Genomic DNA, 57,064 nt, shown 5'->3' on the forward strand with positions numbered 1-57,064 from the left:
AAGTGGTCAGACCACTTGGAATAACCCAGGCGTTTTTACTGCCTACAAGCAATCATAGAAACTATTATCGTGAAATGGAGTGGGATCGCATGTCCAACCTGAGAGAGGAAGCACTTGAGCTTCACAGAAAACATCAAGGAAAATTGGAGGCAGTGACCAAGGTACCCGTTCGCAATGCTTACGATCTGAGTCTTGCCTATTCTCCTGGGGTTGCTGAACCTTGCAAAGATATTTTTGATGACAAGTCAAAAGTGTACGATTACACGATGAAAGGCAATCTGGTTGCAGTAGTCAGCGACGGTACTGCAGTACTGGGGCTCGGAAACATCGGACCAGAAGCAGCAATGCCGGTTATGGAAGGTAAAGCAGTTTTGTTCAAAGCCTTCGCAGGTGTAGATGCATTCCCGATCTGCTTGAATACAACAGATGTAGATAAAATCGTAGAGACAGTAAAACTGCTCGAGCCTACTTTTGGTGGCGTTAACTTAGAAGATATCGCAGCTCCTGCATGCTTCGAAATCGAAGAGCGTCTGAAGCGCGAAACAAACATCCCGATTTTCCACGATGACCAACACGGTACAGCGATCGTTACAGCGGCAGGTCTGATCAATGCTCTGCGCGTGGTTGACAAAAAGTTGGAAGATATCCGCGTAGTAGCGAACGGTGCAGGTGCAGCTGGTATCGCGATCATGAAGCTTCTGATTTCCATGGGCGTTAAAGAAGTGATCATGGTTGATACAAAAGGAATCGTGTACGAAGGCCGTCCATACGGTATGAACCCAGTGAAGGAACAAATGGCGAAAATCACGAACCGCAGCATGCTGCAAGGTGACCTGGCTGACGCAATGAAGGGCGCGGACGTATTTATCGGTGTATCCGTAGCTGGCGCTGTTACACAGGACATGGTTCGTTCGATGAACCGCGATCCGATCATTTTCGCTATGGCAAACCCAGTACCAGAAATCATGCCACAAGAAGCAAAAGAAGCAGGTGCGGCAGTAATCGGTACAGGCCGTTCCGACTTCCCGAACCAAGTAAACAACGTTCTGGCATTCCCGGGAATCTTCCGTGGCGCTTTGGATGTACGTGCAACGGAGATCAACGAAGAAATGAAGCTGGCTGCTGTATATGCAATCGCAGACCTGATCACACCAGAAGAGCTTACTGCAGATAAAGTGATCCCTTCTGCATTCGATCCACGTGTAGCACCAAACGTAGCTGCGGCAGTAGCAAAAGCAGCAATGGAAACGGGTGTTGCTCGCCTCACAGTTGATCCGGAAGAAGTCAAACAAAAAACGACGAAATTGACAGCTATCTCTTACCAAGAAGCGTAAAATACTTTTCATCGAGGCACCGACGACACCCTCCGCGAAAGAACGTAGGCTTTTTACAAACGTGGAGGGTGCTCCTCGTTGAAGGTATGAGTAAGGAGGATAATCGTGCTCGACTCTTCCCAAGATCGAAAGGTTTACGAAGGAATTCTCCTGCAACTTCATGAAATCATTCAGGAGCAAAACTTGCGGCCTGGGGACAAGCTTCCGTCTGAGCGAGAGCTGTCCGAGCAACTGGGAGCAGGTCGTTCCTCTGTACGCGAGGCTCTTCGGGCTCTGGAGCTGCTCGGACTCATTGAGACCCGTCGCGGGGAAGGCACCTTCCTCAAGCATTACAGACACAATCGGCTGATCGATATTCTTGGCTTTTTTATCCTACGGGATACCAAAACCAAGAAGGACTTGATCGAAATGCGCCGAATGCTAGAGCTGGATGCTGTCCGCTTAGCCTGTAGACGGGCGACTGACAAGCATTTTGATGAAATGGAACGCATCCTGGCCATTGCAGAGGAAAGAGTAGCAAGAGGCGAGGTACCTGCGGAGGAAGACTATCAGTTTCATCGCGTCATATGTCGCTCCAGCCGCAACTCGATTCTGCATCGCATATGGACGCCTTTGGTTGAGTACAGCAACAGTATTCGTATTGAATCACTGTCGCGCGAAGGTAGAGCGAGTGCAGCACTCGTAGAGCATCGACAGATTATGGAAGCCATTCGCGAAGGCGATGTGAACGTCGCATTAGAGAGAATGAAAAAGCATTTGGAGAACAGCAAGCTTTAGTTTTCCCTCAATTTGCGAGGGGCGTTGGCGCTGTGATATGATGATGCAGACCTGTATTGGACGATTGAGGAGGAAGCCAACATGTGGACGGTCATCTACATCGCTCCTAGCGCTAGAATTGCAGAACGGATACAGCAACGTTTGACAGATGAAGGGTTTTTGGTAAAGGTTCGCGAAGGTAAGGTCTCGAAGCAATACGAGATTCTCGTGCCAGAGAGCGAACTAAACGAAGTCCGGGATGTACTCGGCACGATCCTTCACTGATGAGAAAGGTGGGTGTACCTGTGCTTAAAGATCTTTTTGGGAAAAAGCGCAAATTCGCTACAGTTCCTTCAGAGACACTAGCACGTGTCCCAGCTTCCACCGACACTAGCAAGGAAGCGGGTACGAAAGAAAAGGAAGTCCCTGAGGGATTGATGAATAAATGCCCACATTGTGGGACGATTCACTACTCGAAGGATTTGGAGAAGAATTTGCGTGTCTGTAAAGGCTGCCAGTTCCACTACTCCATGTCCGCTCCAGAGCGTCTGCAAGCGCTTCTGGATGATGGGGTTCTGACAGAAGAATTTGATGCCAATTTGATTACAGCCAATCCGCTCGGTTTTCCTGGCTATTTGGAAAAAATGGAGCAAGATATGGCCAACACCAATTTGAACGAGGCGATCATTACAGGCGAAGGTTTCCTGAGTGGGAACCGCATCGTGATTGGGGTCATGGATTCTCGTTTCCGTATGGCGAGTATGGGATCGGTCGTCGGGGAAAAAATCACGCGCGCAATTGAGCAAGCGATCGAACGGCGTTTGCCTTTCATTCTGTTCAGTGCATCTGGTGGAGCACGCATGCAAGAAGGTGTATTGAGCCTGATGCAAATGGCGAAAACCAGCGCAGCGTTGTCTCGATTGGATCGCGAACGCTTGCTGTTCGTCTCGGTCATGACGAATCCTACATATGGTGGCGTATCAGCCAGCTTTTCTTCGTTGGGAGATTACAATATCGCAGAACCAGGAGCTATGATCGGTTTTGCTGGGCGTCGAGTCATTGAGCAAACGATCCGTCAGGAGTTGCCAAAAGACTTTCAAACAGCGGAATTCTTGTTGAAAAACGGGCAACTCGATATGGTGGTACACCGTAAGGATATGCGAAATACGCTGTCCAAACTGGTAGAGATGCACACGTCTCGGGAAGGAGTAGAAACATGGCAGGCGAGCTCTCCTTTGAAAAGCCATTAGTAGAATTACAAGATAAGATTAAGGAATTGCGCCGTTTTACTGAGGAAAAGGGAATTGATTTCTCTGACGAAATACAGCGTCTCGAACAAAAATCAAAAGAGCTTGCTGTGCAAATTTACGGCAACTTGACTCCATGGCAACGCGTACAGCTGGCTCGTCATCCGGAACGGCCAACGACTTTGGACTATATACAACTACTTTTTACTGATTTTATCGAGGTTCATGGAGACCGTTTGTTCGGAGACGACCATTCGATTGTAGGTGGAATTGCCAAGCTGGACGGACGTCCGGTTACGATCATCGGTCACCAAAAAGGGAAAGACACGAAGGACAACATCAAGCGCAACTTTGGGATGGCTCACCCAGAGGGCTATCGAAAAGCCTTGCGTATTATGCAGCAGGCGGACAAGTTCGGTCGGCCGATCATCTGCTTTATCAATACATCAGGGGCATATCCTGGAAAAGCGGCAGAAGAACGCGGTCAGAGCGAAGCGATTGCCCGCAATCTGCGTGAAATGGCGACATTTGGCGTGCCGATTATTTGTATCGTGATCGGGGAAGGCGGAAGCGGTGGAGCCTTGGCGATCAGCGTAGGTAACCGCATCTATATGTTGGAGAATTCCTATTACTCCGTGATTGCACCGGAGAGTGCCGCTGCGATTCTCTGGAGAGATTCCAGCTTGGGCATGCGTGCAGCGGAGACGATGAAAATTACGGCTCCTGACTTGTTGGAATTAGGGGTCATTGACGGAATTATTGATGAACCATTCGGAGGAGCCCATCGTGATTTGATCGCGCAGGCAGGGATGGTCAAGGCGGTCATCTCGGAACAACTAGAACAGTTGGGTCGTTTAACTCCAGATGAATTGATACAGGACCGTTACGATAAGTTTAAACAGATCGGAGAATTCGCCTCCCTGTAAGAATCAGGGGGCGTTTTTTTCTTGTTTTCCGTGGGGAAAATCTGCTACAATCGAAGTCGAATGAAGGAGTTATCAGAGCTTTCAAAAAGTATGGCACATATCTATCGAGTGTATAACAGATATGCTGATTTGAGTGATACAGCATGTTTCATACAAAGTATGGTACATACTGTTTCCGTTAAATGACATGCTAAAGACGATACGATTGGAGAGGTGGATTCCATGCGGAAACTTGCAGTTCTCACTAGCGGTGGAGATTCTCCTGGAATGAATGCCGCAGTCCGGGCGGCTGTACGTCGTGCTCATTTTCACGAGGTACAAATGTTTGGGGTTTACCACGGATATGAAGGGCTGATGAGGGGAGATATCAAGGAGATGTCTCTAGGCTCTGTTGGGGATATTATCCAACGGGGAGGAACCATTCTCTACTCCGCTCGCAGTGAAGAGTTCAAGACGGAAGCCGGACAGCAAAATGCAGTGGAGCAATTACGTGCTCATGGAATTGAGGGTCTGATTGTAATTGGGGGAGACGGGTCGTTTCGCGGTGCACAGAAGCTGACTGAAAGAGGCTTCCCAACCATTGGCGTACCGGGTACGATTGATAATGATATTCCGTGCACCGATTTCACGATCGGGTTTGATACCGCATTGAATACCGTTGTGGAAGCGATCGATAAAATCCGCGATACGGCCACCTCGCATGAACGCACGTACATTATTGAAGTGATGGGGCGAGATGCTGGCGATCTGGCATTGTGGGCAGGGCTTGCAGCTGGTGCCGAGTCCATTATTATCCCGGAAGCGTCGCAGGAGATGGACGATATTATTGAGCGTCTGCATGCTGGACAACGCCGTGGCAAAAAGCATTCCATCATCATTGTGGCGGAAGGGGTAGGAAGTGCAGCCTCTTATGCCGAAGCGATCACGAAAGAGACAGGCTGGGAGACTCGTGTAACGGTACTGGGTCATATCCAGCGCGGTGGTTCCCCTACTGCGATGGACCGAATGCTGGCGAGCCGAATGGGTGCAGCAGCTGTCGATTTGTTGCTGGAAGGCAAGCAGGACCGAATGGTTGGGATTCAGAACAACCAGATCGTTGATGTTGATTTTCAAGAAGCATTGGCGAAAAAGCATCAATTGGATTTATCCATTTATCAATTGGCGCGCACGCTATCTATATAAAACTAACAGGTTTTGGAGTGTAGAGGAGGCTTACATCCTATGTTAAGGAAAGCAAAAATTGTATGTACCATCGGACCGGCGAGTGAAACGGTTGAAACACTGAAAAAACTGATTGAAGCAGGAATGAACGTAGCGCGTTTGAATTTCTCGCACGGTTCCCATGAGGAGCATGCGGCGCGAATTGTAAACATTCGTCAGGCATCAAAAGAAACCGGGAAACCAGTTGCAATCCTGTTGGATACAAAAGGTCCTGAAATCCGCACGGGTACGCTCGCAGTAGATGCAATCGAGCTCGAAGAAGGAAATACGCTGATCCTCACGACTGAGGAAGTAGCGGGTACCGTTGAGCGCGTATCCATTACGTATCCGGAATTGCCTCGTGATGTGAAAAGCGGCGATACAATTTTGATCGACGACGGCTTGATCGGGTTGACTGTACAAGAAGTACGTGGTACCGAAATCGTCTGCTTGATCAAAAACGGTGGAACACTGAAGAGCAAAAAAGGCGTCAATGTTCCGGGTGTCAAAATCAACTTGCCAGGTATCACTGAAAAGGATGCACAGGATATCGAATTTGGTATTGAACAAGGAGTCGATTTCATTGCGGCTTCCTTCGTCCGAAAAGCAACGGATATCTTGGAGATTCGCCAAATCTTGGAGCGCCATAACGTGCGTATCGATATTATCGCGAAAATCGAAAACCAGGAAGGCGTCGATAACGTAGACGATATTCTGGTAGTAACTGATGGAATCATGGTTGCGCGCGGAGATTTGGGCGTAGAGATTCCGGCAGAAGAAGTACCACTTGTTCAGAAGAAGCTGATCAAGAAGTGTAACGAGCTTGCGAAGCCAGTCATTACAGCAACACAAATGCTTGATTCCATGCAGCGCAACCCACGCCCGACACGTGCGGAAGCGAGTGACGTTGCGAATGCCATTTTCGATGGTACAGACGCAATCATGCTCTCTGGAGAGACGGCTGCCGGTAAATACCCGGTTGAGTCTGTCGAGACCATGGTGCGCATCGCTGTACGTGCAGAGCAAGAGCTGAATTATCGCGAGATCTTGTACGCACAAGCACAGCTCAAACAAGTGACGATTACAGATGCCATCAGCCAAGCTGTATCCAATGCAGCACTGGATCTGGACGCAGCGGCAATCATTACTGCGACCGAAAGCGGACACACAGCTCGCATGGTATCGAAGTTCCGTCCAAAAGCACCAATCGTGGCTGTAACGCCGCATGAAGCGATTATTCGCCGTCTTGCACTCGTAAACGGCGTGTATCCGGTGAAGGGCGAGATGGCGAATACAACTGACGAAATGCTGGAGATGTCTGTGCAGGAGGCGCTTGATGCAGGCTTCGTTCGTCATGGCGATCTCGTTGTGATCACAGCAGGCGTGCCTGTGCGTGAAGTTGGGACAACGAACCTGATGAAAATCCACGTCATTGGCGATGTGGTAGCAAAAGGACAAGGAATCGGCCGGAAAGTTGTCACAAATAAGGTAGTTATTGCTAGATCGACTGAAGAGGCGCTGGCAAAGGTAGAAGAAGGAGCAATTCTGGTAACCATCGGTACCGACTCCGATATGATTGAAGCGTTTGGTAAGGCTGGAGCAGTGATTTGCGAAGAAGGGGGACTTACCTCTCACGCAGCCATCGTAGGCCTGAATCTCGGCGTTCCAGTCATCGTAGGTGTGCAATTTGCTACCGATGTATTGAAGGACGGGCAAATCGTAACGGTGGATTCTGAACGCGGGCATATTTACTCAGGGCATGCCCGGATTCTGTAGGTAATATTATTCATATTTAATACGGAATACCTTTGAAGGGTGACCAAGCGTCACCCTTTTTTGGCTTGGCGCAAAAAGGATTAGCCGACGAACTACCTGATAAGTTTTACCAGATAACGGTGATTATTAGGTGGTGCAAAGCGAGTGGGAATCTGTTAAAATCGGTCGGTGGCTTTGTGTCAGGACGGATTAAATCCATACGTTCGGGGTTTCCAAATCGTGACAGAATGGGTGTTGTAGCGCTCGTTACCAAGAAAAGGCTGAACATAAAAGGGTCCTTCTGTACGTCCAATGTTCGGGATTTTGTGTCAAGTGTTTTTTTAGAGCGAACACAACATCTAGTATTGTCGAAAATTATTTTGCACAATATATAGGTAAAACTATTGAGTTTTACAGATGAAGATAGTTAAACTAGAGAGGAAAGATTCGAAGGAGGAACGATATGCTGGCGACCGAAACCGTATCCCGAACTCAATTTTTGCGGGATGAATTCTTAAATCAATATCCTGATTTTCCGATCCATATGAGTCCTCTGGGACAATTTGTTTACTACCGTACTTATTCTCGTTTTGTACCGGAAAAAGGAAGACGGGAAACGTGGAAAGAAACTTGCCGCCGCTCGGTGGATTACAATATTAAGCTGGCTTATCAGCATTTGAACAAAATCGGAATGTACGCCGATTCTCACGCAATGGAAAAAGAGGCAGAAGGTTTGTTTGACAACATGTTCAACCTTCGTCAGTTCTTGTCTGGCCGTACCTTGTGGGTTGGCGGTGCAGACAACGGCGTAGCGGATTTGTATCCGTTGGCGAACTTCAACTGCTCCTTCCTGAACATCAAGTCTTGGGATGACTTGGGCGATTTGTTCTATCTTCTCTTGGTAGGAACTGGCGTAGGGTTCAAATGCACGAAGGAAATGGCTGCTGGGCTGGGCCCGATTCGCACGAATGTTTCGCTGCTTTCTTCTGAATACAGACCGCTGCCAAAGCATCAACGCCTGGAGCGTTCTGAGCTGAATGTACTGGATAACGGCTTTGCCAAAATTTATGTGGGCGACAGTAAAGAAGGCTGGGTAGAATCCCTCCGTCTCTACCTGCAAATTTTGACAGATTCCACTTACGAACACATTCATACTGTGAAAATCTCTTATAACAGCGTGCGTCCGAAAGGCGAGCGACTGAAGCGTTTTGGTGGTACTGCTAGTGGTCATGAGCCGCTTCGCGAAATGTTTGAAGGAATCGATAAAGTGTTGAAAAACCAAATCGACCAGCATTTGGCATCAATCGAGAGTGATGAAAAAGGATACGGCAAAATCCGTCCGATACATATTCTCGACATCGGAAACCTCATCGGAGCAAACGTCGTAGTAGGTGGCGTGCGCCGTACAGCGGAAATTTTCCTGTTCGATCACGATGACTACGAGTGCATGCTGGCGAAATACGGCATCAACGGCTTCTGGACTGAGGATCAGCTGAACCATCACCGTCGTGTAGGCGAGTTGTTGGGAGAGCACAAGCCTGTATGGTTTGACAGCATCCAAAATGTAGGAGACGGACGCATCGGTCTGGATCACCGCCGCATGTCCAACAACTCCATCGCCTTTACTAAACAACCGACCAAGCCATTCTTGAACCTCGTGTTTACCTTGATGCAATTGGAAGGCGAACCAGGCTTCATCAACTTGGAAGAAGCAAACCGTCGTCGTCCAAATGCAGAGGGCTTGAACCCTTGTGCAGAAATCCTGCTCGATTCTTATGGCGTCTGCAACCTGACGACAGTCAATCTGGTTGAATTCGTGAAGGATCACGAGGATGGCTCCAAGTATCTGGATCTCGATGGCTTGCTGGAAGCACAACGCAAATCTGCTCGTGCCGGTCTGCGCATGACGCTGGTTACGTTGGAACTGCCACATTGGGATACTGTTCAACAGCGTGACCGTTTGCTCGGAACGTCCCTTACTGGTGTGAAGGATGCGTTGGCATCCCTTGGTTATACAGAAGAGCAAGAGCTCGAACTGCTGCGCCAGCTGGGCGATGCTGCTCGTGACGAGGCGAACCGTTATGCGTATGAGCTGCGTGTGAACTCTCCACTTTTGGTAACGACCGTGAAGCCGGAAGGTACACTGTCTCAAGTAGCTGGTGGAGTCTCCAGCGGTTTGCACTGGTCCCATTCGCCGTTCTACATCCGCCGCATTCGTATCAATGCTGAGGATCCATTGGCAAAAGCGGTACAAACTCTTGGCTGGACAGTCAACCCAGAGGTAGGAACACCAGGCGAAACGTATGAAGAGCGCATGGCAAATGCACGTACACTCGTCATCGATTTCCCTGTAGCATCAGGCGCAGAAGAAACGAAGAACGAAGTAAGTGCAAAACGCCAATTCGATACGTACTTCCGTTTCCAGAAAGAATATACCGAGCACAACTCTTCGAACACCATTACGGTTCGCAAGGAAGAGTGGGTAGAAGTAGAAGACATCGTTTACGATAACTGGGATAATTTCGTAGGTGTATCCTTCTTGCAATTGGATGGAGGAAACTACCAATTGGCTCCATATGAAGAGTGCACCAAAGAACAGTACGAGGCATTGAAGCAGTCCATGAAGCCATTTGATCCTGCGATTTTGCAGCAGTATGAAACCGGCGGCGAGGCTGATCTGTCCACGGCTGAATCTTGCGAAGGCGGAGCTTGCCCGATTCGTTAAGCGATCTGAATAAATAAGAGACAGGGGGAGACTGGAAGAAACAGTCTTCCCCTGTTTTGTTGTATGCGGCTGTAGTGGAGAGAAGAATATTTCCAGTCTAGGCTCCAGGCTCCGTCCCACTGGGAAGTGTGTACTGCCCGCTCCGAAGGGATTAGCGGGGAAACGCAAAAGTGGTAGCCGCTACGTCGCGTGGGCACGGTTGCGTTTCTTTTGCCCGCTAATCCCTTCTCCGCTCGGTAGGACTCCACAAGTCGCTACGTCTGGAAATATTCTTCTCTAGCGTAACTGAATAGGTTCTTCATTCTTTCACTTCTTTAAAAAACGATTAACTCGGAAAGCTCGTAGAGGAAACAGGAGAAAAAAGCGAAGATCTTTGGTACACCGACCGAGACGTAATGCAAAAAGCGAAACACGCTCTAAAGCGTCCACCTCTGAAATACATCCTGAGTGGACCACTTTGGACGCGGTTTCGCTTTTTGCATGGAGGCGGGCAGTGAATCCTTCAGCGGGTGGGACAAGAAGCTGAGCGTTTTCTCCTGTTTCCTCCCCACCACTACAGCCACGCAACAGGACTATGGTACAATCATTCTATAGAGAAAGGGGCGATCCTAAGTGACTCCAATCATTCATTCCCATCGATTGCGCGTCCGCTATGGCGAAACCGATCAGATGGGTGTGGTCTACCATACGAATTACTTGAACTGGTTTGAAGTAGGAAGAACAGAATTGATTCGCTATGCGGGGATCACTTATCGTGAGCTAGAGGAAAAAGGCGTACTTCTGCCTGTCACAGATGCGAACATCTCTTACAAACAGCCCGCCCGCTATGATGATGAGGTAGAAATACGAACGCGTGTAAAAGAGATCAGTCCTGTCCGTCTCACTTTTTTTTACGAGATTGTTAGATTGCCTGACCAACAACTGTTGGTGTCAGGAGAGACGATGCATGTATTTACCAACACAGCTTTGAGGCCGATTCGCTTGTCGCGAGCGGAGCCTGACATCTATGATTGGTTGGATTCCCAGCATAAAGGAGGGGAATAGGCATGTTCCGCTTTTTTGCCATTCTGTTTGTCGTCGCGTTTGGATTAGAGCTTTGGGGGCTTATTACCATTGGATCGTGGATCGGCGGTTGGAATACAGTCGTGCTGGTCATTCTCACGGGGATCTTGGGAGCTTGGCTAGCGAAGCAGCAAGGGATGCAAGTATTTCGGATGGTCCAACACCAGTTGGCACGTGGGCAAATGCCTACGGATTCGCTCATCGATGGTGTTCTGATTTTGATCGGTGGTATTTTGCTCTTGTTGCCTGGATTCGTCACGGATGTGATTGGACTGGTCTTCCTCATTCCGTACACACGGATGATTATTCGTCATCTGTTGAAGCGCTGGCTGTGGAACCTCATCTCGTCTGGTCGTGTTCAATTGTTTTTCCGCCGCTAATACAGATATTCCCTATAAAAAAGAACCGCTCCGAGCTGTGTGACAAGCTGCTCGCAAGCGGTTCTTTTTACGTTGGCTCAGGTTTTCTTTCCACGGATGTAGCCCCATACATCTTCGAAGACGTTTGCTTTTACCAAAGCATTGATCATAACGAGTGAAACAGGACCGATGATCAAGCCCAAGAATCCGAACAGCTGGAGGCCGACAAACAGTGCGACCAGAGTGAGGAGAGGATCGAGACCGACGTTTTCCGCAACGACTTTTGGCTCGATAATTTGCCTGAAAATCAAGACGACCCCGTACAAAATGGACAAGCCGATAACCATCGAGTAATTGCCTTTGAAAAACATGTAGATGATCCAAGGAACGAAAACGGTCCCTGTCCCAAGATAAGGCAAGAGATCGACCAAGCCTGTGATCAAGCCAATCGTAATTGCGTATTCGACACGCATGAACAACAAACCAATAATCACGATAGCAGCAGTTAAGGAGATGAGAGTCAACTGCGCTTTGACGAATCCGAACAAGGCATTGCGCAAATCGATAAAAATTTGATCGAGACGGCTGTTTACCCCTTTTGGCAAAAGACGGCGAGCACGCGCTTCCCATAGAGCAAAATCTTTGGAGATAAAGAAGGCACCCATGATGGAAATGACGGAAACTGTTGCCATATTTGGGAGTGAGACAAGCAGGTTTTTCAATCCATCCAGGAATTTGACGATCAAGTCCTGCCCGACATTCGTGATGGTCGAGATCGCACTGCCTACCGTACTGGTAAGCTTATCCTTATAACTTGGATCGAGCTGATCGTAAAACCACTGAATCTGATTGTAAATGCCCATTAAGAAGTCTTGAGAAATCGTATTTTGCAAATAATGGGCTAGCTCCTGTGAAACAACTGGCAAGCGTTTGGCCAGCTCACCGATTTCCACGACCGTTTCTGTGATGATCAGTGTGACCACTCCGCCTGCGAGCAGCATCAAAACCAAGAGCGCGATAATGACCGAAAGCCAGCGTGGAATCCTGAACTTTCTAGTCATGAACGTAACTGGTTTGTTGATGATGATCGCAATGATTAAAGCGATTATAAATGGGTACAGTAAGGGTGTTGCATGTTGGAATACCCAAATCCCTACATAGACAAGCAGGCAAACCCATAACAAGCGAATGATTTGAAAGAGGCGCTCTACCCAGTTTTCCTGATTCAAACGATTTCTCCTTTCCGCCGCGAACGTGCGATCAAATTACTGATGTTTCTATTATGCAGCATGCCTGATAGGTGGAGCAAGAATAGCGAAAAAACAAAACTCCGTTTCACCCTTCGAAACATTTTTTCGCCAACCTTATTCACAAAATCGCAATAATCTTTTATAATTGGGTCGTCTTAGTGGATTCTTTTCTCTCGCCTCTCCCCTTACACGAGCGTCATTTTCATGTACGACCTTGTGAGGATTTGCGTGGATACATTCCCTGTCAAGAGTGGTGGATGAAAGAAACCGCTGCTTACAATTTTATAGATAGGATGTTCAAAAAATCGTCTTTTTTGAACTTGATCAGGTCGTTTATCAGTCATGGCGGACAAGCGAAGACTAGATAAGCACTACTACTTGAGTGGAAAAGGAGAGGGAGTTCTATGACAACTACTCGTGGACTTGAAGGCGTTGTTGCCGCTCAATCATCCATCTGTTCGATCGTCGATGGGGTTCTTTGCTATGGCGGGATCAACATCGATGAGCTGGCAGAACATGCAACTTTTGAAGAGGTTGTATACTTGCTCTGGCATGGAGCGTTACCGAAGCGTGATCAGCTAGACGCTTTGAAAAAACAATTGGGTGAAAATGCATCCGTGGCTAAAGAAGTGCTGGAAAGCATTCGCCATTATCCAAAAGGCGTACACCCAATGGCGGCGTTGCGCACAGCTGTCTCTTCGCTAGCGCTCTACGACACAGAAGCGCAAGATATGTCTCCTGAAGCCAACTATCGGAAATCCATCCGTCTGATGGCACAAACTCCTACCTTGATCGCTGCTTATGAGCGTATGCGTAAAGGTCTGGAGCCAGTAGCTCCACGTGCAGATTTCTCGATTGCACAAAACTTCCTCTACATGCTCACAGGTCAAGAGCCTACAGAAACGGCTGTAAAAGCGTTTGACGTTGCTCTGATCCTGCATGCTGACCATGAGTTTAATGCATCTACATTCTCTGCTCGCGTATCTGTTGCGACTCTGACTGACATTTATTCCGGTATCGTGTCCGCAATCGGTACGCTCAAAGGCCCTCTGCATGGCGGCGCTAATGAAGCAGTAGCGAAAATGCTGAACGAAATCGGCGGCATGGCGAACGTAGAATCCTACATCCGCACCAAGCTGGATAACAAGGAAAAAATCATGGGCTTCGGACACCGTGTATACAAAGACGGTGACCCACGTGCGAAATGGCTGAAAGACATGTCCAAAGCACTGACCGCGCAAATCGGTCGCCCTGAGCTGTATGAGATGTCTGTGAAGATCGATGAAATGATTTCCGGAGAAAAAGGCTTGAAGCCAAACGTTGACTTCTACTCCGCATCTGTTTACATTTCACTCGGTCTCGAAACGGACCTGTTCACACCTATCTTTGCCATCAGCCGTATGTCCGGTTGGACGGCACACATCATGGAACAGTATGAAAATAATCGCCTGATCCGTCCTCGCGCGGATTACACCGGTCCGGTCAACCAACACTACGTTCCAATTGACCGCCGCTAAGAACTCGCTATTTTCGAGCGTGGAGGGCAGGTGGTCAGCCAAGCTGATCGCTCCTGAGCGCAAGCTTGAGAACTACCACAAGTGAGTGGTAGTTCTCCTACGTCTGGAAATATTCATAATCACCAAATATATATAACACTGGAGGGATTTTTTGTGTTTAAAAACCTGACGCAACCAACTGTAGGCGAAAAAATTACTGTGGATAACGGTAAATTAGTAGTTCCAAACAATCCGATCATTCCTTTCATCGAGGGTGACGGTACTGGCCCTGACATTTGGAAAGCTTCTGTTCGCGCGCTGGATGCAGCTGTAGAAAAAGCTTACAAAGGCGAGAAAAAAATCGCTTGGTTTGAAGTATTCGCTGGTGAAAAATCCTTCAACCAATACAACGAGTGGCTGCCAGAAGATACTCTGACTGCTGTTCGTGAATACCTGATCGCAATCAAAGGTCCTTTGACTACACCAGTAGGCGGCGGTATCCGTTCTATCAACGTAGCACTGCGTCAAGAGCTGGATCTGTATGCTTGCGTACGTCCTGTTCAATACTTCGATGGTGTTCCATCCCCAGTGAAACATCCTGAATTGACTGACATGGTAATCTTCCGTGAGAACACTGAAGACATCTACGCTGGCGTAGAGTGGGCTGAAGGTACTCCAGAAGTGAAAAAAGTAATCGACTTCCTGCAAAACGAAATGGGCGTGAAGAAAATCCGCTTCCCAGAAACATCTGGTATCGGTATCAAGCCTGTTTCCAAAGATGGTACAGAGCGTCTGGTTCGTGCAGCGATCGACTACGCGATCGAAAACAAGCGCAAATCTGTTACTCTCGTGCACAAAGGCAACATCATGAAGTTCACGGAAGGTGCTTTCAAAAGCTGGGGATATGCACTGGCTGAAGCAGAATACGGGGACAAAGTGTTCACTTGGGCTCAATACGATCGCATCAAAGCTGAAGGCGGCGACGCTGACAAAGCACAAAAAGAAGCAGAAGCAGCTGGCAAAATCATCGTGAAAGATGTTATCGCTGACGCGTTCCTTCAACAAATCCTGACTCGTCCAGCTGAGTACGATGTAGTAGCAACACTCAACCTGAACGGTGACTATGTATCTGATGCGCTGGCTGCACAAGTAGGCGGTATCGGTATCGCTCCAGGTGCAAACATCAACTACCTGACTGGCCATGCGATCTTCGAAGCAACTCATGGTACAGCTCCAAAATACGCTGGTCTGGATAAAGTAAACCCATCCTCCGTGATCCTGTCCGGAGAAATGATGCTGCGTCACTTGGGCTGGAACGAAGCAGCTGATCTGATCATCAACTCCATGGAAAAAACCATCTCCGCGAAAACAGTAACATACGATTTCGCTCGTCTGATGGAAGGCGCACAAGAACTGAAATGCTCCGAGTTTGCTGACGCTCTGATTCAAAACATGTAAGATAGATTTGGGTACAAATTTTTACACTTACATTTTTGGAGGGGAATAGTTCATGGCATTCAACCGTAAAAAAATCGCTGTTATCGGTAGTGGCTTCACTGGTGCAACAACTGCATTCATTTTGGGGCAAAAAGAGCTGGGCGACATCGTATTGGTTGACATTCCGCAACTGGAAAACCCAACAAAAGGTAAAGCACTCGACATGATGGAATCCTCACCAGTATTAGGCTTTGATGCAAGCATCACAGGTACTGCGAACTATGAAGACATCAAAGATGCTGATCTCGTCATCATCACAGCAGGTATTGCCCGCAAGCCTGGCATGTCCCGCGATGACCTGGTTAACACTAATGCTGGCATTATGAAATCTGTTGCAGAGCAAGTAAAAACATATGCACCTAACTCTATCGTGCTCGTACTGTCCAACCCAGTTGACGCGATGACGTACACCTTCTTCAAAACGTCCGGCTTCCCGAAAGAGCGCGTAATCGGTCAATCCGGCGTTCTGGATACAGCTCGTTTCCGTACCTTCGTGGCTATGGAGTTGAACGTATCTGTAGAAGACGTAACGGGCTTCGTTTTGGGTGGTCACGGTGATGACATGGTTCCATTGGTTCGCTACTCCTATGCCGGTGGTATCCCATTGGAAAAATTAATCCCGAAAGACCGTCTGGATGCGATCGTAGAGCGTACCCGCAAGGGCGGTGGCGAGATCGTAAACCTTCTGGGGAACGGTTCCGCTTACTACGCACCTGCGGCTTCCTTGGTACAAATGGCTGAAGCCATCATCAAGGACAAAAAACGCATTCTGCCATCCATCGCTCTTCTGCAAGGAGAATACGGCTACAACGATCTCTACCTGGGGGTACCGACTCTGCTCGGCACAAACGGGATCGAGAAAGTGATCGAATTGGATCTGACTGCCGAAGAGAAAGCAGCTCTCGATAAGTCTGCTGACTCCGTACGCAGCGTAATGGCTGTTTTGAAATAAGATCAATACATGTAAGACGCCTTTCTTTGGGAAGGCGTCTTTTTTTAATGAAAGTTGCTGTAGTGGGAAGAAGCGAATTTCCAGTCTACGCTTCGGCCTACGCCCTGCAAGGGGAGATGGACTGTTCGCTTCGGAAAAAATGGCGGGAGCGCTTCAAACGTAGAAGTTTCGAAGAGGTAGTCCATAAGTGAAGCTGAAATTCCCCACCATTTTTTCCTACGCTGGGCTGGGCTCCAGAGGCGCTTGGACTGGAAATTCGCTTCTTCTGGGCAGTTTTTCTTTATTCTTAAAGTAGAATCTAAGAAGTGCCTTCAGAAGCTCCGCTGTGTTGATTTGCAAAACGTACTAAAAGCACGAAATGTATCCAAAGCTGTCCGGAAGCACTGTCACATGTTTGGAAGGAGACCGCCCGAACGAAGAGAGGATACAGGCGACTGGAAAACATGTGGCAGGGCTTCTCCCGACCACTACAGCCAGAAGACAACAAGGATTTTTAAAGTAGATACCTTTACCTAAAAGAGGAATACTATTGCCAAGCAACTAAGTTCTATGTGCTCATTCAGCATGTCTTTACAAAAAAATTACTTGTTTTCCGCAATGAGCCTTGGCAGACTGAGTATTGTAGAGAGAAGCATTTTTCAGGGGACGTAGGTTAGAAAATCGAGCGCAAGCATTGCAACGCTAGGGGGAAACAGACAGATGATTAAAGTATTGGTAGTGGATGACGAAGCTTCCATTGTAAAGCTATTGCAATTTAATCTTGAAAAATCAGGTTTTCAGGTCGTAACTGCTTTTGACGGTAAACAGGCCTTGGACATGGTCAAGAGCGAGCAGCCTGATTTTATCATTCTTGATTTGATGCTTCCCAAGATGGATGGAATGGATGTATGCAAAACCTTGCGCCAGGAACGCAATAATACGCCGATCTTAATGCTTACAGCGAAAGATGATGAGCTCGACAAGATTTTGGGGCTTGAGCTTGGTGCCGATGATTATTTGACAAAGCCTTTTAGCCCGAGAGAAGTAATTGCCCGCGTGAAAGCCATTCTGCGGCGGTTTCAGACCACGCCAGAAGCGACTACAGCGCCTCAAGAGGTGTTGCTCCAATTTGGGGATATTCGCATATACCCGGAGAAGTACGAGGTGTTCTGTAAAGACGTGAAGGTTGAGCTGACGCCAAAGGAATTCGAGCTGCTTAACTATTTAGCGAGCCATCAAGGGCGTGTACTGACGCGCGATCAATTACTGAATGCTGTTTGGAACTACGATTTCATCGGAGATTCTCGAATTGTAGACGTGCATGTCAGCCATTTGCGCGAAAAGCTTGAGGATGACACGAAGAACCCGAAATACATCAAAACAGTTCGCGGATTAGGATACAAACTGGAAGGATAACGGAGGATTTACCTTGACTCGCTTTCGAATCAAACTCACTTTGACTATTTTGGGTTTAATCTCCCTTGTACTATTGGTGATGGGGATGTATTTTGCCAAAGTGCTGGAGAACTCCTACCTCCAATCACTGAATGAGCTATTGTCCCGCGAGTCGAAGCTCATCGCTCAGGCAGTCCGTTTCCCGGACGTCTTTACCGATAAGGCGACGTTAGCGGATCGGGTCACACAAGTAGCGCCAACGGATGAAGTACGGATTACCATTATCGACAAGAATGGTCAGGTGATGTACGACAACTCCTCCCACCCAGAAGAGATGGAAAACCACCATGACCGACCAGAGATGAGGGCAGCCTTAAAAGGAGAAACAGGGATTTCCCGCCGTTTCAGTGAGACGCTCGGCTATGACATGATGTACGTCGCAGTTCCTGTTGAACTGAACAACGAAATATTCGGTGTTGTTCGTTCAGCGATGTCGATGAAAGATATTACCGATACGATCCACAAAATGTGGTACAGCTTGCTCACCGGTTTATTGGTTACCTTGGTAGTCGGATCGATTGTTGTTTCCCGCATTTCCTTTTCTATTATTCGTCCGATCGAGGAGATCACCCGGGTAGCCCGCAACATTACACAGCGCCAATACGAGAGCCGTGTGAGAATCAAAGCAAAGGATGAGATCGGTCAGCTTGCAGGTGCGATCAATTTCATGGCATCAAGCCTGGAGCAGCAGATGTACGAAATCTCGGAGAATCAGCAGCGCCTGGCAGGGGTGCTGACCAATATGACGAGTGGCGTGATCTTCATTTCTGAGCAACGTCGGATCATGCTGGTCAATCCGGCCGTTGAAAAGCTGTTGGGGACCGCTGGACATGAGATCGTAGGGAAGCTGCATATCGAGGCAGGCAAGAGCTTTGGGCTCAGCCAATACATCGACAGGTGCCTCGACAGAAGCGAGAAGTTCCGTCAAGAGGTACACATCTATTACCCGCAGGAACGCATCCTTGACGTGAATTTTGCTCCCTATATTAACTTCAAGGGGGAGTCAAGAGGTGTAGTCGTGGTGTTACATGACATCACCGACATTCGCCGCCTGGAGAAGATGCGCAGTGACTTCGTGGCTAACGTATCGCATGAGCTACGTACGCCGATCACCTCGATCAAGGGCTTTACAGAGACCTTGCTTGAAGGGGCGATGCAGGACGAGGAAACATGTCGCAACTTCCTGCAAATCATCTCAGATGAGAGCGAGCGACTCTACCGGATGATCCGCGATATTTTGGAACTGTCCAAAATCGAGCAGAAGCGAATCCCATTGCATCTGAGTCAGGTTCACTTGCAGGATTTGATCAGTTCGGCAGTTGCCATCATGCATGACCAGGCGCAGCGCAAGGATTTGACGATCACACTGCCTTCACCAAAGCCAGATATTTGGTTGATGACGGATAAGGATTGCTTGCAGCAGATCATCTTGAATCTGTTGACGAATGCGATCGCCTATACGCCAGAAGGTGGAAAAATCAACGTCAAGACACAGGCAGACAGTGAAAACATCACCATTCAAGTTATGGATACCGGGATCGGCATTCCAGAAAGGGATCTCACGCGTATTTTTGAGCGATTTTATCGTGTAGACAAGGCGCGTAGCCGCGATTCAGGTGGAACAGGTTTGGGCCTGGCAATTGTGAAGCATCTCGTGGAAAATTTGCACGGACATATCAGTGTGGAGAGCAAGGAAGGAAGAGGGACAACCTTTACAGTTACACTTCCCCTTAGCTAAAAAAGCTGCTGCAAAAAGATTTACACAAACAAAATAGTAGCTTTACTCCTACAATACAATCGCCTTGTACCATTTGACATGTCAGACACTAGAAGGGGGAAGAGGGAAATGTCACGGCATGCTTTTGAAGAACAGCAGGATGTACTGCACCGCAAGCTCATGACGATGGGCACATTGGTGGAAGAAGCTATTCATAAATCCATTAAGAGTCTGGTTGAGCGGGATGCTGAACTGGCTGAACAGGTTATCGCAAGCGATCCTGTGATCAATGAGTTGGAGCAAGAAATACAGAGCGATTGCTTCCGCCTCATTGCATTGCAGCAGCCAGTCGGAGGTGACTTGCGACGCTTGGGAACCATGTTGAAGCTGGTGACGGATTTGGAGCGAATGGGTGATCATGCCGTTTCCATTGCGAAGACGACCCGACGCTTGATGGCGGACCCGTACGTGAAACCCCTCATCGATATTCCGATGATGGCTGATCACGTCAAGGCTATGGTACGTGATTGCTTAAATGCGTATATTGCACGCAATAAAGAAGCGGCAGAAGAGATTGCTGCCCGCGACGACATTGTTGATAAACTGTACTCCACGATTTTCCATGATCTGATTGAATTGATGACGAAAAACAGTCAGGCCATTTCGCAAGGAACGCATTTGCTCTTGGTTGCGCAATATCTGGAACGGATTGCCGATCATGTTACGAACATCTGCGAGTGGATTATTTATATGTCTACTGGTAAAATGACGGATTTGAATAAATAATACCCGAATGACAAAAAGCCGCTGTGAGCTATGAATAATAGCTTGCAGCGGTTTTTTGTAGACAGACGCCTATTTCTCCTGTTGTGCATACAATACATCGTTTCAACTGCAGCGAGAAGATGTACAGGAGGGAAAAGCAATGACGAACAAAGTGCGCCATATATATGCCGCAGGGAATACTGCGCGAGGATACAAGACATTTTATGACTCCGTATTGGAAGGCTTGGAGCGCGTTTATATTTTGACAGGGACAGTGGAAGGAATTACATCGCCACTGATCGAGTCGATTGGAAATCAAATGGCACGAAAAACAAACGAAGTGGAGTGGATTCATTCCCCTTTTGTGAACGGACAGTTTGATGGTGTCATTTTCCCTCACTATAAAGTAGCGATCATGGACGGGAGCTATCCGCGCATGTGGAGACCGGCTTCCCCTGGCGTAACGGAAATTCAGGTCAATTTGCAGGCAATGGTAGACGTTGATCAGCTCGTGGATGACAAAGACCGGATCGCCGCCTGGTACGAAGAAATTTTTACCAAGAGTGAAGAGGCTTATCAAGCTTTTGGCGAAGCACTGCGCATCCATGATGAGTGGGAAGCCCCTTACATTGAAAACCTAGACAGAGATGAAGCCAATCGCGTCACGGAAGAAGTCATCGCGTTATTCTTCGGGGGTGAGCAGATAGAGAAGAAAGCAAAAATTCGGCGCATGTACTTGGGGGCTGCCACTCCACAGGGACCTGTCGATCATATCATGAAGCTGACAGATCAATTGGAGAAACGCTACTTCATCAAGGGCAGACCAGGCTCTGGCAAGTCAACCATGCTGAAAAAGCTGGTGAAGGAAGCTCAGACACGTGGTTTTGATGTGGAAGTGTACCACTGTGGTTTGGACCCACACAGCCTCGATATGGTCATTGTACCTGAGAAAAGCCTCGCAATTTTTGACAGCACAGCACCGCATGAGTATTTTCCTAGCAAAGAGACGGATGAGGTTATTGATATGTACGAACGCGCGATTACCCCAGGAACCGATGAGAAATATGAAGAAGAATTATTGGATATTAAAGTAAGATATACCCAAAAAATTAAAGAGGCCACAGCCAATCTTGTCGCAGCCAAGGAACTGCGTGACCAGTTAAACACCACATATCAGGAAGCCGTTGACCAGCAACGTTTAAAGGCTGTCTCGCAAGCTCTCGTAAGCAGACTAACAAAGATGAGCTAATGGTATGTAGATCGTAGAATGAAACCCGTTCGACTGCTCATACTACAATAACGGAAGATGATCGTTGTTGGAGAATGGAGGTGAGCAGCCGGATGGGTTTTGCTATGACGTTAGCTCTGTTACTATTAATCAATCCCCTCGACCCAACGAATTTTTTGCAGATAGAGATGGAGGACAAAACGGTAGCTATTCTCAATCGAGCTGATTATTCTCTTCCCTTTGATAGTGTTCCGTTGGTTGATGAAAGCAAGCTTGCGCGAATGGTGGAAGAGGTGGCGAAAAAAGCCCACATCGAGCCCATCAATGCGACGATTAATAACGCCGGGGCCATTGTTCCAGAAACCAAGGGAAGAAGATTAGATGACCTGGTATTTCGTGCACGTTTTTACGATTATTTTTACGGTACGGGAGCTGCCAGCATGAATGTCAGCTACAAAGAGGTATTCCCGAAGGTAGACAAGGCTCTCATGAGTCAGGTTCGGAAAAAAAGGATCGGACAATATGCGACCTATTTCAATGCAGGCAACCGGAATCGTGTACACAACATCAAGCTCGCCTCGCAGGCGATTAACAATTACGTCGTATTGCCAGGAGAAATTTTTTCTTTTAATAAGGTAGTGGGCCAGCGTACAAAAGAAAAAGGGTATTTGCAGGCACCCATCATTGTCAGAGGAGAGCTGTCGGAAGGCATCGGGGGAGGGATCTGCCAAGTATCGTCTACTTTGTTCAATGCGGTAGACCAGGCAGGTTTGCACATTATGCAGCGTTATTCTCACAGCCGAAACGTAGCGTATGTACCTCCAGGCCGCGATGCAACAGTGAGCTGGTACGGCCCCGATTTTGTGTTTCAAAACAAATACGCCTATCCGGTCTTGATCCGGGCGATCACGAGCAACGGAAGCATGTACGTGACGGTTCACTCTTTCCCAGAAATTGAGCATGAGCCACGAAATGTACCAAGCGTACGTCGCACGACCCCTGAGGAAGCACCGGATGCTCCATCTATTTTGCATGAAAATGAACCGACAATCCCTTAATGGTAGGGGGTGTCGGTTTTTTGTTTTTAGTACGAGGCTGCGGTGGGGAGAAGAATATTTCCAGTCTAGGCTCCAGGCTCCGTCCCGCGGGCACGGTAGCGTTTCTGTTGCCCGCAAATCCCTTCTCCGCTCGGTAGGACTTCACAAGTCGCTACGTCTGGAAATATTCTTCTCTGGCGTAACTGAGCACATTCCACGGAAGCTCGTAGAGGAAACAGGAGAAATAAGCGAAGATCTTAGGGACGCCGACCGAGACGTAATGCAAAAAGCGAAACACGCCTTTAAGCGTCCACCACTGAAACACATCCTGAATGGACCACTTTGGACGCGGTTTCGCTTTTTGCATGGAGTCGGGCAGTCAATCCCACAGCGGGTGGCCCTAGAAGCTGGAGCGTTTTCTCCTGTTTCCGCCCCACCACGACAGCCCGATTAACGCATGCTTTTAAAAGGTTGCCTAGTTAAAGTTTAACCTAAAGAAATAGTTGCCACGGATAGAAAAACATCGTATAGTTTTCATGTGATAAATTTCGTACACGAAATATTACTTAAGAAAGGAGTACGCTATGAACAAATCACTGCATATTCGGGACTTATTAAAACGGTTGAACAAGACATTTGGAACAATGGCCACAAAAGAACTGTCCCAATATGGTGTGACTGTCCCGCAGCTGATGGTCATTCGAGAAATCCACCCTGATCCCAAAACGATCGGACAGATAAGCAAAGCCGTAGACTTATCGTACAGCACCGTTTCTGGCATCATAGATCGTTTGGAACGAGAACAACTCGTAGAGCGCGTACGTGATGAGAATGACCGGCGTGTTGTCTGGATTCGTAAAACACCAAAGATTTCTGAGCTGTTCGCAAAGGTTGATTTTTTCTCAGAAAACTTTTACAAGCGTATTTTCCATGGATTTTCCGATGAGGATTTAGACATCATTATTCAGTCGATGGAAACATTGATTGTGAAACTAGAAGAACGAGAAAGTTGAGGAGAAACCATGAAGCGAAAACTGGTTTTGTATGTCATTTTGCTCCTGTTCGTGGCAGGTGGTGGAGGAATCGGTTACTACTATTGGTATCAAGGTGCACATTATGTGACCACACAAGATGCTCGGATTGCGGGAGACATTTATCGCGTCATGCCAAAAATGACAGGCAAACTGACCGGACTCGCTGTCAAAGAAGGCGACACCGTTATAGCGGACCAAATCGTAGGGCAGCAAGATACAACTAACGTAGCAACGACGATGCTGGAAAACAGCGTGTTGCGTTCTCCCATTACAGGTACCGTGATTAAAACGCAAGCAAAAGAGGGAGAGATTGTTTCGACAGGGCAATCGGTAGCTCTCGTGATGGACGAAAACAAATTGTACATCTCCGCCAATTTGGAAGAGACTGAGATCGAACGGTTGAAACTCGGCCAAAAAGTCGATTTTACGATTGACGCTTACCCAGGTAAGAAATTGGGCGGTCATTTGATGGAGATCGGAAAGGCGACGAATTCTACATTTTCCTTGATGCCTGCGGCCAACACGAGCGGGAACTTCACCAAGGTAACCCAGCGTATCCCGATCAAAATCGCCATAGATGACACAGCAGGTCTGGACCTCGTGGCCGGATTGAATGCCGAGATTAAAGTGCACGTGAAGGAGATGTAATCAAGCATGAAAAAAACAGCACAATGGAAAACAATCGCTGCAGTCATGGCAGCCGTTTCTATTATTACGGCGGGCTGTAGCGAGACATCTTCTGCATCGCAAACGAGCGAGAACGTCCCTGTTGTGAAGACGTGGAAGGTGACCTCTGCCTCTACGGGTGTCATTGCCAATGGTAAGGTGGCAGCATCTGAGGAGATCCAAGTCGTTTCTAAAGTATCTGGAAAAGCAGCGAGCGTGAATGTAAAAGAAGGTGCAGTCGTCAAGCAAGGCGATGTTCTGGTCACGCTGGAGGCAGCTGATTATCAGCAGCAGATCAATCAGGCACAGGCAGCCATTGCAGGCGCTCAGGCAAAGCTGAGAGATACGAAAGCAGGTGCGCGTAATGAGCAACTGACGCAGCTTGGGAGTATTGTCACGCAGGCAGAAGCCAGCCTGAAGGTGGTCGAGAGCAACTACAATCGGATGAAAGCACTGTTTGATGCAGGCGCATTGTCACAGGCTGAGTTGGAGAAATCTTCACTGGAATTGGAAAAGGCGCGCACAGGGCTTGAACAAGCGCAAGCCCAATACGATCTGGCAAAAGCAGGCCCAACTGCCGACACGGTAGCAGCTCTGCAAGCAGAAGTAAGCCGTTTGGGCTCCAATCTCGAGCTGGCGAAAAGCAATTATGACAATACCATTATTCGTGCGCCAATCACAGGCATCGTCGCCAAGCGTTCGGTTGACCCGGGAGAAATGGCAGGAGCGGGGACGCCTCTCATGGTGCTTGTGAATATGGCAGATGTCAAAGTAGAAGCCAGCGTGCCGGAAAACCAAATCAACCAAGTGAAGGTCGGCTCTACTGTTGATGTGAAGGTAGGCAGTCTCGGTGGCAAAGTGCTGAAAGGCACCGTTGAGTTTGTCTCTCCGATTTCGGATACCAACAGCAGTTCTTTCCCAGTTAAAGTGAAGGTAAATAATCAGGACAGCTTGCTGCGCGCAGGTATGGTGGCAGAGGTCATGCTTCAAGGTCAGGCAACGCCAGGAACAAAATTACCGACGTCAGCCGTTCTGGAGAAGGACAGCAAGCATTATGTCTATACCGTAAGCGACAACGTTGTACACCAGGTGGAAGTTGCGGTAGAGAACGCAAGCGGCGACTGGACAACTGTCACGAATGGCGTCAAAGACAATGATCAAATTGTGCTAAACCCGACAGACAAACTGTCCGAGGGCAACAAGGTGATCGCAAACTAACGGGGGTGTTGACACATGGCGGAAGCGGTGGCACACCGGGAGGAGAAAAGCGGGAACAGCGGCATGTGGCTGTCTCTTCTCGCCATCCTCTCAGGAACCTTCGTTGCGATTCTGAACAATAGCTTGATTAACGTTGCCCTGCCTGCCATGTCAATATTTTTGGTTCAAGTACTGAGACCATGCAGTGGGTATTGACCGGATATATGCTGGCAAACGCCGTCATGATTCCGATGAGCGGCTCGTTGTCTGCCAAATTCGGGGCGAAAAAAATATTTGTACTCTCCTTATCCGCGTTTACTTTTTCATCCATCCTTTGTTCCTTGGCGTGGAGTGACTCTTCGCTGATTGCTTTTCGCGTCGTGCAAGGTGTCAGCGGGGGGATGATCATGCCAATCGGGATGTCGATGATTTACATGATCGTTCCGCGTGAAAAGATCGGAATGGCATTGGGGATTTTCGGGATTGCTTCCATGACTGCCCCTGCGCTGGGTCCGACATTGGGTGGGTATCTCATCGAATTTTTAAGTTGGCAATTTCTTTTTCTGGTCGGTGTACCCTTTGGTATATTTGCGGTGATCATGAGTATCGTTTTGCTCAAGGAAACACCAAAAAAGCCAGAGTTGAAGTTCGACTTTTTGGGAGCGTTTCTTGCCATCGTCGGTTTCGGGACGCTGCTGCTCGCCTTAAGTAAAGGGCAAGCAGAGGGCTGGACCTCCTTTTTCATCGTCAGTTTGCTTTTCGTTGCCGTGATGAGCTTGATCCTGTTTGTTTGGGTGGAACTGGGGAAAGAAAGTCCGCTGCTCGATCTGCGGCTTTTGAAGATTCCTACCTTCACCATCAGTATTTTGACTTCCGGCTTCGTCATGATGGGGATGATGGGTGGTATCTTCCTGATGCCGATCTTCCTCCAGAACATTCAGGGATTGACGGCTATGGAGTCAGGACTCCTGTTGATGCCGCAGTCGATTGCTATGGCGATCATGATGCCAATCAGCGGGAAGCTGATGGATAAATACGGGATCGGACCGATTGGATTAATCGGCTTGACCATCATGAGCATCACGACGTATGAACTGCACAATCTATCTGCTGACAGCATGCACGCGTGGATCGATATGATCTTGACCATTCGCGGGATTGGAATCGGTTTGTGCATGATGACGCTGTCTACTGTAGGGATGAACGCCGTTCCGCGTGCAAGTGTGGGGGATGCTTCTCCGCTGTCCAACGTATTGCGTCAGGTCATGAGCTCGTTTGCCATTGCGATTTTGACAGTAATCATGCAGGCACGTCAAAATTTCCATATGGCTTCAATCTCTGACAACTTGAATACGGATATGGCGATGCAGTTTATCAGTGGCATTTCAGGAATGTATGCACAAGTAGGGGTAGATGCGGCGAGTGCAACAGGGGGAGCCAGCGCGATTTTGTACGGAATGATGGCAAAAGAATCGTTGGTCCAAGGCATCGGGGATACTTTCCTCGTCTCAGTTATCCCTATTGTCCTCTCGATTCCACTCCTGTACTTCCTGCATAAAAAGCCGAAAAAAGCGCAACAGGTTCCAGCAACCGAAAAGGCAACAGCCTAATAGCAAGGGGCAATTCCGCAAGTCTTATCGAAGACTTCTCAGGAATTGCCCCTTTTGCCTGTTAGGACATCATTTTAAATAACCAGTACAAAATCCGTCCTACGATGTAGCCAAGAAGAATTGTCCAGCCAATCTTCGCCCAAATACTCAGTCCCTTGACGAATTCACGCAAGCTTTTTCGGTTCTCCGGTTGCTTGTTCAATGGAGGACACTCCTTTAGCAGGTTGGTTAAAACGAATGAACACATAAATGCCGGCGATAATGATCAAGCCGCCGATCCATTGCGGAGGCGTTACCACTTCACCCAAGATGAAGTAAGCGAGAATCGCAGTCCCGATCGGTTCTCCCAAAATCCCCATGGATATCGTCGTCGTATTGAGCCATTTAATAATCCAGTTAAAAATAGAATGTCCAAGCAAGGTCGGGAACAGGGCGAGACAGAAGAACCAGCCCCAATCCGCCGCAGGGTAACCGACGAGCGAATAGCCGAGGGCCAGATCATAGGCGACCAGAATCACGCTGGTGGCCGTATAGACGACGAGTGTATAGGAAAAGGAGGACATATGCTGGCGAACGTACTGTCCGACCAGCCAGTAGCCCGTCACGGTGACAGCTCCCATCAATGCGAGGAAATCACCCCACAGAGCCATGCCGCCTACTTGAAAATCTCCCCAGCCAATCACGAAGCTTCCCGCAATCGCCAGCAAGCCGCCGGTTAGAGCCAGAAATCGAACTTTTTCACCAAAAAAGAAATAACCGCCGATGAATGCAAATAATGGCTGCAAGGTAACGAGCACAGTAGAACTGGCTACAGACGTGTAGTTCAGCGATTCAAACCACAACAGAAAATGGCTTGCCAAAAAAGCTCCGGATAAAATACAGAGTAGCCACACTTTTTTGGATATTTTTCCAATCTCTGCGATGGCGCCACGATTCCAGAATAAAAAAGGAAGCGTTAAGAGAACAGAAAAAATCAGGCGATACGTAGCGATAATCGGAGCAGGCGCATCCGATAGCTTTACAAAGATCGCAGAAGAGGAAATGGCGATCACCCCGATTAAAAGAGCCAAATACGGGGGGAATAACGGTTTTTCCAAAGATTGATTCATCAGTACACCTTCTTATGCGGGAAAGGTCATGTTTCATTATTGTAATTGTACAGTTGGATTAAAAAATTCACAATGTTATGTGTACCTCGCCGCTTGAAAGGTTTCTTTTCAATCCGGTTATCCTACTGGCATGAGACACTTACAGGCTTTTTTCCGTATCGCTGCTTTCATACTTATCCTCATCTGTATCCCGACGCGAAGCGAGGCTTTGCCGCTCACCCCATTCCACATTTTGATTGATGTAGGTCATGGGGGTGTAGATTCGGGAACTTCTTATGGGGATTTGTACGAAAAAGACATCAATCTGCAAATTGCCAAGCAACTATACCAACAGTTGACAGAAGCTGGCTATACGGTGGCCTTGAATCGGAACAAGGATATCGCACTGAGCGATGAGAATCGGTGGTTGGACAACCGATCGAGGCATATTCGGGATTTGGCGCAGCGGAAGAATTTGGCGAAAGAGATCGGTCCCCAGATGTTGCTCAGCCTGCATGTAAACTGGGCGTCTAATCCGCGGAGACGGGGTGCCATTCTCTTGTACCAAGATACCGAACAAAGCTATATGCTGGCAGAACTGCTGCAAAACTCGCTGAACAAGCTGACAGGGACGAACAACCAACCAGTCAGGGGGAAGACGTACTACATGTTGCGTCATAACTACTGTCCGTCTGTCATCGTGGAGATGGGTTTTATCAGCAATGGGCATGACCGCGAAATGTTAACGAATCCCAAAGCACAAGAAAAAATCGCTCAGGCCATTACAGAAGCCGTGAGCGAATACGTAAAGCGGTCGGGAAATCTGAAAACGGAGGCTAGCGTGCAGGAGAGCTGGTGGCGAAGATTAATGAGCAGTTTGCTGGATAAGCTTTGAAATGGTTACAAATTCGGCCTCCTTCTGAATTCGCGGGATGTACTGGCGCAGAACGGAGGCTGTTTTCTTGCCAGGAGGCCCAACATGGCCTATCGCGATACATAAGGGATGGTTGTGGATTCGTTTGCAGACGAGCTCCATTTGCTTCGTAATATGTGGGACAGAGTACACGTCATCGAGAAAAATTTGATTCACGGCATGGGGCACGCCCATTTCAGCCGCTATTTTCGCCGCCACGCTTTTATCAGTGGTCTTGCTATCCAGGTAAATGAGCCCACGCTCCTTGACGACCTTCATGATGATGCGCATAATTCGCTCGTCAGCTGTTATTTTTGAGCCCATATGGTTGTTCATGCCAATCGCATGTGGCACATCGGCAATCGCTTTTTCCACGCGACTGCGAATCTCATCGTCGGACAGATCAGCCGTAATGGCTCCAGGACCCAGCCAGGAGCGTTTTCCTTTCATCGGCTCCATCGGCATGTGAACGAGTACATCATGTCCTTTTTGATGGGCGAGCTCGGCATCCTGCTTGGTGCTTGGCAGAAACGGCATGACGGCAACAGTGAGAGGGACTGGCATCGATAATATTTCCTCCGTGCCTTGCATGTTGTTCCCGAAGTCATCGATGACAAATGCCATCAGCTTTTTGCCTGCGGGCTCGACCTCTGCATGTGGGGTCGCAGTTGCTGGTATTGATCCGAAGGAAAGAAATAGCGTGAGCAAGATCGGAATCATTTTCCTCGCATTCATAGGATCACCTTCCTTGTCCAATTTTTCCATAGTCTGTTCAATCACCTTGTTCTTTACCCGCCATATCTACGGCTTGGCTTTGATGTTTGCCCTATGTTACGATTAAGGATAGTAGTTTTGTAACGAGAGGGGTCGAATTCCTTGAGTCATTTTGTGTTGATTGATGGAAACAGTGTTGCGAACCGGGCGTTTTATGCGCTCCCTTTATTGTCTACATCGGCAGGACTGCATACGAATGCAGTGCTGGGCTTTACGACTATGCTGTTAAAAGTGTTGGAGGAAATGAAGCCAACGCATATCATGGTTGCTTTTGACGCGGGAAAAGTCGTGTTTCGCCATAGCGAGTATGCAGAGTACAAAGGGGGACGCAGCAAAACTCCGCCGGAGCTGTCTGAACAGTTTCCATTGATTCGGGAGCTGTTGGATGCCTTCTCAATCAAACGCTTCGAGCTGGAAGGCTACGAGGCGGATGACATTATCGGTACGTTGACGAAGCAGGCAGATGGACAAGCTTGGAAAACGACTGTCATTACCGGAGACAAAGATATGCTGCAGCTCGTGTCTGAGCATGTATCCGTCGCTTTGACGCGAAAGGGTGTCAGCGAAATCGAGATGTACACTCCGGAAGAAATTCACGAAAAGTACGGCCTTAAGCCGCTGCAAATAATTGATCTGAAAGGCTTGATGGGCGATTCGTCCGACAACATTCCAGGTGTCCCTGGTGTCGGGGAGAAAACAGCGCTGAAGCTGCTGCACGAATACGGCTCTGTCGAGCAAGTTCTGGAAAACATCGATAAAGTCTCGGGCAAAAAGCTGCAAGAGAACCTGCGTGAGAATGTAGACAAGGCGAACATGAGTAAAGCCTTGGCAACCATTTTGCGTGAAGCGCCTGTGGAGCTGGATGTGCAAGAGACTGGCTATGAAGGCTATGATGGTGTACCCCTAAGTGAGTTCTTTAAAAAGATGGAGTTCAAATCGCTGTTGTCCAAGATCAAAGTGGCACAGCCAGCAGATGGAAGCGGACAAGCAGACGCAAAGCCGTTTTCGTTTGAGATGATTTCAGAGGAAAACAAAGCGGCGTTCGAGTCCAAGCTGACGTCGCCAATGGCTCTTTACATCGAAATGGACGGGGAAAACTATCACCATGCGCCATTCCTCGGAGTTGGACTGGCTGCGGAAGATACAGTGATGTTCGTTCCGTGGGACGTAGCCAAGGAATGGAAGGCACTCTGTGAGTGGCTAGCTGATCCGGCAAAGGAGAAGTGGGTATTTGACGGCAAGCGAGACACGGTTGGACTCGCTTGGCATGATTTGGCGATAAAAGGCATCAGCTTTGATGTGTACCTCGCTTCTTACTTGCTGAATGCGGCTGAGAGCAACCCGGCATTGGATAGCATTGCGGCACAATACGCACAGACACGGGTATTGTCAGATGAAGAGGTGTACGGCAAGGGTGCCAAGCGTCTTGTTCCTGAAATGGACGTCCTGAGCGAGCATGTGGCGCATAAAGCGGCTGCAATCTGGCAGAGTGTGCCTGTATTGCGCGAGCAGCTGGCGGAGAACGAAATGGAAAAGCTGCTCGGTGAATTGGAAGCCCCGCTGAGTATGGTACTGGCTCTCATGGAAAAGCAAGGCATAAAGGTAAACAGTGAACGCCTTGTGCAAATGGGGGAAGACTTGGATAAAAAGCTCGCGGGTCTGACAGATCAGATTTACGAGCTGGCGGGTGGAGCATTCAACATCAACTCGCCGAAGCAATTGGGTGAAATTTTGTTTGATCGCTTATCTCTGCCTGTATTGAAAAAGACCAAAACAGGTCCTTCTACCAGTGCAGATGTTTTGGAGAAGCTGGCCCCGTATCATCCGATCATCGATGCGATCCTGACCTTCCGTCAGCTCGGCAAGCTCCGTTCTACGTATATTGAGGGCTTGACCAAGGAAATCCATACGAAGACGAGCAAGGTGCATACGCTTTACAACCAAGCGACTACGGCGACAGGACGCCTGTCCAGTACGGACCCGAATCTGCAAAATATCCCGATCCGCATGGAAGAAGGACGCAAGATTCGCGAGGCGTTTATCCCGTCGGAGGACGGTTGGTACATGTTGGCGGCTGACTATTCCCAGATTGAGCTGCGGATTTTGGCCCACATTTCGAAAGACGAAAACTTGATTGACGCCTTCCAAAAGGGAATGGATATTCATACCCGCACCGCCATGGACGTATTTGGTGTTAGTGAGGAAGAAGTGACCTCGCTCATGCGCCGTCAGGCCAAAGCGGTCAACTTCGGGATCGTATACGGCATTAGCGACTACGGTCTGTCGCAAAACCTCAATATTACCCGCAAAGAAGCCGGTGACTTCATCGAGCGCTACTTCGATGTCTTCTCAGGTGTGAAGCGCTGGATGGACGAGATCGTCCAACAGGCGAAGGCGGATGGCTATGTGACGACCTTGTTGAACCGCCGCCGCTACCTGCCTGATATTCGCAGCAGCAACTTTAACCTGCGTTCGTTTGCCGAGCGTACTGCGATGAACACGCCGATCCAGGGTACTGCTGCCGATGTGATCAAGCTGGCGATGATTCGCATGCAGGAGGCACTCGAGGAGAAGGGTCTCGCTAGCCGCATGCTTTTGCAGGTGCACGATGAGCTTGTATTTGAAGTACCAGAAAATGAACTTGAGGTCATGCGCAAGCAGGTACCAGAAGTGATGGAGAGTGCGCTGTCCCTCAACGTGCCACTCAAGGTGGACGTCAGTGACGGACGTACTTGGTACGATGCGAAGTAGGCATGCCTAGAACATAAAAATGGATAGTCAGCGAGAGGAGGAGGGCATATGCCAGAATTGCCGGAGGTAGAAACCGTCGTACGGACTCTGCGAGGCTTGGTTATGGGAAAAACGATTGAGAGAGTAAGTGTTCATTTGGCGCGTATTGTGCGTCAGCCAGATGACGTGGAAGCTTTCAAATCTCTCTTGGTGGGACAAACCATTCAGGATATCCAACGGCGGGCAAAATTCATTCAGTTTTTCTTAAACGAGGATGTGCTCGTGTCCCATCTGCGTATGGAAGGGCGCTATGGCGTATATCAAGCGGATGATCCCGTTGAGAAGCATACCCATGTCGTCTTCCATTTTACAGACGGAACGGAGATGCGTTATCGAGATGTTCGCCAGTTCGGGACGATGGATTTGTTTCCTAAGGGGAAGGAAACAACTGTCGGACCTTTGGCAAAACTGGGAGTAGAACCGCTAGATAAGAGTTTTACTCCTGAAGTTTTGGGGAAATTGTTAAATGGACGGTCAACAAAAATTAAGCCGCTTCTCCTAAACCAGGAATGTATTGTAGGGCTGGGGAATATTTATGTGGACGAGTCACTATTTAAAGCAGGCATTCATCCGGAGAAACCGGCAGGAAAGCTGACAGATAAAGAAGTTATCCGACTGCACGAGAGCATCGTCTCTACCTTGCAAGAAGCGGTAGAACAAGGTGGTAGCTCCATCAAGTCGTATGTGAACGGACAGGGCGAGATGGGAATGTTCCAGCAATCTCTATTAGTTTATGGACGAAAAGATGAGGCTTGTACGAAGTGCGGGGCGGAAATCATTCGGTTTGTAGTTGGCGGCAGAGGGACGCATATTTGCCCAGACTGCCAAAAGAACCAGTTATAACAGTTCGACCAAGGGAGGAGGATGGGCATGATACTAGGATTAACAGGCGGAATTGCCACTGGGAAAAGCACGGTGACAGGTATGCTTCGAGAGCGCGGAATTCCTGTCATTGACGCTGACCAAATCGCCAGAGAGGTCGTAGAACCAGGTAAAGTAGCCTATGAAGCGATCGTGCGCCATTTTGGAAGAGAAATCCTATTGGAAGATGGTCAAATTGATCGAAAAAAACTAGGTGAGATCGTGTTTTCGGACGAGTCCGAGCGTCAAAAGCTGAACACCATCGTCCATCCCGAGGTACGCCGCGTTATGCGGGAAGAGGCAGAAGCAGCGGAAGCGAATGGAGCCGAGATCGTCTTTATGGACATTCCTTTGCTGTATGAGAGCAAGCTTACGCATATGGTAGAAAAAATTGTGGTCGTCTATGCGCCCTACGAGATGCAATTGGCGAGAATGCTGGAGCGCGACGAATTGGAAGAAGAACAAGCACGAAAAAGACTGCGGGCGCAGTTTCCCATTGATCAGAAGAAGCAGGGCGCAGACTTTTTGATCGATAATTCTGGTTCGCGTGAAGAAACCGAGCGTCAAGTGGAGGCTGTATTGGCCGCGATTCGATCGGAGCGTCAATCATGAGTTTTGGCAAACGTGCAGCATTGATCTTGCTCGTTTTGGCGAGTGTATTTCTGCTGCTAAACACGCCATTGGTGTGGAAATGGATGTACCCGATCAAATATGAGCAACAGATTGTGACGGCTGCACTGAAATATGAGGTGGACCCTCATTTGGTATTGGCCGTCATTCGTTCCGAGAGTGGGTTTGCGACAGATCGCGTTTCGAAAAAAGGTGCGGTCGGGCTCATGCAAATCATGCCGGAAACAGCGCAGTGGATCGTCAAGGAGGCAGGTTTCCGTCCAAGGATAGTCAATACTTGTACGACCCTGTCATGAACATCGAGATTGGGACATGGTATCTCGATTTTTTGCTGTCCCGCTATGATGGGGATATTGTCAAAGTCATCGCAGCCTACAACGCCGGTCCGGGCAAAGTAAACGGATGGCTCGCGAGTGAGCAATGGAACGGAACTCGAGGGACGATTGAGGACATTCCATATGGGGAGACCCGTCAATATGTCCAGCGAGTGCTCTATTATCATGATCGTTACAAAAATATATACGACTTTCAATTACGTTAAAAATCATGAAAAGCCGCTTCTCTTATGATAAGAGAGCGGCTTTTTCCTCTTTTTTTGGGTAGGGTAAATCGTCCAAATATTTATTTTTCAGTAAAACACATTGATAATTGTGTCATACTTATTATAATAAAAGTATCAGATAAGCGTAACTCAATTCGGAAGGGGTTTCTATATATGACAATTAAAATCGGTATTAATGGTTTCGGACGTATTGGCCGCATGGTATTCCGCCGCGCTATTCAGGACCCCAACATTGAAATCGTTGCAATCAACGCCAGCTATCCAGCGGAGACGCTTGCACATTTGTTGAAATATGACACGATCCACGGACGCCTGCAAAATAAAGTGGAAGTCCAAGACAACAAGATTATCGTAGATGGAAAAGCAACAGTTGTTCTGTCAGACCGTGATCCGCTGAAGCTGCCTTGGGGTGACCTCGGAGTAGAGATCGTCGTAGAAGCTACAGGCAAGTTCAACAATCGCGAAGGCGCTGGCAAGCACCTGCAAAGCGGTGCGAAAAAAGTTGTGATTACAGCACCTGCGAAAGAAGAAGACGCTACGATCGTGATGGGTGTAAACGAAGGCATCTACGACCATGCCAATCACCACATTATCTCCAATGCTTCTTGCACGACCAACTGTCTCGCTCCAGTGGCGAAAGTCCTCAATGAAGCATTCGGAATCGAGCAAGGTCTCATGACGACCATTCACTCGATCACAAACGACCAAGTGAACATCGACAACCCGCACAAAGACCTGCGTCGTGCTCGTGCAGCTGGCGAGTCCATCATTCCAACGACGACAGGAGCTGCTCGTGCAGTAGGAATTGTTCTGCCAGAATTGAATGGCAAGCTGAACGGTTTTGCCTTGCGCGTACCGACTCCAAACGTTTCTGTAGTAGACTTGGTGATCAATACGAAGAAGTCTGTTACTTTGGACGAAGTAAACCGTGTCCTGCGTGAAGCGAGCGAAGGCAGCCTGAAAGGTTACCTCGAGTTCTGTGACGAGCCGCTCGTATCCAGCGATTTCAATGGCAACGATCACTCCTCGATCATCGACGGTCTGTCTACGATGGTAATGGGAGACAATCAGGTGAAAGTGATTGCTTGGTACGATAACGAGTGGGGCTACTCCTGCCGTGTCGTAGATCTGGTTCGCCACGTATCCGAGCAGAACAATCAAGCTGCAACTAAAGAAGCAGCAGCTGTGGGCGTAAAATAAGTAGCATAAACAAACCCCCTTTGCCGATTTCGAGCAAAGGGGGTTTTGCGTTGCTTCGTATTTACGATAAGGTAGAAGATTAATCTAATGAGTTCACGTTAAACAGATCATCATCTTCAAAGCCGACAATAAATAGTCGGATGTTCGTCTTGAGATCGAGGTCATAAGGGCTAGGGACGTCGTTTCCTCGGCCGTCTTTTATCACACGTACAGTAGGACGATGTGAATAATCCGGATCAACCCGACTCACTACCCCGACTTCACCGGTGTTCAAAACGACGCTGCTTCCAATCGGGAAGATAGCAATGTGTTTGATAAAGGAGCTTACTAGATGATGCTCGAACAGCGTACCACCAGAGCCTAGCAGGTACTCGATAGCATCCTGTGGCATGTAGCGCTTGCGCCATGGACGTGGGGAAGTCAATGAGTCATAAATATCACAGAGGCCGACAATTTGTGCGAATTCGTGAATTTGCTTGCCGGATAATCCCTGTGGATAGCCGCTTCCATTTAGTCGTTCATGGTGCTGCAAGCAGACGTGTGCTGACAAAAGCGAAATGTCATGCTGCTTACGTAACAAATTAAAGCCAAGCATCGTATGCTGTTTGGCGATTTCCTTCTCTTCGTCCGTCCAACGCTCTGTTTTTTGCAACATCTCCTCAGGCAGGCTCACTTTGCCGATATCGTGCAGCATGGCCCCTATCCCTAGGTTCATGAGCTGAGTGCGATTATAGCCGAGAGACATACCCACAGCAGTCGCCAGCACGGCCACATTCACAGAGTGATGGTATAAGGATGGCGAATGAGAAGAGATTGTCGTCAAATGTCCAACCATTTGCTTGTTTTGCATCAGGTCGTCCAAGATAGAACTAAAGGCACGCTGAAAATGAAGGCCCATTTCTTTTAAGGAAATTTTCCGGGCCAGCTTGTTTGAGTTTGTAATTTGTTTGATCGTCTTCTCGATCACTTCCACAGCTACTTGTCTGGTTTGTGGGCGAATCACTTCTTCTACAACGATATCATTGGTAAGGGGATCATCGATATACACCGAATCAACCTTAGCTCGCTCTAATCCGGAAATGAGTCGTTCCGTTAATTCCATACCGGTTCCAAGCAGCACCTTTCCATCTTCTGTGAAGACTGTACGTCCCAATTTCATTCCAGGTTGTAGTTGTTTTAAAGATACTAAACGCATGACTATCCCTCCAACAGTATCATAATTGTACTCCATTCGACTTATGCTTTAAATAGGTACAAGGATTGACTTGACTTATGACAGGAATATGAGGGACACTGTAGACAAGTATTGTCAGTATTGGAGTTGATTCTGATATGCGTTGTCCATTTTGCGAATATAATGGGACTAGAGTCCTGGATTCACGTCCTTTCAATCATAATAAATCTATTCGTCGTCGCCGTGAGTGCGAAGCCTGCGAACGCCGTTTTACTACCTTTGAAATGGTAGAAGAAACACCTTTGTTAATTGTGAAAAAGGACGGAACACGCGAGGAATTCAGTCGAGACAAGATATTGCGCGGGTTGGTGCGCGCTTGCGAAAAGCGTCCCGTACCGTTGGAAGTGCTCGAAAATGTAGTGAACGACATTGAAAAAGAATTGCGTAGCTGCGGACAAGCAGAGATTCCTAGCAATGATGTTGGGGAGAAGGTCATGGAGCGTTTATACCATGTCGATGAGGTCGCCTATGTACGCTTCGCCTCTGTATACCGCCAATTCAAAGATATCAATGTATTTATGAAAGAGCTAGAGGAGCTTTTGGCTCAAGCGCGAAATAGCTCGTTTCCAAAAGAATAGATAAGCGTTTTCTATCAGACTCGCAACTTCTCTCACACGCTCTTGCGGCCGATCCGCCAGGGCTTCTTTGGCTTTCCAGCTGATTTTTCCGCGAATGAATGGGTAGTCGTGCTATAATAAAAGAATCGAATTTTGTCAGGAAGGAAAGATCTGATGCGTCGTTTAGTTTGGAACGAGTTGTTGCCGAAGGATCGTTATCTGGTGCGGATGGCAAGACCGATTGGCTTTGCCGAAATGGGCTTTGTTACGCAGCTATACTTGCCGATCATCGGTGTCGAATCGTACGCTTTCTACCAACTGCTCGTCCATGGCGTGCAGGAGGTGAGCGGCGCCTCCTCGGAGGGGACCCATCGCAGTTTGATGCTGACGACTTCGCTTTCTCTGGATCGGCTATTGGATGCGCGTGAACGTCTGGAGGCAATCGGGCTAGTCGAGGTGCGCCGCAGGGAAAATCAGCAGCGTGACTATTATTACGAGTATTTGATCAAACCGCCGCTTAGTCCGGCTGAGTTTTTTGCCGACTACGTACTGTCGTTGATGTTGTTAAACAAAATCGAAAACGTTCGCTATTCGCAACTGCGCCAGCATTATGCAGATACGCTTGGCAGTCAGTTGGATCAAGAATACTCCATCGTGGAAAACGTCACGAAAGACTTCCATGATGTATTCCAGTCGTTGAAACAATCAGAGCTGGAAGTGAAAAAAGGCTCGGAGCGGGATCAGTTTTTAACAGAGATGGACACCAGCTTCCCGCAAGCGCCGATGAAATCTGGCTACGAGGCACAGGTTAACCATTCGTTGAGTGTGTCGTCCTTGCGCCTGTACTTGCCGGATAATGCCGACTCGGTCAAAGTTTTGGAAGGCAAGAGCATGGAGCTGTTGTTCTCGTTGTGCCATTTCTATCAGCTGGACAGCTGGGGGATGGGGCAGGAGCTGCGTGATTGGACGCTGTACAAATCGGATCGGAGTTTGGACGGAGAAGTTTTGCGCAAGCGTTTGGTGCAACGCTACACGGAAGACAAGCTATACCGAACTGCGCCTGCAACTGACACGGCAGAGGATGACTTTGGACCGGGGCGCTTGCCTGAGCCTGGCAGCGAAGCCTTTATCCGTGCTTGTCGCCAGTTATCTCCGGTGACCCTGTTGGAAAAGGTCGTTGGTGGCAGAATCAGCAAGGTGTTTTTGGAACGGGCTGAAACGCTAGTTTTTGCGGATGGGATGCAGCCAGAAGTCGTCAATGCGCTGCTGCTCCATACGTTAGCCAGCATGCAAATGGAGCTGCCAAAAGCGTACATGGAGACGATTCGTGATAGCTGGAAAGCCAAGCGGATCGCGACAGTTGACGAGGCAGTCAAGCAGATCCTCGAGCGTGCGGATCAACGGGCACAAACAGCCGAGAAGGCAAAGGCGGGCAAGAAGGAATCTGCTCCTGTCAGACGGAACGGTAGAGCCATCTTGCAGGACAAGCTGCCGGCATCTGTTGAGTGGCAGCTGTCGCAGGAGAAAACCGCATCGGACGCTGAAAAGAAACAGTCCATTCAGGATTTTCCAGATTTGCAGAAAAGACTGGAAACCTTGCGAAAACGGAAATAAGGAGTGTGAGGGAACGTGGAATCTATCAGTGAGTTCATGCAAGAGCTGGCCAAACGGACACCGCGTCAGTTGCTGACACCGGATCAGCAGTTAGATAAAATGTTCCGTTCGTCCGCGTATTTAAAAGCATTTCAACAAGAGCATCCCGAATTGACTCGAGACGATTACCTCCGCTCGCTCTCTAACATTTATACGGCAGTCAAGGAGCAGTATTGGTGTGAGCGTTGTCCGGGTCTTGGCGAGTGCCCGAATTTGGTCAAGGGTCATAGCACTCAATTGGAGCTGGCTCACCAACATATTATTAGCTCGATGACGCCCTGTTCCAAGCAACTGTCGCACGAGGAAGAGATTCGCCGCCGCCGACTGATGCGCAGCTATTACGTTTCCGAAGAGACCTTGAACGCGAGCTTTGAGGGCTTGGTCATTGACTCCGGGAATTTGGCTACAGTAGACGCTGCGATTCAGTTCTGTGAAAAAGTCGGAACAGGCGAGCGGGTAAAAGGGCTTTATCTGCACGGTCCGTTTGGTGTTGGAAAAAGCTACATCATGGGAGCAATCGGTCGCGAGCTCTCGGAGCGTAATGTCGCTTCTTTGCTGGTTTATGTGCCGGACTTTATCCGGGAGATGAAGGATTCCATCTCGGATCAATCGTACGCAGGGAAGCTGGAATTACTGAAGGAAGTACCTGTACTGATCCTCGATGATATCGGTGCGGAGAACTTGACGCCATGGGTTCGGGACGAGATTTTGGGGGTTATCTTGAATCAGCGGGCAAACAACCATTTACCTACGTTGTTTACTTCGAATTACGCGCTGAATGAACTGCAAGAGCATTTGTCTATCTCCAACGGAAATCGGATCGAACAAACAAAAGCGGCTCGCATCATGGAGCGAATCCGCCATTTTGTCGATGTGTATGAAATTTTACGCGAGAACCACCGTTCCTAGTACTTGTGTCCAGAGGCGAGAGAGCTCCCAATGCGTGAGTGCGAGTACTTCTCTCGCCTTATGATACGGTCCAAACAGGACGTGTGACGTCGTCCCGACAGGTGAGGCGACAATTCCCAGTGAATCAGCCATGACCATTGCACGGGCCAAATGATAGTCGTGGCTGATGATCAGGGCGTCTTGTATATGATGTTCCTCCATGACCTGCTGGCCGTACAGCAGGTTTTCGTATGTGCTGGTAGACTTGCTTTCTAGCAAAATGTCCTCTTCTGGAATTCCTTTGGCAACCAAGTAATTTCTGCTCACAGCAGCTTCCGTGATCGACTTTCCTTCACCAAGGCCGCCTGTGACCAACAGCTTCGATACATAACCTTCTTCATACAGAGTCGCCGCCTGCTCCAGACGTTCACGCAGACCAGGACTAGGTCCCTCACCCCAGACAGCTGCACCGAGGACAATGCCGACGGTTGCGTGTCGAGCGTTGGCTCCCTCAATCGTCTGTTCGATGCGGTACCAGTTGTAGCCCGACCATAGTAGACCTAGCAGCATGATAATCCCCAACACTATCCATAACCCGCGCCAGCAAGGACGCTGTACGTTTGTCTTTCGATTTTTCATTTTTCGAAATCTCCCTCGTAGTCGCTCTCTTTATTTAGACGTTTAAAATGGGAGCTAGTTACAAAGCTTGACACATGCCTGACACGAAAAACTAGTAAATTGTTTCTTGCTCTTTGCCGATATAGTAATGGTGGAATGGTTTCGAAGAACAGCAAATTTCATACTTGCGAGGGAGGCTAGCAATGTTCTGGAAAAAAACGATGCTCTTGTTTCTGGCCGTCCTGCTATTAGTGGGGACTGGAAACGCAGGGGTAGGATTGGCTGCCGATGAAATCAGCCGACTCGTTCTGTCCAAGAACGAGGTAACATTGGAAAATGGAGATTCTACCAACCTGACGGCTACCGCTATTTATGTGAGCGGAAAAACGGAAGACGTCACTGTCAAGACAGAATGGACGACACAGGATGCGAATATCGCTTCTGTTTATGCCGGACAGATCACAGCCAAATCGGTAGGGAAATCTACCATTACAGCTACTTACATGGGTAAGCCTGTTGTAGTGGGTGTGAATGTAACCAAAAAGGTAAAGGCACTGACAACCGAAGATCAAACGTTGAACGTGAGAATTGGCAACACGGAAAATGTAAAGCTGACAGCTGTATACAGCGATGGAACAACAGAAGACGTAACGACTAAAGCAGACTGGTCCATCGATAAACCTTCGATTGCGACAGTAGTAAATGGAGCAATCAAAGGTCTGATTTCAGGATCAGGTACAGTGACAGCAAAATTCGGTAGCCAGACGACAACAATCTCTGTAAACGTCGAGATCGCCCACAGACTGGAGCCTAACAAAAACCAGGTTTCACTCTTGGTGAATGGCGAAGAAACAATCAAGCTCAAGGCCATTTTCCCGGATGGAAGTGTAACGGAAGACGTCTCCGACAAGGCTGAATGGTCTTCAGACAATACCGCTGTAGCCGATGCGCTCAAAGGCAAGATCAAGGCTTATGGCGCGGGTACAGCAACCATTACGGCGAAGTATGGAACAAAAACAGCGACGATCAAAGTCGATGTGGATACAACGCAAAAGCTGGACCTAAACAAGCAAAACATTTTCATGAATGTGGGCAAGGAAGAAGACATCGAGCTGAAAGCAACTTATGCCAACGGCGGTGGCTCCACAGTAGTGAACGATAAGGCCGAATGGTCCTCCGATCGCGAGGATGTTGCATACTACAGCAATGGGAAAATCCACGCGGTGAAGTCCGGTGAAGCCGTGATTACTGCCAAGTACGGAAACAAATCCGTACAGGTACGCGTAGATGTAGAAGTACCTCGTTCCTTGGATATCGTTCCAGCCTTCCTGACGATGAAAAGCGGGGATAAGAAAGACGTGACTGTTAACGCGTCCTACGCGAACGGTACAAGAGAAGATATCACTTCAAAAGTAGAGTGGTCTTCGGACAATGCAGATGTCGTATTTGCAAGCGGCAATACCGTATCCGCCTACAAGGCTGGAACGGCGAATGTAACCGCTAAATACGGCGGAAAAACAGCGACACTGGTTGCCGATGTAGATGTACCGCAAAACTTGTCCGCAGATATCACGACAGTAGCGATCCCAGTGGGTGGCGCGAAGCAAGTGACGGTAAAGGCTTCGTATCCAGGTGGAAGTACAACTGCTGAAGATGTCACACAAAAAGTCGTTTGGTCATCCAGTGCACCTAACGTAGCAAGCGTGCGTCAAGGCTTGATCACAGGTGTGTCGACAGGTGCAGCGACTGTAACAGCAACATACGGAACACGGACAGTGAACATTTCCGTATCCGTTGGCGTCATGCAGACATTGACGGTAGACAAGAAAAAGATCGTGCTTGGCAATGGTAAGTCCGACACCGTTAAGCTGACAGCAGCTTACGCAGATGGAACAACCAAGGATGTAACAGATACAGCGACATGGAGCACCGCTTCTGCTGCTGTAGCAGAAGTCATGAACGGGAAGATCACGGCGACAGGAGCAGGGAAAACGACCATAACAGGTACCTTCGATGGCAAGTCGGTTACGATTGCAGTAGAAGTAGACCAAGCGACGAATCTCTCTGTTGATCCTCGCATGCTGATTCTGAACGTCAATGAATCAAAAGAAATCAAGCTGAATGCAACAGACTCCGCTGGCAATTCGGACAATGTGACCAGCGATGCAGAATGGTCCTCGTCCGCACTGAAAGTAGCGGATGTGGTAAACGGCCGCGTAACAGGTCTCTCAAACGGACGTGCGACGATCACCGCGAAATACGGCGGTAAATCGATCAGCATCCCGGTAGAAGTCGGAATCGTGAGCAAGCTGGAAGCAAACAAGCGCTTCGTATCTACGAAGTCGAACAGCAACGTACAAGTAACCTTGACAGCTACCTTCTCAGATGGCCGCACCATGGATGTTACCAATCTGGCTGACTGGAAGACGAGCAACTACAAGGTAGCAGATGTAACCAAAGGTCTCGTTACAGGACGCGCCTACGGCAAAACGACGGTTACAGCGAGATACAACGACAAGAGCGTGTCCATCCCAGTCGATGTTGATATGTTGAAATACTTGAAGACAAATGTAGTCCAGCTCGTGATGAGTAAAGGCGAAGTGAAACAAGTGAGCGCCATCGCTACGTACATGGATGGCTCTGAGGAAGATGTCTCCAAGCCAGCTCTCTGGACCACTTCTCGTCTGTTGGTGGCCGATGTGAAAGACGGCGTGATCAAGGCGACAGGGTCGGGTAAAGCGACGATTTATGTGCAATATGGTGGGAAGAAGACACCGATTGTGGTGACGGTGAGATAGTAGATTGATAGGGAAAAGAGAGGAGCCAACCGGTGGAGATCGGTTGGCTTTTTTTGTCTGGACTTTAGGCTTATAAAAACTAAAAAAGCCACCTTTTACAGGTGACTTGAGCGTTCTAAATTATGGTGGAGCCAAGGGGGATCGAACCCCTGACCTCTTGACTGCCAGTCAAGCACTCTCCCAGCTGAGCTATGGCCCCACGAATATTTAAATACTATCATATGATGAATAGATAGTCAATAGTAAGGTGCTTACTATTGAGCATATGGAGTCTACTGACCAAAGCAAACTCTTTTCATATATTTGTCCGTATAATCGCATGTGGGGAGAGTAATACACGGAGCAGGATAGTTGAAAAAGGAAATGTAATTCACATTAATTATACGAAGTCAAATCAAGTGGGAGATGTCGAATTTAAACTTAATAACAACCTATAATTTATGATGTTATTATAACTATTAACCATTTAGATAGGAGAAATTATGAGAAGTTATAAAATAGCTTATATAAGTACTTTTATTATATTTTTATCAGGGTGTAATGCATTTTCCTCTCAAACAGAAGAACCCTTATAAACAATATTTAATTTGGATAGTAGATAACAACAGTAGTGAAGTTATGATTGCCCATCAAAACACTCCTGATGACTTAGATCTTACTTATTATCAATTAAATGAAAACAATTCGAAAAAAGTATATAACTTATTTAAAAAGATTATATAATAGAAAAAGTCATGAGCGAATTAGCCCATGACTTTTTCTATTATATATATTCAGGGAAGATTTTACATCTCTTTTCCTGTTCTATATCATGTCCAAAGAAAACAATTGGATTCTTTTTACTAACAACTTCTTTTAAACGTTTTATTGATGATAAAGCCAATTCTGAATCAAGTACCCTGAATGGAACTTCATCTTCAAAATTCTCTTTCGTATACGATGCATCAATCGTTAATAACACTGGACCAGAGTTCTCTGTTTCAATGAATAGTGACTGATGCCCTGGAGAATGTCCCGGTGTATGCAATAATTGAACACCTGGTACAACTTCATAATCCCCTTCAATGATTTTATAGTTCAAATTCTTCGGTAGTATATAGTCTTCGCTGTGAAGTGCTGCCTCATATTCAGCACGCTGCACAATAATCGGTGTATTTGTAAAAACACCATTCCCTCCCGCATGATCAAAGTGCAAGTGAGAACTAATAACATAAAGAAGGTCTTCCGGGTTATATCCTGCACGTTTTAAAATAGTTACGATTCTATCTTCTTCAGTCATTTTCGGGTAAACTTGCCCTTCAATAGCTGTACCGTCAAATAAATTTTCATTATTAACCGCAATTTCTGGCATACCTGTATCTACTAAAATTGGTCCTTCTTCTGTCTCCAATAAATAACACCATACTGGTAAGTTTATTAAATTCCCCGGTGTGAGTGTACTATTAACAGAAGACTGATCTAAAATACAACGACCAGCTGGCATGAAATAAAGCTTTTTTACCGTCATTATGTTTCCACCTTTACATTTAGTTTCGAATAAAACAATACGAAAGTTTTCATGGTTTCAACGATTTAGATTTTACCTACAGTTATCTACGTTGTGAAGTACTTACTTTTTTGTTCCTATATTACTAAAAGGTGCCTTCTTCACAACGTAGGTAGCTTTAATGTACTATTTATTGCTATGAGTATTTGTATATTAGCGGGGGGCATCCTAGCTGTAATGATGAATACAGATGATTTACCCAAGCCTGAACATCAAGGTAAATTGACATTTAAATTTGATGATTTATTTGAACGTCGTGCACTTCCGGTATCGGCTATTGCTAGTTTAGTAGCTTTTTCATATGCGAGTGCTTTGGCGGTGTACGATTCTGTTATGGACCTATGCGAGCGGTATGAAAATCCGGATGATGAGACATTTGAACGAACTGTTTTGGTCTACTCCTATTCACTAACGGAAGAACAGGTAACGCCCTGGAACAATAGATATATGGGCATTCGAGAGCTCGAGGAGCTATGCGAAGCGGGTGAGTTGTATTTAAAAGAACACGGATACGAAATATAGCAGGTATCATCCCTTTCAAGTAAAAAATCTAGTTAAACTCAAACAGGGTCGTACGAGGCATCCATTTTATGGCTTATGGGTGGCCTGTGTTTTGTCAGGTGGAATTCCCTGGTCGGATCATCAATAATCCTTGGTGAATTTCCAGTTGATACAGTAACTTTTGGTGCATCAGGAAAAAAGGAGCGAAAAGATACTCTCTCCCCGCCCCGTCCATTTTTCTTTCCCCAAACTCACAAATTCATCAAACCCCGAAACGCTTTCATTTTCCCTCTGCTAACAGGAATATCCGTCTGGCTGTCATCATTCATCTTAATCAAATACGTATTATTAAACCAAGGAATAATTTCTTTAATATGCTTCACGTTCAAAATATAGTTCCGATGACTTCGAAAGAAAGTACGGGACCGGTTCAAAATCTCCTCCAGCTCATTTAAGGACAAGTCACACTTGTCGATACTCTCTTTTGTCGCAACATATAAATCTTTCTCCCGCACAAACGCAAAGTAAATCTGCCCTACAGGGATCGGGATGATCTTGTTGGCCTTCCGGATGCAGACATGCTCTTCCATCGGGGGAACTGTTGCGGTGCGGTCATTCATGGCCGATCGATTCCTCAGTGTCCTCACTTTTTGGATCACATCATCCAATTTCGATTCCATGATCGGTTTGGTCAAATATCCCACAGCGAGCGTGGAAAAAGCCTCCAGAGCGTGCTCATGATAGGCAGTCGAAAAAACGATCAATGGGGGATTGGACATCTGATTCAATGTTTTGGCAAATTCAAGCCCATTCATTCCGGGCATCTGAATATCTAGCAGAAGCAAATCAGGCTGGGAATTGATAAGATGAGGCAAAGCTTCCAAGGGATTGGTATAGATTGCGTCCACATGGATATCAATATATTTTTTCAGCAAATATTCCATTTCAGAACAAATGGCTGGCTCGTCATCAATGATGAACGTTTTCAGGAGCATCTGGATGCACTTCCTTTTCAAATACGGATAACGGAGCGACAAAGGATACTACTGTTCCCAAACCAGGCTTGCTTTGAATCGTGAGGCCATATTTTTTGCCATAAATGGATCGAAGCCGTGAATGGACATTGACAAGGCCGATCCCTTCCTGTTGGCTGTTCCAGATATCGGCCAAACGCTCTTCACTGATTCCAACTCCATTGTCTTCAATGCTAATTTTTACTTCATGGTCATACGGTTCTACTCGAATCGTGAGCAGGCAGTCGCTGATTTTTGGAAAAAGTCCATGGTGGATGGCATTTTCCACGATCGGCTGTAAAGTTAGGACAGGCAATTTGCGCCCCAGCAGAGATTCGTCGATCTCCATGTTCACCTTTAGTCGGTTGCCAAATCTGACCTTCTCGATTTCCAAATACGACTTGATTCCGTCCAGTTCTTCCTGCAAACTGTGATGATTTCCCTTGCTTTTCAAATTGCGCCTGAAGATGTCACTTAAATGACCGATCAAGTTTCTCGCCTGATCAGGGTCTGTACGACAATAGGACATAATCGTCCCCAAGGTGTTGAACAGAAAATGCGGATTGATTTGTGCTTGCAGGGCGCTCACTTCAGCCTGCTTCCGCATTTTCGCTTGATGCTCGATCTCCGCCAGTTCAATTTGGACTGACAGCAGCTTAGCGAGGCCGTCCACTAATTTCTCGTTGGTCTGGGACGTCTTGGAGGAAGAGGTTTTATAGTAGAATTGCAACGTCCCGATTTTCTGGTTTTGATGATACAACGATGCAGCGCTGATCGATTTTAGGCGAGGCGGACGCGGAAGAGTAGAATCTTTGTCGCACCATACCCCTGTAGGCTGGGTCAAAACAGCCTCCGCTACTTGAGCGCACAGCGTCTCTTTCTGCAAATGATTCTCCAGTTCATGGCCTTTTACGCTGAGCAGCTTTTCGCGGTCGGTAATAGCGACTGCATCCACTCTGGCCATTTCACGGATTAATTCAGCGGCTTTTTTCGCAGAATGTTCATTTAGGCCCGTCCGCAGATGAGGCAACGTCTGGCTTGCAATCGACAAGGCCAGGTCTGCCCCCAATGCGCCGGACTGGTCTTGCATCATTTTGAGATTTTGGAAAACGCGCGTGAAGAGCAGTAGTCCCGCAATGGTCATGATTGTGGTCGGGATTGCGATTTTTACTTCCAGTTCGAGTGCTGCAGAAAAAGGCTTGGCCATGAGAAGCACCAAAACTTTTTGAATGAGCTCGGCTGCAACACCAATCAGTACGATATGCTGCCATTTCAGTCGCAGCATATTCATTTTCGTACTTACGATCCCGGCCAAGTAGCCGTTCATGACGGTCGAGATGGCACAGGCGAATGCGGTAAATCCGCCTAGCGAATAGCGATGAATACCTCCGATAAGGCCGGCAAAAAAACCGACGACAGGCCCCCCGATCAACCCGCCCGCGACGGCACCGACAATGCGCGTATTGGCGAGTGCGTCATCGACCCGTAGCCCATTCTCCGTTCCGATGACCGACAGGAACCCGAACAGCGTAGAGAGGATCAAGATCCGCATCCAGTTGTTTTTCCCGTACATGATGTTCCGAAAGTAATCCAGTTGGCCGATGATAAGGGCGATGACTGCGATTACAGAGATGTTTTCAAGCAGTCCCAGAAGCATAGTGATTGTCATAACAGCCGCCTCCCTATGAAAAAGGGTAGCCCGATCCGGTCGAAAAATCAATGTAACTCAACTGGGTTTTTCGGCAGCTCGGATGCCGTTTTTGCACATCTGGAAGTATTCAGTAGATTCTAGCAAAACAAACAACTTAGAATAAGAACAGTTCTTCGAGAATCCATTCGGGTAAATATGTAAACCCTTTCAAAGCAAGCGATGCCCCTGCATTTTTGAGAAGAGTATTGTTTCATTTGAAAGCGGTTAAACTATCCCAATTGCGAATGGATTCGGGTCAATCATAAGGAGGGGGCAGCAATGAAGTCATCGAGTGATCGTGAAAATACGCGGCGAATCACAAGCAACATCTTTAAAGGTTCACTGGGGAACCTGATTGAATGGTACGACTGGTATGTCTATGCAGCTTTTGCGGTGTATTTCTCATCTCAGTTTTTTCCAAAGGGCGACGCTACTAGCCAGTTGCTGAATACGGCCGCTGTTTTTGCTATCGGATTTTTAATGAGACCGATCGGAAGCTTGCTCCTAGGCCGATACGCTGACCGTCACGGGCGCCGTGCCGCGCTGACGCTGTCTGTTACTATCATGGCAGGTGGTTCTCTGGTGATTGCAGTAACACCAAACTATGAAACCATCGGCGTGTTTGCCCCTATCATTCTCGTTCTTGCCCGCCTGCTCCAAGGTCTTTCGCTTGGCGGGGAATACGGAACATCTGCCACGTACCTGTCCGAGATGGCGACGAGTGGTCGCCGAGGGTTCTATTCTAGCTTCCAGTACGTCACGCTGATCAGTGGACAATTGCTGGCATTGGGTGTGCAAATTATCCTGCAGCAAATACTCCCGGAAGAAGCGATGATGGCATGGGGCTGGAGAATTCCGTTCATCATCGGAGCATTTGGGGCAGTAGCTGTGTTGTGGCTGCGTCGCAGTATGGATGAGTCAGAGCAGTATACCAAAATGGAGTCGAAAAACAAGGAGAAGGCGGGTACGCTTCGAGAGTTGATGAAGCATCCGAAGGCGGTGCTGGCAGTTGTCGGTCTTACGCTCGGGGGAACGATCGCCTTTAACACCTACACGACCTATTTGCAAAAATTCATGGTGATTACGGTAGGAATGCCGAAAGAGGTAGTTAGCTGGATTAACTTTACCGCATTGCTCGTATTCGTCGTCTTGCAGCCTCTTGCCGGTATGCTGTCCGACCGAATTGGACGGCGACCGTTACTGATTGGTTTCGGTGTTCTTGGAACATTGTGGACCGTACCGATGTTCTTGCTCCTGGAACAAACGACTAGCCCATATATGGCTTTCTTGTTGATGCTGTCTGGCCTTATCATTGTTACCGGCTATACGTCCATCAACGCAATCGTGAAAGCCGAGATGTTTCCCACCGCCATTCGCGCTCTTGGTGTAGGCTTCCCGTATGGCGTGACTGTTGCGATCTTTGGAGGAACAGCGGAATTCATCGCACTATGGTTTAAAAGTATCGGGAACGAGTCTCTCTTCTATTACTATGTAGCAGCTTGTATTGCCATAAGCCTCCTCGTTTACTGGCGCATGGATGAGTCATCGAAAAACTCTAAGATCGAAGCTGAGCTGAATACTGCAAAGGACTAGATGGATGAATATAGGGGCTACGAAAAACGGCAGAGATGCCGTTTTTTTGCATGTACCGAACTGGAAAGATTGCATTTCAAAATTCCAGCTTTATTAATGAGCAAAAACTCACTCAAAAAACGCGGTCCCTTAATGCCTAGGACATCGCGGATACAGCTGGCATCAGTATCGGACATTTGTATCGACATTACAAATAAAGAAACTGTTGGCTGCATGTTCGGACGGTACTGCGCATTCGGTAAAACTAAATCCAAAAGAGCTACGAAAGCATCTGGGAGTTAATAAAGACACCCTCGCCAGACTCTTTTTGAAAGGCTGTTTTCTCAAAGATTGTTGCTGTTAAAACAAAAAAGCAGATTTAATCTACAAAACGTGTAGAATAAATTCTGCCTTTTTGTTTTGAATTCATGAATCGAAATTTTAACAAAGAGTCGTACTTTCATTTTAATTAACATTACTTATTTGATTTTCTCAGCCAACTCTAAAATAATTCCCTCTGGACCACGAACGTAGCATAATTTATAACTTTCTTCATATTGCTGTATCTCACTAAAGATTTCCGTACCCTTCTTTTTCAATTTGGCAACAACAGCTTCAATATCTTCAACAGTAAATGCAATATGTCGGATACCCAGTGTATTTGCAAGGGATTGCTGAATATCTTTTTCATCTGACGGCGTATAAAATTTGATTAGCTCTTTCCATGTCTGACCGTCTGGCGTTCCCAATCCTACACACGCTACTTTAACGTCATTAAGCCCAACTGCATATCCCATCAAGTCTCCTTCCATTTCCCATTCCCCTTTCACCTCAAGTCCAAAATCGAGAAAAAACTCTTTAGCGGCAGAGAGATTATTTACGATTACTCCCACATGATCTATTCTTTGGATCTTCAAATTTCATACCTCCTATGTTCCTGTTAGTTTGCAATATCCGGTATTCAAATTCTAGTATTAACAAAGGGACGATTAATATAATAATAACAGTGAAGAAAAGAATCATTTAACTAATTTTGTATGAAATTATATTGCTGGCAGATCCCTCGCCCGTTACATGTTCAATCGATTTTGTCGGAACGGCTCCCGAATTCAGAGGGCAGGGAGCGGCAATGATGATTCTCCGTCAAATTCTTGAAAATACCCCGTATGAACAATTTCTCATCGAAGAAGTAGCAGATACGAATATTCCCGCTATGAAGCTATACAAGAAATTAGGGTTCCAAGAATACGACCGGAAGCCTGTACCTTTAAAGAGAGCTGAAAAAATCGGAATCAATCATTTTATATTGTTGAAATACGAAAATCGCTCAAGTGATAGATGATCCTCTGAGCGATTGTTCGTATTTCCGCGGACTATATTGAATTGCTCGAAGCATTAGACGAATATCCGGGTCCCGTGATACTAAGTGGTTACGATAATGATTTATACAACGGGGCGCATCAGAACAGAAGTTATCTGGATCAATTCAGTGGCAGCTGATCAAGTGGGGCGGCAGACAATCTTCTCGCTGTCCAGGATATAGCGGATGGATACAAAATGTAGTGTAGTGCTTATCCAAAAATCCGTAAGGATTTTGAGCAACAATCCACTCGAATATTCTTGGTTTTTGACTCATTTTCTGTGTTTTTAAGCACTGACAGGTGCTTTTAAAAACAAAAAAATGAGACCCTTTTTCGCTTATTAATCAAAAAAAGTTAATTTAACTATTTCATCATCTTGGAAATTGAGCATATAATAAATTCATCAAAAAAATTGATAAATGAGGTTATATTCGATGAACGACTTGAAGGGCTAGTGACAGGGTAGCTGCTCTAGACCGCAAAGTAATCGTAACGATCCGTGACATGGCCGCCAGTACGCGATTGGTGAAAGTGTACTCGTAAGGAACTGCCTCCTCTGGTGTGCTTCCAATGATCTCGGCGATTTCGTTCTTGTGAAAAACAAAAAGGCGCGATTTCTCGCGCCCTGTACGTGCTTGATTATTTATACTTCAGTGGTGATTGCGCCCCTGCGGGTATGACCCCGTTCTTATCTTCAATCATTGTTATTATTTCTTTATGATACCAGCTTAACAAATTAGCAGTTACTGTAAGTGATCCACTTAAAGCAGCATGGAGTAAAGCAATATCATCTTCAGCTCCACTTTTCTTCGCTTTCTCTAATATGTCAGGCAATTGATTAACCGTCGTTTCTAACAAACTACTTAATTTTAGCTGTAGCTTTGTATCAAAATCCATATTGTTCCTCCCTCGATGAAATGAAGATTTCCCCTTATATAAATTAATGTCTGTACTCGTTGCTTTTTAAAGTGTTTTGTAATACTCAATGACTAATTGAAAAGTGGTTGGGTAAGCCTTACCCAATTGTTTTATAGCCATCATGTCTGCCAACATTTCTCTTGATCTGTTATTAAGTAATATCACAAATTTTCTTTGATTACCCTGATTTAACATATTCAATGTTTTATCTGGCAAAGTAATGTTGGTAATTTGATCTTCTTTTACTTGGATATTACTGTTTACCAATATAACTTTTCCAAATTCATCAATCATTATCATATCTACCATTGTTGAATAAGGTAATGAAGCTAAAGTAAGCGTGCTTGGCTGTTTATTTGATAATAATCTTCCCTCATTTAAAACCAGTTTTATTTTGTTATTAGTGGGATCGTACCAACTAGGAACAGGGAAATAACTAATTCCTTTTTTGTTCAACAGACTACTGTTAATATTCACCTGGCTATTAACCATACTTTGTGGTATTGCTTCGTCAACATTATTCAAAACTAAATATCTTAACAAGCCTAGATTAGCCCCATTATAAAAATCAGGGTTTTCATGCTTTAAAGGGAAAATCGTTAACTCTTCTTCTCCTTGAGGATCCCACTTGATTTCAATAGGCAAAACTAATGTGGAGTTTGCAGGATAGGTGATGTTTAATGAGGAGTACCACTCAACATCGTTTTCTAAACGTACTAAAGCACTGCTATTCCCTTGTAAAGCAATAAATGTAACCTTATTTGATTTATCAGTGGTGTCAATTACGTATTTGCCTTTAATTATTGTTGACTTGTCATCATTTATATAGTATTTGAAAGATTCGTCATCAGACAAAGAGTATTCTTTTTTCATTTCGCTAACCAACTCAAATGAGTGCGAAGAAGTATATTGGGATGCTGAAAATTCAGGTGAGTCAGACAACAAAAGGTGCTGACCTTTACGTACAGAAGCTTCCTCTGGTAGCACAATTCTAGTTTTAACTTCGTTAATGCTCTCCTGCTTTATATTAATCGCGGAATTCTCAAGAGTAATTACACTTGCTATTAATGCTATGAATATAAGAAAGCCAAAAAACAATAATTTAGTCCTATTCTGGTTGATCATAACTAAAATCACTCCATAGGTGTCAATCTAACGTTTAGGATGATAGGTACACCCTAAACGTTAGAAATTCATTACCTTTATTATTTCACTCTTGTCGTATCTGAAGTTTTTCTCTCGTATAACGACATTTCATATGCCGCTGTATGGAAAGAGATTCCCCTGTACGTACCGGGATCAACATTGTGTTTGCCAGCAATGGACTGAGCTGTACCGTATCCAACTGACATATCCTTATCCCCCTCATCAATTAATTCGCCTTCTTCCTCCTTAAAAATTTCTTTCCACAGCGTTGCTGTTGCAGAAGTTACAACCGTCAACTTTTCACCTGAAGTTGAAGCAGTAGTATACACATAGCGACCGCCTTCAGTATCAATAGTTGTATTTCCTGTTGCAATATCAGTAAATCTTAAACCTTTTGCAGACACTTTGTTAGACTTGGACTCGGAAGTATCATCTGTGCTAGAAGGCAAATTCGTGGAATAAGTGATCGAAGGAGAATAGCTTTCAATTAATGCTTGATTTTTCTCGATTATCTTCTGAGCTGCTGTTGAATTTTGTTCACTAGATGCGTGTGCAATTTGGTTTACACTAAGCCCGATTAATAAAGTAGCGCCAAGTAAGATTTTTGACGTTTTATTTTCCAAAATTTCAACACTCTTTCCATATTTAGGTATTTTACTAACAAATAGAATATATCATCAGTTTGAAAATCTATCAATAGATAGGAAGTACCGGAGCGTCGACCACCCAAGCCGTGCGTGATGAAATCGGAGCCCGTATAAAGAAATTTGTGGAGACAGGAGAGTAACTTTCTCCGCACGCAAGATGTAACTATCTAATGTACGAGGCATGAAAAGTCCCCTTCTTGCGAAAGGGGATTTTCTCTATACTCTGAATACCCTCCTACTGGAGGGAAGCGGTTGTAATCATAAAGCTGTTAAAACTCCGCCTCTAATTTATTGTACTTTTGATCATATACATCTTCCTCTGCATCCAGCCAGAAGTGATATGATTCACCTACAACAATCGCTTCTTTCATAGTGTCCACAGAGCTATTAGCTGTAGTGTTTTTATTTGAATTTTCCATAACAATCACTTCCTTGCAACGAGATATTCTTAGTTATGCCTCTCTGTATGTTCTTTCAACAGTCAAATGTATTGATATGTACAATAGTGGAATCAACAGCTAATCAATCTCATGCCCATTGTCATCAATTTTTTCGTCATAGCCGCCTGCAAGTATCATTGCTTCTTCCTCGAATGGCTCAATATCAACCTCTTCAGCTTTATTGTTGTATTCGTCAGCCCAAGGAATACCACACGCAAGTGCGTGCTTTCTGGGATCATAACGCATACCGGATTTAAGAATGCTGTAAATAATTTTAGCAACCTTCCCGCACATATGTCCTATCGCTTTTCTCTTTGCCATTTGACGTTCGACCAGACGCACGTAGTAGGATGCAAATACATTTGGGCCAGATCTTTGAGAAATTAGCACCAGGGCCATTTGAAACAATACCCTACGGGAATCCCGAACCCCACTGTTAGTTTGATGTGTACCTTTAACAGAGGTTCCTGATTGTTTATTTTCTGCCGAAACGCCAAGATACTTTTTAAATTCTTTATAGGTACTAAAGCGTTCAATATCACCAATGACACCAATCAACGTACAGGCCCATCCATCACCCATAACTGGGAGGGAGTAAAGTAGTTGTGTATACGGATGGGGAGACGTACCTTTTTCAGGGTTCCCATGTAATAGATTTCGAATATTCTCGTCAATATTTCGTAAGCTTTCTTCTAATCTAAGCGCTTCGTGTATAAGCCAATTTTGTCTATCTGTAATATGGCTTACTTGAATGGCGACAGAATGGGGGAGAACGGAAGCCAATGTATTTGCTGCCTTCTTAGCAATTGGCTTAGCACCACATTTAATAATGGCTTGTCGCAGCTCCTCTTCTGATAAATGTTTCATATCTAATGCAGTTGGATACATCTGAGCCAAGCGTAAAACAGAGGGACTACCTAACTTTTTAAATGCACGCTTCAGATCCGGGTGAGTGATTTGGAATAGTTGTTGGACTTGATTTTTCCGACGTGTCAATGTGGTAGTCAGAAGCCAACGATCCCGCATTAAGGTACGTACAATAGACTGGGACATTGAGGCAGGACTTGCCAAACGTACCGATTTCATATCAGGATGAAGCGATTTGTGCCATCCCATATAAGCCATAATTCTAGCATCGATCGCATCTGATTTTTCCTGAATCCCTAGAGTTTCCTCACGGAACCTTTTTACGGCAGAATTTTCGACCATGTGTAATGAATAACCTTCGGTTATGAGTACCTGTTGGAGTAAAAATGAATAATGACCACCTGTTGGCTCCATCAGCATAAAAAAGTCTGCTGGTTTTAGCCCTAGTTGTTCTTGAATCGCCCGGAGTGCGCCCAAAAAATCAGAAATACCAACACTATCCGCATTGAATTTCATTGTTTTAGCCCTTTTCCATTTCCCGTCACGAAAATGTTCAGGTATGATGCAGGAAGCCACATGAAAATCGGCTCCAATATCGATTCCTGCATAAATGGGGTAAAACAGTCTTTCTTCTGTTTTTGTATGGACTTCATCATGTACAACAATGAATTGCGTCAAAAGGTTTTCATTCATTTAAGTTTTCTCCCTGTATATTCTAGCAGTATATATATACCTGACTATCCAAGTTACTGTGAGAGCTGTTTGCCCAATGTAGCATGTTAGAATTATAGCGCCAGGTTATGATCCCCATATTTTGTCCAGAGGTCTATGTCTATGTGACATAGCCCCAAACACTCAAAGAGTTTCAACTGCTATTCAAATAGATTAAGATTTAATTCTTTAATCTAGTCTTTATACAGATGCAACATTTGGAATAAAATTCCTGCTTTTAATAAAAATAACCCGTCAGGTGACGGGTTATCGTATCTTTTTTAATATGTGCAGCGCCGATAAAGGTGGAGTGCCCCACTTTAATCTCAGAGGTCTAGATTAACCAGCCCCAATCCAATTGTGGTAGGAAAACCGTAAAAGGTCACTGCACAGGTTATTCATTCTCTAACACTCAAGGTTATTCCTGCTTTAATACCAATGTCCCCAAACTATCATCTAAAGCTTATAAAATAACCCACGTTTCATACAGAGGTACAATGGCGATATATTTATTCTGCTCACAGTACCATCTTTCCTCCTATAAAAAATAAAACAATGTTCTCAAATGCTCATCAGAACTTTGTCCATAGAGGAAAGCCCACATTTTGTAGAGAGATACATTGTTATAAAAGATATTCTCGAAAAATTACCGATTACCTCTCTCAATTAGCCATTTCGTGAGAAATTGCTGCGGACACATCCCACGTGTAATTATAGCGATATATCAAAATAGAAATTCTCACACAAGTATGTAAAAATATATATAAGAAAGAACTTTCGCGTATTAAACTGTCCCCTTTGTAAAGGACACTTTTAAAAAAGTCTAGGCAACGTTAAGA

General features: G+C 46.7%; 48 protein-coding genes, 1 tRNA gene and 2 pseudogenes. 35 read left to right on the plus strand and 16 right to left on the minus strand.

Going from position 1 to position 57,064, the window contains the following annotated elements; all coding sequences use genetic code 11:
- Window positions 1-89: 89 nt before the first annotated feature.
- The 10 genes from ACQ5DJ_RS18575 (at window position 90) to ACQ5DJ_RS18620 (ending at window position 11,385) form a co-directional block, all read left to right on the plus strand.
- Window positions 90-1,334, plus strand: a complete 1,245-nt coding sequence (locus ACQ5DJ_RS18575) for an NAD(P)-dependent malic enzyme (RefSeq protein ID WP_429843774.1) — start codon at window positions 90-92, stop codon at window positions 1,332-1,334.
- Between the two features lie 105 nt (window positions 1,335-1,439).
- The gene (locus ACQ5DJ_RS18580) at window positions 1,440-2,111 is read left to right on the plus strand and encodes a FadR/GntR family transcriptional regulator (protein ID WP_012685105.1); all 672 of its coding nucleotides are present in this window, start codon (window positions 1,440-1,442) and stop codon (window positions 2,109-2,111) included.
- An 81-nt stretch (window positions 2,112-2,192) separates the two neighbouring features.
- Window positions 2,193-2,375 (plus strand): hypothetical protein, encoded by a 183-nt coding sequence (locus tag ACQ5DJ_RS18585; RefSeq protein ID WP_007725347.1) that lies wholly within the window; start codon window positions 2,193-2,195, stop codon window positions 2,373-2,375.
- A 20-nt stretch (window positions 2,376-2,395) separates the two neighbouring features.
- Entirely contained in the window at window positions 2,396-3,340 is a 945-nt protein-coding gene (gene accD, locus ACQ5DJ_RS18590; protein ID WP_429843775.1) for an acetyl-CoA carboxylase, carboxyltransferase subunit beta, read from the plus strand.
- Window positions 3,307-4,263 carry an acetyl-CoA carboxylase carboxyl transferase subunit alpha gene (gene accA, locus ACQ5DJ_RS18595; protein WP_429843776.1) on the plus strand — a complete coding sequence of 319 codons (957 nt, stop codon included), beginning with the start codon at window positions 3,307-3,309 and terminating at the stop codon, window positions 4,261-4,263. The genes accD and accA overlap by 34 nt, the downstream gene beginning before the upstream one ends.
- Before the next feature lie 222 nt (window positions 4,264-4,485).
- Complete coding sequence (gene pfkA / locus ACQ5DJ_RS18600; protein WP_429843777.1) at window positions 4,486-5,445, plus strand: 6-phosphofructokinase; 960 nt, start codon at window positions 4,486-4,488, stop codon at window positions 5,443-5,445.
- A gap of 39 nt (window positions 5,446-5,484) precedes the next feature.
- Entirely contained in the window at window positions 5,485-7,239 is a 1,755-nt protein-coding gene (gene pyk / locus ACQ5DJ_RS18605; RefSeq protein ID WP_429843778.1) for a pyruvate kinase, read from the plus strand.
- Window positions 7,240-7,681: 442 nt separating this feature from the next.
- Complete coding sequence (gene nrdJ, locus ACQ5DJ_RS18610; RefSeq protein WP_429843779.1) at window positions 7,682-9,943, plus strand: ribonucleoside-triphosphate reductase, adenosylcobalamin-dependent; 2,262 nt, start codon at window positions 7,682-7,684, stop codon at window positions 9,941-9,943.
- A 612-nt stretch (window positions 9,944-10,555) separates the two neighbouring features.
- Complete coding sequence (locus ACQ5DJ_RS18615; protein WP_429843780.1) at window positions 10,556-10,987, plus strand: acyl-CoA thioesterase; 432 nt, start codon at window positions 10,556-10,558, stop codon at window positions 10,985-10,987.
- Window positions 10,988-10,989: 2 nt separating this feature from the next.
- The gene (locus ACQ5DJ_RS18620; protein WP_429843781.1) at window positions 10,990-11,385 is read left to right on the plus strand and encodes an FxsA family protein; all 396 of its coding nucleotides are present in this window, start codon (window positions 10,990-10,992) and stop codon (window positions 11,383-11,385) included.
- Between the two features lie 77 nt (window positions 11,386-11,462).
- Here ACQ5DJ_RS18620 and ytvI read toward each other — a convergent pair whose 3' ends face one another.
- Window positions 11,463-12,593 (minus strand): sporulation integral membrane protein YtvI, encoded by a 1,131-nt coding sequence (gene ytvI, locus ACQ5DJ_RS18625; RefSeq protein WP_429843782.1) that lies wholly within the window; start codon window positions 12,591-12,593, stop codon window positions 11,463-11,465.
- Window positions 12,594-13,018: 425 nt separating this feature from the next.
- Between ytvI and citZ the strand changes: the two genes are divergently transcribed.
- The 12 genes and pseudogenes from citZ to ACQ5DJ_RS18685 all read left to right on the plus strand — a co-directional run bounded on the left by citZ (window position 13,019) and on the right by ACQ5DJ_RS18685 (window position 27,247).
- Window positions 13,019-14,131 (plus strand): citrate synthase, encoded by a 1,113-nt coding sequence (gene citZ / locus ACQ5DJ_RS18630; protein WP_429843783.1) that lies wholly within the window; start codon window positions 13,019-13,021, stop codon window positions 14,129-14,131.
- A 153-nt stretch (window positions 14,132-14,284) separates the two neighbouring features.
- Window positions 14,285-15,568, plus strand: a complete 1,284-nt coding sequence (gene icd / locus ACQ5DJ_RS18635; protein WP_017250757.1) for an NADP-dependent isocitrate dehydrogenase — start codon at window positions 14,285-14,287, stop codon at window positions 15,566-15,568.
- Between the two features lie 52 nt (window positions 15,569-15,620).
- The gene (gene mdh, locus ACQ5DJ_RS18640; protein WP_056496760.1) at window positions 15,621-16,559 is read left to right on the plus strand and encodes a malate dehydrogenase; all 939 of its coding nucleotides are present in this window, start codon (window positions 15,621-15,623) and stop codon (window positions 16,557-16,559) included.
- Window positions 16,560-17,258: 699 nt separating this feature from the next.
- Entirely contained in the window at window positions 17,259-17,954 is a 696-nt protein-coding gene (locus ACQ5DJ_RS18645; RefSeq protein ID WP_429843784.1) for a response regulator, read from the plus strand.
- A 13-nt stretch (window positions 17,955-17,967) separates the two neighbouring features.
- Complete coding sequence (gene pnpS, locus ACQ5DJ_RS18650) at window positions 17,968-19,731, plus strand: two-component system histidine kinase PnpS (protein WP_429843785.1); 1,764 nt, start codon at window positions 17,968-17,970, stop codon at window positions 19,729-19,731.
- 108 nt (window positions 19,732-19,839) lie between these two features.
- Window positions 19,840-20,496 (plus strand): phosphate signaling complex protein PhoU, encoded by a 657-nt coding sequence (gene phoU, locus ACQ5DJ_RS18655; RefSeq protein WP_007725330.1) that lies wholly within the window; start codon window positions 19,840-19,842, stop codon window positions 20,494-20,496.
- Window positions 20,497-20,635: 139 nt separating this feature from the next.
- Window positions 20,636-21,724, plus strand: a complete 1,089-nt coding sequence (locus tag ACQ5DJ_RS18660; protein ID WP_429843786.1) for a PRK06851 family protein — start codon at window positions 20,636-20,638, stop codon at window positions 21,722-21,724.
- 92 nt (window positions 21,725-21,816) lie between these two features.
- Window positions 21,817-22,761, plus strand: a complete 945-nt coding sequence (locus tag ACQ5DJ_RS18665; protein ID WP_429843787.1) for a VanW family protein — start codon at window positions 21,817-21,819, stop codon at window positions 22,759-22,761.
- Between the two features lie 563 nt (window positions 22,762-23,324).
- The gene (locus ACQ5DJ_RS18670; RefSeq protein WP_144617164.1) at window positions 23,325-23,753 is read left to right on the plus strand and encodes a MarR family winged helix-turn-helix transcriptional regulator; all 429 of its coding nucleotides are present in this window, start codon (window positions 23,325-23,327) and stop codon (window positions 23,751-23,753) included.
- A 9-nt stretch (window positions 23,754-23,762) separates the two neighbouring features.
- Window positions 23,763-24,422, plus strand: a complete 660-nt coding sequence (locus ACQ5DJ_RS18675) for an HlyD family secretion protein (RefSeq protein ID WP_137030228.1) — start codon at window positions 23,763-23,765, stop codon at window positions 24,420-24,422.
- A gap of 6 nt (window positions 24,423-24,428) precedes the next feature.
- Window positions 24,429-25,658 carry an efflux RND transporter periplasmic adaptor subunit gene (locus ACQ5DJ_RS18680; RefSeq protein ID WP_429843788.1) on the plus strand — a complete coding sequence of 410 codons (1,230 nt, stop codon included), beginning with the start codon at window positions 24,429-24,431 and terminating at the stop codon, window positions 25,656-25,658.
- A 15-nt stretch (window positions 25,659-25,673) separates the two neighbouring features.
- A pseudogene (locus ACQ5DJ_RS18685) lies at window positions 25,674-27,247 on the plus strand (DHA2 family efflux MFS transporter permease subunit).
- A 61-nt stretch (window positions 27,248-27,308) separates the two neighbouring features.
- On the opposite strand, the gene ACQ5DJ_RS18690 reads toward ACQ5DJ_RS18685, so the two are convergent.
- On the minus strand, window positions 27,309-27,449 hold the full coding sequence (locus tag ACQ5DJ_RS18690) for a hypothetical protein (RefSeq protein ID WP_157696726.1): 141 nt from the start codon (window positions 27,447-27,449) through the stop codon (window positions 27,309-27,311).
- Entirely contained in the window at window positions 27,412-28,356 is a 945-nt protein-coding gene (locus ACQ5DJ_RS18695; RefSeq protein WP_429843789.1) for a DMT family transporter, read from the minus strand. The genes ACQ5DJ_RS18690 and ACQ5DJ_RS18695 overlap by 38 nt, the downstream gene beginning before the upstream one ends.
- A 130-nt stretch (window positions 28,357-28,486) precedes the next feature.
- Between ACQ5DJ_RS18695 and ACQ5DJ_RS18700 the strand changes: the two genes are divergently transcribed.
- Complete coding sequence (locus ACQ5DJ_RS18700; RefSeq protein WP_429843790.1) at window positions 28,487-29,230, plus strand: N-acetylmuramoyl-L-alanine amidase family protein; 744 nt, start codon at window positions 28,487-28,489, stop codon at window positions 29,228-29,230.
- Here the strand turns inward: ACQ5DJ_RS18700 and ACQ5DJ_RS18705 are convergent.
- Window positions 29,201-29,983, minus strand: a complete 783-nt coding sequence (locus tag ACQ5DJ_RS18705) for a divergent polysaccharide deacetylase family protein (RefSeq protein ID WP_429843791.1) — start codon at window positions 29,981-29,983, stop codon at window positions 29,201-29,203. The genes ACQ5DJ_RS18700 and ACQ5DJ_RS18705 overlap by 30 nt on opposite strands.
- Window positions 29,984-30,124: 141 nt before the next feature.
- Here ACQ5DJ_RS18705 and polA point away from each other — a divergent pair, with 141 nt between their 5' ends.
- From polA to ACQ5DJ_RS18730, 5 genes and pseudogenes are all read left to right on the plus strand, one after another.
- Window positions 30,125-32,773 carry a DNA polymerase I gene (polA, locus tag ACQ5DJ_RS18710; protein WP_429843792.1) on the plus strand — a complete coding sequence of 883 codons (2,649 nt, stop codon included), beginning with the start codon at window positions 30,125-30,127 and terminating at the stop codon, window positions 32,771-32,773.
- Window positions 32,774-32,821: 48 nt separating this feature from the next.
- Complete coding sequence (gene mutM, locus ACQ5DJ_RS18715) at window positions 32,822-33,655, plus strand: DNA-formamidopyrimidine glycosylase (protein WP_429843793.1); 834 nt, start codon at window positions 32,822-32,824, stop codon at window positions 33,653-33,655.
- Between the two features lie 21 nt (window positions 33,656-33,676).
- Window positions 33,677-34,285, plus strand: a complete 609-nt coding sequence (coaE, locus tag ACQ5DJ_RS18720) for a dephospho-CoA kinase (RefSeq protein ID WP_376894615.1) — start codon at window positions 33,677-33,679, stop codon at window positions 34,283-34,285.
- A pseudogene (locus tag ACQ5DJ_RS18725) lies at window positions 34,282-34,844 on the plus strand (lytic transglycosylase domain-containing protein). The gene coaE and the pseudogene ACQ5DJ_RS18725 overlap by 4 nt, the downstream one beginning before the upstream one ends.
- Before the next feature lie 174 nt (window positions 34,845-35,018).
- Entirely contained in the window at window positions 35,019-36,065 is a 1,047-nt protein-coding gene (locus ACQ5DJ_RS18730; RefSeq protein ID WP_429843794.1) for a glyceraldehyde-3-phosphate dehydrogenase, read from the plus strand.
- 79 nt (window positions 36,066-36,144) lie between these two features.
- Here ACQ5DJ_RS18730 and ACQ5DJ_RS18735 read toward each other — a convergent pair whose 3' ends face one another.
- Window positions 36,145-37,260, minus strand: a complete 1,116-nt coding sequence (locus ACQ5DJ_RS18735) for an HD-GYP domain-containing protein (RefSeq protein WP_429843795.1) — start codon at window positions 37,258-37,260, stop codon at window positions 36,145-36,147.
- A gap of 137 nt (window positions 37,261-37,397) precedes the next feature.
- Here ACQ5DJ_RS18735 and nrdR point away from each other — a divergent pair, with 137 nt between their 5' ends.
- The 3 genes from nrdR (at window position 37,398) to dnaI (ending at window position 40,418) form a co-directional block, all read left to right on the plus strand.
- Window positions 37,398-37,877 carry a transcriptional regulator NrdR gene (nrdR, locus tag ACQ5DJ_RS18740; protein WP_012685137.1) on the plus strand — a complete coding sequence of 160 codons (480 nt, stop codon included), beginning with the start codon at window positions 37,398-37,400 and terminating at the stop codon, window positions 37,875-37,877.
- Between the two features lie 153 nt (window positions 37,878-38,030).
- A complete protein-coding gene (locus ACQ5DJ_RS18745) occupies window positions 38,031-39,470 on the plus strand; it encodes a replication initiation and membrane attachment family protein (RefSeq protein WP_429843796.1) in 1,440 nt (479 codons plus the stop codon).
- 15 nt (window positions 39,471-39,485) lie between these two features.
- On the plus strand, window positions 39,486-40,418 hold the full coding sequence (gene dnaI / locus ACQ5DJ_RS18750; RefSeq protein ID WP_144617152.1) for a primosomal protein DnaI: 933 nt from the start codon (window positions 39,486-39,488) through the stop codon (window positions 40,416-40,418).
- Here dnaI and ACQ5DJ_RS18755 read toward each other — a convergent pair.
- Window positions 40,395-41,036 carry a YdcF family protein gene (locus tag ACQ5DJ_RS18755; RefSeq protein ID WP_429843797.1) on the minus strand — a complete coding sequence of 214 codons (642 nt, stop codon included), beginning with the start codon at window positions 41,034-41,036 and terminating at the stop codon, window positions 40,395-40,397. The two genes, dnaI and ACQ5DJ_RS18755, sit on opposite strands and share 24 nt — an antisense overlap.
- 182 nt (window positions 41,037-41,218) lie before the next feature.
- Here ACQ5DJ_RS18755 and ACQ5DJ_RS18760 point away from each other — a divergent pair, with 182 nt between their 5' ends.
- Window positions 41,219-43,813: an Ig-like domain-containing protein gene (locus ACQ5DJ_RS18760; RefSeq protein ID WP_429843798.1), complete on the plus strand. Its 2,595-nt coding sequence runs from the start codon at window positions 41,219-41,221 to the stop codon at window positions 43,811-43,813.
- A gap of 123 nt (window positions 43,814-43,936) precedes the next feature.
- On the opposite strand, the gene ACQ5DJ_RS18765 is transcribed toward ACQ5DJ_RS18760, so the two are convergent.
- Window positions 43,937-44,012: transfer RNA gene (locus tag ACQ5DJ_RS18765), tRNA-Ala, on the minus strand.
- A 564-nt stretch (window positions 44,013-44,576) separates the two neighbouring features.
- A complete protein-coding gene (gene aiiA, locus ACQ5DJ_RS18770; protein ID WP_429843799.1) occupies window positions 44,577-45,320 on the minus strand; it encodes a quorum-quenching N-acyl homoserine lactonase AiiA in 744 nt (247 codons plus the stop codon).
- A 216-nt stretch (window positions 45,321-45,536) separates the two neighbouring features.
- Between aiiA and ACQ5DJ_RS18775 the strand changes: the two genes are divergently transcribed.
- Window positions 45,537-45,881 (plus strand): hypothetical protein, encoded by a 345-nt coding sequence (locus ACQ5DJ_RS18775; RefSeq protein ID WP_429843800.1) that lies wholly within the window; start codon window positions 45,537-45,539, stop codon window positions 45,879-45,881.
- Between the two features lie 230 nt (window positions 45,882-46,111).
- Here the strand turns inward: ACQ5DJ_RS18775 and ACQ5DJ_RS18780 are convergent, their stop codons facing one another.
- Window positions 46,112-46,855 (minus strand): LytR/AlgR family response regulator transcription factor, encoded by a 744-nt coding sequence (locus tag ACQ5DJ_RS18780; RefSeq protein ID WP_429843801.1) that lies wholly within the window; start codon window positions 46,853-46,855, stop codon window positions 46,112-46,114.
- On the minus strand, window positions 46,830-48,542 hold the full coding sequence (locus tag ACQ5DJ_RS18785; RefSeq protein ID WP_429843802.1) for a LytS/YhcK type 5TM receptor domain-containing protein: 1,713 nt from the start codon (window positions 48,540-48,542) through the stop codon (window positions 46,830-46,832). Before ACQ5DJ_RS18785 ends, ACQ5DJ_RS18780 begins: the two co-directional genes overlap by 26 nt.
- A 300-nt stretch (window positions 48,543-48,842) precedes the next feature.
- Here ACQ5DJ_RS18785 and ACQ5DJ_RS18790 point away from each other — a divergent pair, with 300 nt between their 5' ends.
- Complete coding sequence (locus tag ACQ5DJ_RS18790) at window positions 48,843-50,156, plus strand: MFS transporter (RefSeq protein ID WP_429843803.1); 1,314 nt, start codon at window positions 48,843-48,845, stop codon at window positions 50,154-50,156.
- A gap of 458 nt (window positions 50,157-50,614) precedes the next feature.
- Here ACQ5DJ_RS18790 and ACQ5DJ_RS18795 read toward each other — a convergent pair whose 3' ends face one another.
- Window positions 50,615-51,052 (minus strand): VOC family protein, encoded by a 438-nt coding sequence (locus ACQ5DJ_RS18795; protein WP_429843804.1) that lies wholly within the window; start codon window positions 51,050-51,052, stop codon window positions 50,615-50,617.
- Between the two features lie 131 nt (window positions 51,053-51,183).
- Here ACQ5DJ_RS18795 and ACQ5DJ_RS18800 point away from each other — a divergent pair, with 131 nt between their 5' ends.
- A complete protein-coding gene (locus tag ACQ5DJ_RS18800) occupies window positions 51,184-51,477 on the plus strand; it encodes a GNAT family N-acetyltransferase (RefSeq protein WP_429843811.1) in 294 nt (97 codons plus the stop codon).
- A 658-nt stretch (window positions 51,478-52,135) separates the two neighbouring features.
- Here the strand turns inward: ACQ5DJ_RS18800 and ACQ5DJ_RS18805 are convergent.
- The 5 genes from ACQ5DJ_RS18805 to ACQ5DJ_RS18825 form a co-directional block, all read right to left on the minus strand.
- Complete coding sequence (locus tag ACQ5DJ_RS18805) at window positions 52,136-52,393, minus strand: hypothetical protein (protein ID WP_429843805.1); 258 nt, start codon at window positions 52,391-52,393, stop codon at window positions 52,136-52,138.
- A 66-nt stretch (window positions 52,394-52,459) separates the two neighbouring features.
- The gene (locus ACQ5DJ_RS18810; protein ID WP_429843806.1) at window positions 52,460-53,539 is read right to left on the minus strand and encodes a hypothetical protein; all 1,080 of its coding nucleotides are present in this window, start codon (window positions 53,537-53,539) and stop codon (window positions 52,460-52,462) included.
- An 80-nt stretch (window positions 53,540-53,619) separates the two neighbouring features.
- Window positions 53,620-54,183, minus strand: a complete 564-nt coding sequence (locus tag ACQ5DJ_RS18815) for a hypothetical protein (RefSeq protein WP_429843807.1) — start codon at window positions 54,181-54,183, stop codon at window positions 53,620-53,622.
- Window positions 54,184-54,476: 293 nt separating this feature from the next.
- Complete coding sequence (locus ACQ5DJ_RS18820; protein ID WP_429843808.1) at window positions 54,477-54,626, minus strand: hypothetical protein; 150 nt, start codon at window positions 54,624-54,626, stop codon at window positions 54,477-54,479.
- 99 nt (window positions 54,627-54,725) lie between these two features.
- Entirely contained in the window at window positions 54,726-56,207 is a 1,482-nt protein-coding gene (locus tag ACQ5DJ_RS18825) for an IS110 family transposase (RefSeq protein ID WP_429843809.1), read from the minus strand.
- Between the last annotated feature and the right edge of the window lie 857 nt (window positions 56,208-57,064).

Source organism: Brevibacillus sp. FIR094, assembly GCF_050477165.1.
Taxonomy (GTDB): Bacteria; Bacillota; Bacilli; order Brevibacillales; family Brevibacillaceae; genus Brevibacillus.

Coding starts and splice junctions, on each gene's coding strand:
- ACQ5DJ_RS18700 (WP_429843790.1), top strand. CDS start 28,487: ATGAGACACTTACAGGCTTTTTTCCGTATCGCTGCTTTCATACTTATC.
- ACQ5DJ_RS18790 (WP_429843803.1), top strand. CDS start 48,843: ATGAAGTCATCGAGTGATCGTGAAAATACGCGGCGAATCACAAGCAAC.
- mutM (WP_429843793.1), top strand. CDS start 32,822: ATGCCAGAATTGCCGGAGGTAGAAACCGTCGTACGGACTCTGCGAGGC.
- ACQ5DJ_RS18585 (WP_007725347.1), top strand. CDS start 2,193: ATGTGGACGGTCATCTACATCGCTCCTAGCGCTAGAATTGCAGAACGG.
- ACQ5DJ_RS18755 (WP_429843797.1), bottom strand. CDS start 41,036: ATGAAAAATCGAAAGACAAACGTACAGCGTCCTTGCTGGCGCGGGTTA.
- ACQ5DJ_RS18705 (WP_429843791.1), bottom strand. CDS start 29,983: ATGAATGCGAGGAAAATGATTCCGATCTTGCTCACGCTATTTCTTTCC.
- phoU (WP_007725330.1), top strand. CDS start 19,840: ATGTCACGGCATGCTTTTGAAGAACAGCAGGATGTACTGCACCGCAAG.
- ACQ5DJ_RS18665 (WP_429843787.1), top strand. CDS start 21,817: ATGGGTTTTGCTATGACGTTAGCTCTGTTACTATTAATCAATCCCCTC.
- ACQ5DJ_RS18825 (WP_429843809.1), bottom strand. CDS start 56,207: ATGAATGAAAACCTTTTGACGCAATTCATTGTTGTACATGATGAAGTC.
- ACQ5DJ_RS18680 (WP_429843788.1), top strand. CDS start 24,429: ATGAAAAAAACAGCACAATGGAAAACAATCGCTGCAGTCATGGCAGCC.
- ACQ5DJ_RS18670 (WP_144617164.1), top strand. CDS start 23,325: ATGAACAAATCACTGCATATTCGGGACTTATTAAAACGGTTGAACAAG.
- ACQ5DJ_RS18745 (WP_429843796.1), top strand. CDS start 38,031: ATGCGTCGTTTAGTTTGGAACGAGTTGTTGCCGAAGGATCGTTATCTG.
- ACQ5DJ_RS18645 (WP_429843784.1), top strand. CDS start 17,259: ATGATTAAAGTATTGGTAGTGGATGACGAAGCTTCCATTGTAAAGCTA.
- ACQ5DJ_RS18780 (WP_429843801.1), bottom strand. CDS start 46,855: ATGCTCCTGAAAACGTTCATCATTGATGACGAGCCAGCCATTTGTTCT.
- ACQ5DJ_RS18820 (WP_429843808.1), bottom strand. CDS start 54,626: ATGGAAAATTCAAATAAAAACACTACAGCTAATAGCTCTGTGGACACT.
- accA (WP_429843776.1), top strand. CDS start 3,307: ATGGCAGGCGAGCTCTCCTTTGAAAAGCCATTAGTAGAATTACAAGAT.
- ACQ5DJ_RS18810 (WP_429843806.1), bottom strand. CDS start 53,539: ATGATCAACCAGAATAGGACTAAATTATTGTTTTTTGGCTTTCTTATA.
- aiiA (WP_429843799.1), bottom strand. CDS start 45,320: ATGACGGTAAAAAAGCTTTATTTCATGCCAGCTGGTCGTTGTATTTTA.
- ACQ5DJ_RS18675 (WP_137030228.1), top strand. CDS start 23,763: ATGAAGCGAAAACTGGTTTTGTATGTCATTTTGCTCCTGTTCGTGGCA.
- pyk (WP_429843778.1), top strand. CDS start 5,485: ATGTTAAGGAAAGCAAAAATTGTATGTACCATCGGACCGGCGAGTGAA.
- ACQ5DJ_RS18735 (WP_429843795.1), bottom strand. CDS start 37,260: ATGCGTTTAGTATCTTTAAAACAACTACAACCTGGAATGAAATTGGGA.
- ACQ5DJ_RS18620 (WP_429843781.1), top strand. CDS start 10,990: ATGTTCCGCTTTTTTGCCATTCTGTTTGTCGTCGCGTTTGGATTAGAG.
- coaE (WP_376894615.1), top strand. CDS start 33,677: ATGGGCATGATACTAGGATTAACAGGCGGAATTGCCACTGGGAAAAGC.
- ACQ5DJ_RS18695 (WP_429843789.1), bottom strand. CDS start 28,356: ATGAATCAATCTTTGGAAAAACCGTTATTCCCCCCGTATTTGGCTCTT.
- pfkA (WP_429843777.1), top strand. CDS start 4,486: ATGCGGAAACTTGCAGTTCTCACTAGCGGTGGAGATTCTCCTGGAATG.
- ACQ5DJ_RS18575 (WP_429843774.1), top strand. CDS start 90: ATGTCCAACCTGAGAGAGGAAGCACTTGAGCTTCACAGAAAACATCAA.
- mdh (WP_056496760.1), top strand. CDS start 15,621: ATGGCATTCAACCGTAAAAAAATCGCTGTTATCGGTAGTGGCTTCACT.
- ACQ5DJ_RS18730 (WP_429843794.1), top strand. CDS start 35,019: ATGACAATTAAAATCGGTATTAATGGTTTCGGACGTATTGGCCGCATG.
- ACQ5DJ_RS18760 (WP_429843798.1), top strand. CDS start 41,219: ATGTTCTGGAAAAAAACGATGCTCTTGTTTCTGGCCGTCCTGCTATTA.
- citZ (WP_429843783.1), top strand. CDS start 13,019: ATGACAACTACTCGTGGACTTGAAGGCGTTGTTGCCGCTCAATCATCC.
- ACQ5DJ_RS18805 (WP_429843805.1), bottom strand. CDS start 52,393: ATGGATTTTGATACAAAGCTACAGCTAAAATTAAGTAGTTTGTTAGAA.
- nrdJ (WP_429843779.1), top strand. CDS start 7,682: ATGCTGGCGACCGAAACCGTATCCCGAACTCAATTTTTGCGGGATGAA.
- ACQ5DJ_RS18660 (WP_429843786.1), top strand. CDS start 20,636: ATGACGAACAAAGTGCGCCATATATATGCCGCAGGGAATACTGCGCGA.
- ACQ5DJ_RS18775 (WP_429843800.1), top strand. CDS start 45,537: ATGATGAATACAGATGATTTACCCAAGCCTGAACATCAAGGTAAATTG.
- ACQ5DJ_RS18785 (WP_429843802.1), bottom strand. CDS start 48,542: ATGACAATCACTATGCTTCTGGGACTGCTTGAAAACATCTCTGTAATC.
- nrdR (WP_012685137.1), top strand. CDS start 37,398: ATGCGTTGTCCATTTTGCGAATATAATGGGACTAGAGTCCTGGATTCA.